Annotated in this window: 49 protein-coding genes and 2 pseudogenes (1 of these 51 cut by a window edge); 25 read left to right on the top strand and 26 right to left on the bottom strand. The window is 62.6% G+C overall.

The window, feature by feature from the left end:
* Together pcaG and HRU92_RS18680 are read left to right on the top strand one after the other, a co-directional pair.
* Positions 1-381, top strand: the 3' portion of a protein-coding gene (pcaG, locus tag HRU92_RS18685) for a protocatechuate 3,4-dioxygenase subunit alpha (RefSeq protein WP_172125768.1). It extends 240 nt beyond the left edge of the window; the window shows 381 of its 621 coding nt (coding positions 241-621); the start codon falls outside the window, past its left edge; it ends in the stop codon at positions 379-381.
* Between the two features lie 18 nt (positions 382-399).
* Positions 400-1431 (top strand): 3-carboxy-cis,cis-muconate cycloisomerase, encoded by a 1032-nt coding sequence (locus HRU92_RS18680; RefSeq protein WP_172125769.1) that lies wholly within the window; start codon positions 400-402, stop codon positions 1429-1431.
* A 448-nt stretch (positions 1432-1879) separates the two neighbouring features.
* On the opposite strand, the gene HRU92_RS18675 is transcribed toward HRU92_RS18680, so the two are convergent.
* Complete coding sequence (locus HRU92_RS18675; RefSeq protein ID WP_172125770.1) at positions 1880-3106, bottom strand: PQQ-dependent sugar dehydrogenase; 1227 nt, start codon at positions 3104-3106, stop codon at positions 1880-1882.
* 427 nt (positions 3107-3533) lie between these two features.
* On the opposite strand from HRU92_RS18675, the gene HRU92_RS18670 reads away from it, so the two are divergent.
* On the top strand, positions 3534-4472 hold the full coding sequence (locus HRU92_RS18670) for an aminoglycoside phosphotransferase family protein (protein WP_173088884.1): 939 nt from the start codon (positions 3534-3536) through the stop codon (positions 4470-4472).
* Here the strand turns inward: HRU92_RS18670 and HRU92_RS18665 are convergent.
* Genes HRU92_RS18665 through HRU92_RS18650 form a run of 4 tightly spaced genes read right to left on the bottom strand, consistent with a single transcriptional unit; the run spans position 4466 to position 9367 of the window.
* Positions 4466-5701 (bottom strand): Zn-dependent hydrolase, encoded by a 1236-nt coding sequence (locus tag HRU92_RS18665; protein ID WP_248307257.1) that lies wholly within the window; start codon positions 5699-5701, stop codon positions 4466-4468. The genes HRU92_RS18670 and HRU92_RS18665 overlap by 7 nt on opposite strands.
* Positions 5698-6690 (bottom strand): ABC transporter permease, encoded by a 993-nt coding sequence (locus HRU92_RS18660; protein ID WP_172125772.1) that lies wholly within the window; start codon positions 6688-6690, stop codon positions 5698-5700. Before HRU92_RS18660 ends, HRU92_RS18665 begins: the two co-directional genes overlap by 4 nt.
* A complete protein-coding gene (locus tag HRU92_RS18655) occupies positions 6687-8273 on the bottom strand; it encodes a sugar ABC transporter ATP-binding protein (protein ID WP_210258725.1) in 1587 nt (528 codons plus the stop codon). Before HRU92_RS18655 ends, HRU92_RS18660 begins: the two co-directional genes overlap by 4 nt.
* Positions 8270-9367, bottom strand: a complete 1098-nt coding sequence (locus HRU92_RS18650; protein ID WP_172125773.1) for a substrate-binding domain-containing protein — start codon at positions 9365-9367, stop codon at positions 8270-8272. The genes HRU92_RS18655 and HRU92_RS18650 overlap by 4 nt, the downstream gene beginning before the upstream one ends.
* Before the next feature lie 344 nt (positions 9368-9711).
* On the opposite strand from HRU92_RS18650, the gene HRU92_RS18645 reads away from it, so the two are divergent.
* Together HRU92_RS18645 and HRU92_RS18640 are read left to right on the top strand one after the other, a co-directional pair.
* Complete coding sequence (locus tag HRU92_RS18645; protein WP_210258726.1) at positions 9712-11793, top strand: hydantoinase/oxoprolinase family protein; 2082 nt, start codon at positions 9712-9714, stop codon at positions 11791-11793.
* Entirely contained in the window at positions 11790-13577 is a 1788-nt protein-coding gene (locus tag HRU92_RS18640) for a hydantoinase B/oxoprolinase family protein (protein ID WP_172125774.1), read from the top strand. Before HRU92_RS18645 ends, HRU92_RS18640 begins: the two co-directional genes overlap by 4 nt.
* Positions 13578-13668: 91 nt before the next feature.
* Here the strand turns inward: HRU92_RS18640 and HRU92_RS18635 are convergent, their stop codons facing one another.
* Together HRU92_RS18635 and HRU92_RS18630 are read right to left on the bottom strand one after the other, a co-directional pair.
* Positions 13669-14826, bottom strand: a complete 1158-nt coding sequence (locus tag HRU92_RS18635; RefSeq protein WP_127754432.1) for a signal peptide prediction — start codon at positions 14824-14826, stop codon at positions 13669-13671.
* 11 nt (positions 14827-14837) lie between these two features.
* The gene (locus HRU92_RS18630) at positions 14838-15836 is read right to left on the bottom strand and encodes a GntR family transcriptional regulator (protein WP_172125775.1); all 999 of its coding nucleotides are present in this window, start codon (positions 15834-15836) and stop codon (positions 14838-14840) included.
* A 146-nt stretch (positions 15837-15982) separates the two neighbouring features.
* Here HRU92_RS18630 and HRU92_RS18625 point away from each other — a divergent pair, with 146 nt between their 5' ends.
* A complete protein-coding gene (locus tag HRU92_RS18625) occupies positions 15983-16441 on the top strand; it encodes an NUDIX domain-containing protein (protein WP_172125776.1) in 459 nt (152 codons plus the stop codon).
* A gap of 32 nt (positions 16442-16473) precedes the next feature.
* Here HRU92_RS18625 and HRU92_RS18620 read toward each other — a convergent pair whose 3' ends face one another.
* The 3 genes from HRU92_RS18620 to HRU92_RS18610 form a co-directional block, all read right to left on the bottom strand.
* Positions 16474-17064 (bottom strand): urea carboxylase-associated family protein, encoded by a 591-nt coding sequence (locus HRU92_RS18620; protein WP_173088883.1) that lies wholly within the window; start codon positions 17062-17064, stop codon positions 16474-16476.
* Positions 17064-17762 carry a guanitoxin biosynthesis heme-dependent pre-guanitoxin N-hydroxylase GntA gene (gene gntA / locus HRU92_RS18615; protein ID WP_172125780.1) on the bottom strand — a complete coding sequence of 233 codons (699 nt, stop codon included), beginning with the start codon at positions 17760-17762 and terminating at the stop codon, positions 17064-17066. Before gntA ends, HRU92_RS18620 begins: the two co-directional genes overlap by 1 nt.
* 218 nt (positions 17763-17980) lie before the next feature.
* Positions 17981-18340 (bottom strand): helix-turn-helix domain-containing protein, encoded by a 360-nt coding sequence (locus HRU92_RS18610; protein WP_172125782.1) that lies wholly within the window; start codon positions 18338-18340, stop codon positions 17981-17983.
* 152 nt (positions 18341-18492) lie between these two features.
* Here HRU92_RS18610 and HRU92_RS18605 point away from each other — a divergent pair, with 152 nt between their 5' ends.
* Positions 18493-19614 (top strand): alkene reductase, encoded by a 1122-nt coding sequence (locus HRU92_RS18605; RefSeq protein WP_172125784.1) that lies wholly within the window; start codon positions 18493-18495, stop codon positions 19612-19614.
* Between the two features lie 156 nt (positions 19615-19770).
* On the opposite strand, the gene HRU92_RS18600 is transcribed toward HRU92_RS18605, so the two are convergent.
* On the bottom strand, positions 19771-20664 hold the full coding sequence (locus HRU92_RS18600) for a LysR family transcriptional regulator (protein WP_172125786.1): 894 nt from the start codon (positions 20662-20664) through the stop codon (positions 19771-19773).
* 95 nt (positions 20665-20759) lie between these two features.
* Here HRU92_RS18600 and HRU92_RS18595 point away from each other — a divergent pair, with 95 nt between their 5' ends.
* Positions 20760-21548 carry an SDR family oxidoreductase gene (locus HRU92_RS18595; protein ID WP_172125788.1) on the top strand — a complete coding sequence of 263 codons (789 nt, stop codon included), beginning with the start codon at positions 20760-20762 and terminating at the stop codon, positions 21546-21548.
* Between the two features lie 131 nt (positions 21549-21679).
* Here the strand turns inward: HRU92_RS18595 and HRU92_RS18590 are convergent, their stop codons facing one another.
* The 4 genes from HRU92_RS18590 to HRU92_RS18575 all read right to left on the bottom strand — a co-directional run bounded on the left by HRU92_RS18590 (position 21680) and on the right by HRU92_RS18575 (position 25995).
* The gene (locus HRU92_RS18590) at positions 21680-22408 is read right to left on the bottom strand and encodes an ATP-binding cassette domain-containing protein (RefSeq protein WP_172125790.1); all 729 of its coding nucleotides are present in this window, start codon (positions 22406-22408) and stop codon (positions 21680-21682) included.
* Positions 22405-23355, bottom strand: coding sequence for an ABC transporter permease (locus tag HRU92_RS18585; protein WP_349236754.1), 951 nt, complete (start codon positions 23353-23355; stop codon positions 22405-22407). Before HRU92_RS18585 ends, HRU92_RS18590 begins: the two co-directional genes overlap by 4 nt.
* A 124-nt stretch (positions 23356-23479) precedes the next feature.
* Positions 23480-24439 (bottom strand): substrate-binding domain-containing protein, encoded by a 960-nt coding sequence (locus HRU92_RS18580; RefSeq protein WP_172125792.1) that lies wholly within the window; start codon positions 24437-24439, stop codon positions 23480-23482.
* A 104-nt stretch (positions 24440-24543) separates the two neighbouring features.
* A complete protein-coding gene (locus HRU92_RS18575) occupies positions 24544-25995 on the bottom strand; it encodes an aldehyde dehydrogenase family protein (RefSeq protein WP_172125844.1) in 1452 nt (483 codons plus the stop codon).
* Positions 25996-26220: 225 nt separating this feature from the next.
* On the opposite strand from HRU92_RS18575, the gene HRU92_RS18570 reads away from it, so the two are divergent.
* Positions 26221-26886: a GntR family transcriptional regulator gene (locus HRU92_RS18570; protein WP_248307255.1), complete on the top strand. Its 666-nt coding sequence runs from the start codon at positions 26221-26223 to the stop codon at positions 26884-26886.
* Positions 26887-26941: 55 nt separating this feature from the next.
* On the opposite strand, the gene HRU92_RS18565 is transcribed toward HRU92_RS18570, so the two are convergent.
* The 6 genes from HRU92_RS18565 to HRU92_RS18540 all read right to left on the bottom strand — a co-directional run bounded on the left by HRU92_RS18565 (position 26942) and on the right by HRU92_RS18540 (position 34424).
* Positions 26942-28672 (bottom strand): peptidase M14, encoded by a 1731-nt coding sequence (locus HRU92_RS18565; RefSeq protein WP_172125794.1) that lies wholly within the window; start codon positions 28670-28672, stop codon positions 26942-26944.
* Positions 28669-29517: an ABC transporter permease gene (locus HRU92_RS18560; protein WP_349236755.1), complete on the bottom strand. Its 849-nt coding sequence runs from the start codon at positions 29515-29517 to the stop codon at positions 28669-28671. The genes HRU92_RS18565 and HRU92_RS18560 overlap by 4 nt, the downstream gene beginning before the upstream one ends.
* Positions 29518-29530: 13 nt before the next feature.
* Positions 29531-30454 carry an ABC transporter permease gene (locus HRU92_RS18555; RefSeq protein WP_172125798.1) on the bottom strand — a complete coding sequence of 308 codons (924 nt, stop codon included), beginning with the start codon at positions 30452-30454 and terminating at the stop codon, positions 29531-29533.
* A gap of 69 nt (positions 30455-30523) precedes the next feature.
* Positions 30524-32059 (bottom strand): ABC transporter substrate-binding protein, encoded by a 1536-nt coding sequence (locus HRU92_RS18550; RefSeq protein WP_172125800.1) that lies wholly within the window; start codon positions 32057-32059, stop codon positions 30524-30526.
* A gap of 29 nt (positions 32060-32088) precedes the next feature.
* Positions 32089-33939 (bottom strand): ABC transporter ATP-binding protein, encoded by a 1851-nt coding sequence (locus HRU92_RS18545; protein WP_248307254.1) that lies wholly within the window; start codon positions 33937-33939, stop codon positions 32089-32091.
* On the bottom strand, positions 33936-34424 hold the full coding sequence (locus tag HRU92_RS18540; RefSeq protein WP_349236756.1) for a winged helix DNA-binding protein: 489 nt from the start codon (positions 34422-34424) through the stop codon (positions 33936-33938). The genes HRU92_RS18545 and HRU92_RS18540 overlap by 4 nt, the downstream gene beginning before the upstream one ends.
* 460 nt (positions 34425-34884) lie before the next feature.
* Here HRU92_RS18540 and HRU92_RS18535 point away from each other — a divergent pair, with 460 nt between their 5' ends.
* From HRU92_RS18535 to HRU92_RS18525, 3 genes and pseudogenes are all read left to right on the top strand, one after another.
* Positions 34885-35514, top strand: coding sequence for a nuclear transport factor 2 family protein (locus tag HRU92_RS18535; protein WP_206524648.1), 630 nt, complete (start codon positions 34885-34887; stop codon positions 35512-35514).
* A 210-nt stretch (positions 35515-35724) separates the two neighbouring features.
* A pseudogene (locus HRU92_RS18530) lies at positions 35725-36221 on the top strand (DMT family transporter).
* Complete coding sequence (locus HRU92_RS18525; protein ID WP_127754412.1) at positions 36218-36640, top strand: DMT family transporter; 423 nt, start codon at positions 36218-36220, stop codon at positions 36638-36640. Before HRU92_RS18530 ends, HRU92_RS18525 begins: the two are co-directional and overlap by 4 nt.
* A 27-nt stretch (positions 36641-36667) precedes the next feature.
* On the opposite strand, the gene HRU92_RS18520 is transcribed toward HRU92_RS18525, so the two are convergent.
* Positions 36668-37363 carry a L,D-transpeptidase gene (locus HRU92_RS18520; RefSeq protein ID WP_172125804.1) on the bottom strand — a complete coding sequence of 232 codons (696 nt, stop codon included), beginning with the start codon at positions 37361-37363 and terminating at the stop codon, positions 36668-36670.
* A gap of 432 nt (positions 37364-37795) precedes the next feature.
* Here HRU92_RS18520 and HRU92_RS18515 point away from each other — a divergent pair, with 432 nt between their 5' ends.
* The 9 genes and pseudogenes from HRU92_RS18515 to HRU92_RS18475 all read left to right on the top strand — a co-directional run bounded on the left by HRU92_RS18515 (position 37796) and on the right by HRU92_RS18475 (position 49674).
* Positions 37796-40009, top strand: coding sequence for an EAL domain-containing protein (locus HRU92_RS18515; RefSeq protein WP_172125806.1), 2214 nt, complete (start codon positions 37796-37798; stop codon positions 40007-40009).
* Between the two features lie 195 nt (positions 40010-40204).
* Complete coding sequence (locus HRU92_RS18510) at positions 40205-40357, top strand: hypothetical protein (RefSeq protein WP_172125808.1); 153 nt, start codon at positions 40205-40207, stop codon at positions 40355-40357.
* A 55-nt stretch (positions 40358-40412) separates the two neighbouring features.
* On the top strand, positions 40413-41426 hold the full coding sequence (locus HRU92_RS18505; protein WP_173088882.1) for a GNAT family N-acetyltransferase: 1014 nt from the start codon (positions 40413-40415) through the stop codon (positions 41424-41426).
* A complete protein-coding gene (locus tag HRU92_RS18500; RefSeq protein WP_172125812.1) occupies positions 41426-41602 on the top strand; it encodes a hypothetical protein in 177 nt (58 codons plus the stop codon). Before HRU92_RS18505 ends, HRU92_RS18500 begins: the two co-directional genes overlap by 1 nt.
* A 304-nt stretch (positions 41603-41906) precedes the next feature.
* Positions 41907-43616 (top strand): potassium-transporting ATPase subunit KdpA, encoded by a 1710-nt coding sequence (kdpA, locus tag HRU92_RS18495; RefSeq protein ID WP_173088881.1) that lies wholly within the window; start codon positions 41907-41909, stop codon positions 43614-43616.
* An 80-nt stretch (positions 43617-43696) separates the two neighbouring features.
* Positions 43697-45689: pseudogene (gene kdpB / locus HRU92_RS18490) on the top strand (potassium-transporting ATPase subunit KdpB).
* Positions 45690-45705: 16 nt separating this feature from the next.
* Positions 45706-46296, top strand: a complete 591-nt coding sequence (kdpC, locus tag HRU92_RS18485) for a potassium-transporting ATPase subunit KdpC (RefSeq protein ID WP_172125818.1) — start codon at positions 45706-45708, stop codon at positions 46294-46296.
* A 7-nt stretch (positions 46297-46303) separates the two neighbouring features.
* Entirely contained in the window at positions 46304-48985 is a 2682-nt protein-coding gene (locus HRU92_RS18480) for a sensor histidine kinase KdpD (RefSeq protein ID WP_248307253.1), read from the top strand.
* On the top strand, positions 48982-49674 hold the full coding sequence (locus HRU92_RS18475) for a response regulator (protein ID WP_127754404.1): 693 nt from the start codon (positions 48982-48984) through the stop codon (positions 49672-49674). The genes HRU92_RS18480 and HRU92_RS18475 overlap by 4 nt, the downstream gene beginning before the upstream one ends.
* 40 nt (positions 49675-49714) lie before the next feature.
* On the opposite strand, the gene HRU92_RS18470 is transcribed toward HRU92_RS18475, so the two are convergent.
* The 3 genes from HRU92_RS18470 to cydD are packed head-to-tail and all read right to left on the bottom strand — an operon-like array spanning position 49715 to position 53617.
* The gene (locus tag HRU92_RS18470; RefSeq protein WP_172125820.1) at positions 49715-50179 is read right to left on the bottom strand and encodes a hemerythrin domain-containing protein; all 465 of its coding nucleotides are present in this window, start codon (positions 50177-50179) and stop codon (positions 49715-49717) included.
* Positions 50172-51863: a thiol reductant ABC exporter subunit CydC gene (gene cydC, locus HRU92_RS18465; protein WP_173088880.1), complete on the bottom strand. Its 1692-nt coding sequence runs from the start codon at positions 51861-51863 to the stop codon at positions 50172-50174. Before cydC ends, HRU92_RS18470 begins: the two co-directional genes overlap by 8 nt.
* Positions 51860-53617 carry a thiol reductant ABC exporter subunit CydD gene (cydD, locus tag HRU92_RS18460; protein ID WP_172125824.1) on the bottom strand — a complete coding sequence of 586 codons (1758 nt, stop codon included), beginning with the start codon at positions 53615-53617 and terminating at the stop codon, positions 51860-51862. The genes cydC and cydD overlap by 4 nt, the downstream gene beginning before the upstream one ends.
* A gap of 140 nt (positions 53618-53757) precedes the next feature.
* On the opposite strand from cydD, the gene HRU92_RS18455 reads away from it, so the two are divergent.
* From HRU92_RS18455 to HRU92_RS18440, 4 genes are all read left to right on the top strand, one after another.
* Positions 53758-55356, top strand: a complete 1599-nt coding sequence (locus HRU92_RS18455; RefSeq protein WP_127754400.1) for a cytochrome ubiquinol oxidase subunit I — start codon at positions 53758-53760, stop codon at positions 55354-55356.
* Positions 55357-56505, top strand: a complete 1149-nt coding sequence (cydB, locus tag HRU92_RS18450; protein ID WP_172125826.1) for a cytochrome d ubiquinol oxidase subunit II — start codon at positions 55357-55359, stop codon at positions 56503-56505. It abuts the gene before it with no gap.
* 12 nt (positions 56506-56517) lie between these two features.
* Positions 56518-56613, top strand: coding sequence for a cytochrome bd-I oxidase subunit CydX (cydX, locus tag HRU92_RS18445; RefSeq protein WP_127754398.1), 96 nt, complete (start codon positions 56518-56520; stop codon positions 56611-56613).
* A 211-nt stretch (positions 56614-56824) separates the two neighbouring features.
* The gene (locus HRU92_RS18440; RefSeq protein ID WP_172125828.1) at positions 56825-57115 is read left to right on the top strand and encodes a hypothetical protein; all 291 of its coding nucleotides are present in this window, start codon (positions 56825-56827) and stop codon (positions 57113-57115) included.
* 13 nt (positions 57116-57128) lie between these two features.
* On the opposite strand, the gene HRU92_RS18435 is transcribed toward HRU92_RS18440, so the two are convergent.
* Positions 57129-57436, bottom strand: a 308-nt coding sequence (locus HRU92_RS18435) for a gamma-glutamyltransferase (protein ID WP_172125830.1), incomplete at its 5' end; no start/stop codon positions are given.

Below are 57436 nucleotides of genomic sequence, written 5' to 3'. Positions count from 1 at the left end.
GGCGCCTTCGCGGCGCCCATGGGGCCCAACAGCAATTCGGCCCCCCCTTTTACCGGCTGGTGCCGCCAGCCCGTCAATGCCGAGGGTGTTTTTACCTTCGAGACGATCAAGCCTGGTCCCGTAGCAGGGCCGGACGGCAAGCCGATGGCGCCGCATGTAAGCCTTTGGATCGTGGCCCGAGGCATCAATATCGGGCTGCAAACGCGGCTTTATTTCGCCGATGAAGCGGAAGCCAATGCGGCCGATTTCGTGCTCAACAGGATCCCCGATCCGCGCCGCCGGCAGACGCTGATTGCCCGGCGCGAGGAGGGCACGGTGCCGCGCTATGTGCTCGACATTTACCTGCAGGGTGACAAAGAAACAGTGTTCTTCGACATTTGAGCGGGGGGAGTGACGGCTATGAACACCTTGCTCGGGGCCCTCACCGGCGACGCCGAAGTCGCCAGCCTACTCTCCGATGACGCCCAGATCACGGCCATGCTGGCGGTGGAAAAGGCGCTGGCCGAGGCGAGCGCCGAGTGCGGTTGGATCAGCGAAGATGCGGCGGCCGCAGTGGCTGCCGGCATCAACGACTTTGTGCCCGATTGGCAAGCTCTGGCGGCCGGAATGGCCCAGGATGGCGTTGTGGTGCCCGCGCTGGTGCGGCAATTGCGGGGGCTGGTTGCTGAGCCGCATTGCGCGGCCGTGCACAAGGGCGCGACCAGCCAGGACATCATCGATACCGCCCTGATGCTGCAGCTCGCCGAGCTGTTTGATCTTTATGAGGAGCGGCTGAGCGCCCTGCTGGGGCAGCTCGACCGGCTGACGGAAACGGCTGGCGAGCGGGAGCTGATGGCCCATACCCGCATGCAGGTGGCACTGCCGACCAGTTGGGGCGCCAAGCTCGCGAGTTGGCGCGAGCCCCTGCAGCGCTATTTGCGCCAGCTGCTGTCCATGCGCCGTACCCTGCTCGTGGTGCAACTGGGCGGGCCGGTGGGGGATCGCGGCAGTTTTGCCGGGCAAGGCGACGCCATTGCTGCAGCCCTCGCGCGGCGGCTTGATCTGGGACTCGCTGCCCCTTGGCAGGCCACGCGCGACCCCATCGTGGCGCTTGGCAATCTCCTGGCGATGATCAGCGGCAGTCTGGGCAAGATCGGCGCGGATATCGCCTTGTTGGCGCAAAATGAGGTGGCAGCAGTGCAGCTGCACGGCGGGGGCGGCTCGTCGGCCATGGCGCACAAGTCCAACCCGGTCAATGCCGAGGTGCTGGTGGCGCTGGCCCGCGCCAATGCGGGCCTGGCCGGCACGCTGCAACAGGCCATGGTGCATGAATATGAGCGCTCGGGCGCAGCCTGGACCCTCGAATGGCTGACTTTGCCGCCCATGCTACTCAACACCGGCGCCAGCCTGCGGCTGGGTCTGGAGGTGCTCGATCAGGTGGAACTGCGCTAGCGCAGCATACATTGCAATTCGCGTGGACGCGCAGCATGGCGGGCAGATACCTGGTCAGATCCTCGGCGCTGCGCCGCAGATCATGGGCCTCGCAGAAATCCCTCCCTCTCCGCCATTCTTACCCTAATCTGCGTCAGAGCTCTGCATGAGCCAGGCCGGCTAATCGGCGGTGCTGACCTTTGCTGCACGCGTGCCGAGATTTCAGCCAGAGCGCATTCTCTCATCTCGGATCACGGCGTTCGGTGAGCTGCTTGGCAATTCGATTCCGACTATGCGTCGGCGGACGGGCGGGTTCTGAGACAGCCTCAAACGAGCGCGCCCAACCGAAACGGGGCGCAGAGTAGAGGGCTGGCGGCCGGCAAGAGCGCGGTTCTCGAGGTGCCGGCCGCAAAGGACGTGCCGGCAACTCGGGTTTATCACGCCGCGCCAATGCAAGCTCCGGTCGAGCTTACGACGCGTTGGTGATGCGGACGATCTCGGAGGTGCCCCGTTCGGCATCTTCGGTTACTGCATAGACCGCGCCGTCAGGCCCGACCTTGACATCCCGCACCCGGGCTTGGAGCGGCACCCATTCCTCGGTTTCGACCTGATCTTTGTCGTTGAGGTGCAGGACAACAATGGATTGCGCCACCAGCCCACCAACCAGAAACGCACCCTGCCATTGCGGGAATTCATCCCCCTCGTAATAGGCCATGCCTGATGGGGCGATCACCGGATCCCAATAATAGACCGGCTGGGTGGTTTCAGCGTCTTGGGTGATGCCCTCACCGATCGGCTTGCCACTATAGTCGATCCCGTAGGTGACTTCAGGCCAGCCATAATTGGTGCCAGGCTCGGGACGATTGAGTTCGTCACCGCCCTTGGGCCCATGTTCCACTGCCCATAAACGGCCTTGCCCGTCCAGCGCCGCCGACTGCATGTTGCGGTGCCCAAGGCTCCAAATCTCGGGCAGGGCGCCCTCCACATCCACAAAAGGATTGTCGGGAAGCGGATCGCCATTCTGGTCGATGCGGAAGATCTTGCCCAAGCCAGAGCCTAGATCCTGTGCCTGCACCCGCGGCTCCACGTCGGAACGCTCGCCTACGGTAACAAACAAGGATCCATCGGTGCCGAACACGAGGCGAGAGCCGAAGTGCTTGGTGCCGTCATAGGTGGGCATTTGCTGGAAGATCACCTCCATATCCTCGAGGCTGGCGCCGCCATCATCGTTCATCACCAGTCGGGCTTTGGCCACGGATGTGCCATTGCCGCCCTCGCGCGGTTCGGAGAACGAAAAGAAAATCAGGCCTGAGCTCTCGAAGTCCGGCGCCAGCGCCACGTCGAGCAGCCCCCCCTGTCCTTCGCTGTCGACAGCGGGAACACCCTCGACCGGCGCGCTCACTTTGCCATCTTCGCTGATGATGTGCAGCGCCCCGGCTTTGGCCGTCACCAACATGCGGTTGTCCGGAAGAAATTCCAGCGCCCAAAGTTGCGGCAGATCACTTGCCACCACTTCCGTTTCAACAGCAGCGGGGTTTTCCGGCAGTGGTGCTCGCGTCTGCTGGGCGAAGGCCGGCTCCTGATCAGGCGCATTTGGGGCTTGCGTCTGCACGGTGGGCGCTTGCGCCAATACAGGGGGCATCAGTGCCGCCGTGGAGAGTACGGTCCCGACAAGCAAAAAGGAAAGGCGAGGCATCGAGAACTCCCATTGTGATAACTGCAGGAAGGCGGTGTTTTCCGGGCGACCGGCAACGACCACCTGGTTGGAGCAATCCCCGACCTTCCTTCCCGTTGCATCAACGGGGTCAATACATTTTGACCGGTTGCAGCGGGTCCTCCATTGAACACGGCACTCGGGCGAGCGGGGTCGATCGGCTGGCAACCGGCTGGGGCAGCGTCCAAACCGTATACCCCGCGGAGAACAACCGACTGCGGCGCACTCACTGCCCCGAACGCTGCGACCCCATTTCAGCTGTCGAGGGTGAACCAGGAGGCAAAGGGCAGACATCTCGGCCGCCTGCTTGGCGCGTCCCCGGCGTGGCCACAATTTGTGCTGTTTGGTCTGCTGCCTACCAGCAGCGGCATTATTCGTGCGGCGAGCATCATCCAACAAGGGCGACCGAATGAGCGATACCAAGGCGGCACTCGACGCGGACCTGATCGCGAAGCTGCTTGGCGAACAGCACCCGGACTTGGCCGAGTTGCCGCTGGCTTTGGGGGCTCTGGGTTGGGATAACCAGATGTGGCGGCTTGGGGACGAACTCGCAGTTCGTTTGCCCTGGTCGACCCAAGATGCGGATGAGCTGCTCCTCAAGGAGTTCGCTTTCTTGCCTGCCATGGCCCCGCGTCTTCCGCTGCCGATACCTGTCCCCAAAAGACTTGGGCAACCTTCCGAGCTGTTCCCGCGCACATGGATCGTGACGACCTGGGTTCCTGGCGAGCCTGCGGACCGCGCCCCTGCGACTCTTGGCCTTCAAGCCGCAGACAGCCTTGCCGCTTTCCTGGCAGCGCTTCACCACCCCGCGCCTCCTGCTGCACCAATCGGGCGACACGGCAGAGGCGGATCCCTGGCTACATCCAGCGAAGGTGTTGCCCGGTTCCTGAAAGAGGCAACCGATCGTCGGCTGATCGCCGATCCGGATGATCTGCGGGACATCTGGGCTGACGCCGTGACCGCTCCTGCATGGACGGGCCAAGCCATGTGGCTTCATGCGGACCTACACCCGGCCAATCTGCTGACCAGAGGAGGTGATTTTTGCGGCGTCGTTGACTTTGGCGACATGTGTGCAGGCGATCCTGCCTGCGACCTGGGTGCCGCGTGGCTGCTGCTGCCTGATGGCGCGATCAATCGCTTCTGGGACAGCTATCGCCCGGCGATTGACGCAGCTACCCTGCGCCGTGCCCGCGGTTGGGCACTCGGCAAGGCGCTCGTGTGCCTGATTATCGGCGATGATCTTGTTCACGGTCGGCCCGGTGGGAAGGCGACCTGGGGCCCACCAGCACAAGCTGCCATCCGGCGCCTCGTCAGCTCCTGGCGATGGGCTAAATCCCACGATCAGTAAGCAAGTTTATATAGCCCGGCGGCCAGCACCTGGATGCCCGCGACAATGTCGGCGATGGTTGAAAACTCCTCAGGCGTGTGGCTGCGCCCTTTTTCGGAGCGCACAAAGATCATTACGGTTTTGGCGATCTTGGCCATTTGCTGGGTGTCGTGGCCGGCGCCGCTCGCCATGGTGAGGGTGGGCACGCCCTGATCCGCCGCTGCCTGGCGGAAGGTGGCCACAAGGCCTGGGTCGCTGAGGCAAGGCGCCTTTTCGGTGCCGATATCCCATTCGATCTCGAGCCCGCGCCGTGCGGCTACTTCCAGCATCAATTGCTCATGGAGGCGGTAAAGCTCCTCGCCTTTGGCGGGGTGGGGGTGGCGCACATCGATGGTGAAGCGGATTTCACGCGGCACCACGGCGGCGCCATTGGGATTGACCTCCACTCGGCCGATCGTGGTCACGGCAGGGCGTCCGAGCCGGTGGGCGGTGTTGATCACGCCACTGCCGATTTCAAGGAAACCGGCCATGGGATCACGGCGCAGATCCATGGGGAAGGCGCCGGCATGGTTCTGCTCGCCCCGCAACGTCACCCGGTAGTGCCGCAGGCCGGTGATGGCATCAACGATGGCCACCGGCAGGTCGGCATGTTCGAGGATCGGGCCCTGCTCGATATGGAGTTCGACAAAGCTCTCGATATCGTCCCGCTGCGCCGTGGCGATCCGGCTGGGATCAAGGCCCACTGCGCGCATGGCATTGGCGATGCTCATGCCTTCGAAGTCATGGGTGTTGTCGGCATCGCCCTGCTGGATGGCGCCGGTGATGGCGCGCGAACCCCAGAAATTGGCGGTGGGAAAGCGGCTGCCTTCCTCTTCGCATAACGAAACGGCTTCCAGTGTCCGCTTGGGCTGGCCGTATTGTGCCTTGAGCGCCCGCAGGGCAATGAGGGCGCTCAGGGCTCCCAGCGTGCCGTCATAGCGCCCGCCCGGGCACTGGGTGTCGATGTGCGAGCCCGAAACAATGGATGGGCCGCCCTGGCTGCCCTCGAGCTTGCCCCAGACATTTCCCACCGCGTCGCGGCTGACACTGAGGCCCGCTTCGGCGGCCCAGCGGGCAAAGAGGTCATTGGCCGCCACCCATTCGGGCGAATACACCGTTCGCCACACGCCGGTGCCGCTATGGGCGCCAATGGCACCCATTTCCATGATCATGGCTTCAACCAGCGCGGGGTCGATGGTGACGGGGGTCAAGACAAACGCTCCTGGCGGCCGCGAACAAGTTGAGACAGGCAAACCGCCACGACCAGCGCGCCGCCATAAAACAGATCCTGCACGAAGGTGCTGATGCCCAGGATCGACAGGCCCGTGATGCCGGTCACAAGGAAATAGACGGCGATCACCGAGCCGATGGGGTTGAAGCGACCGGGCGTGATGCTGGTAGCACCCAGGAATGCCGCGGCAAAGGCAGGCAGGAGGTAAGTGAGGCCCGAATTGGGGTCAGCCGCGCCCAGCGAGCCGACAAACAGCACGCCGGCCAGGCCGCCCAGAGCTCCCGAAACCAGGAAAGTGACCGCGCGAACCTGGTCGACGCGAATGCCCGAGAGCCGGGCGACTTCACGCCCGCGGCCCACAAACAGCAGGCGCTGACCGGCGGCGGTGAAGGTGAAGATATACCAGATGATCGCCGCAACGATCAGCGCGTAATAGAAGGCCATGGGAATGCCGAACAAGCGGGTGACAATAACCGCATTGGTGATGGCAAAATCGATGCCGCTGATCGTGTTGGAGTTCGAGATCCACAGCGTGATGCCGTGGAGGAACGTGCCCATGCCCAGGGTCACGATCAGCGAGTTGATGCGGAAATAAAGGACGAGAAAGGCGTTCACCGCCCCGATCACGAGACCGGTGGCTACCGCCGCCAGCACTGCCGCCACGATGGGCCAGTCGAAGTAAACATTGAGGACCGCGATCACCATGGCACTGAGCGTCAGATTGCCCGCGATGGAAAGATCGTAGTCGCCGGCCGTCAACGGCACGATCAGGCCCAGCGTCATGACGACGAGGACCGCTTGCGAGCCGAAGATGGTGGAGAAATTAGCCCAGCTGAAAAAGGTCGTCGGCCGCAATAGGCTAAAGACGATGATCACCGCCACCCAGGCCAGAACGAGGCCATAGCGCTCGCCCCACACTACCCAGTTCCTGTTCCGGGTTGTGCCTTGAGCCGCATTGATTTGGGTCATGACAGCTTGGCTCCAGTGTCTTCGGTAAAGTAACAGCTTTCGGCAATGGCCGATTTGGAGATGGCGGCGCCTTCGAGTTCCGCCACCTGGCGGCCTCGGCCCAGCACGACCACCCGATTGCAGATCGCGGCCAATTGCTCATGATCCGAGCTGGCGCAGATGATCGCTGCACCAGCGTCAGCCATGCGGCGGATTTCGCCGAACACCTGTTCGCGCGCCCCGATATCGACGCCCTGCGTCGGCTCGTCCAGCAGCACCAGCTTGGGCTGCAGCTGGAACCACTTGGCCAGCACCACCTTCTGCTGGTTGCCGCCCGACAGGGCGCTCATCAGCGCCTCGGGATCGGCCGGGCGCACGTCAAAGGCGGCGTTGAGGCGCGCCGCTTCAGCGCGCATGGCGCTGCGCGAGAGCAGCCAGCCGCCCCCAAAGCGTCGCAGGATGGGCAGGGTGGCATTGTCGGTGACGCTGAGCGTGGGCACCACGCCGGCAGTCAGCCGGTCACCGGGAATAAAGGCTGTGCCATTGCGCACTGACTGATGCGGCGTGGCTTGGCTCAAGTCGCTCTCGGTGCCCTCAAGCGTCAGGAATCCCGCGTCCGCCTGGGTGGCGCCAAAGCACAGGCTGACCACATCGTCATAGCCTGACCCGATCAACCCGGTGATCCCCACCACTTCTCCGCCCCGCACGCGCAAGGAGAAATCCTCGACCGCGCCGCCTCGCAGGCCCGCAATGATCGCGACTTCGGAACCAAACTCACGCTCAGGCGGGCGCATAGTGGCCAGATCAACCGAGCGGCCGATGATGAGTTCAACGATCTCGGCCTTGCTGGCCGACTTGGTGATGAGGGAGCCGGCCAGCTGCCCATCGCGCAGCACGCTGATGCGATCGGTGATCTCGCTGACCTCGTCGATATCGTGCGAAACAAAGATCACGCTCGCGCCTTGCGCCACGATGGCGCGCACCAGGTCAAACAGCTTGCCGACATCCTTGGCGGGCAGGAAAGGCGTCGGCTCGTCAAGGATCAAGAGCTTGGTGAGCGTGCCCTTGGCTTGCTCGAGCTGATCAAAGGCGCGCACGATGGCGAGCAGCGCCCGCTCAACCGAACTGAGGCTCTCCACCTCGGCATAAGGGTCGAGGGCGAGGCCGAAGCGCGCGAACAATTCCTTGGCCCGACGGGCCTGAGCGCTCCAGTTGATGCGCCAGCGTGGCTCTGTGGCGTGCTCCCCGATCAGCAGATTTTCCAGCACGGACATGGAGGCGATGAGGCCCAGATGCTGATGCACAAAGGCAATGCCGAGCTTGCGAAATTCGCCCGGCGGCAAGGGAAGGGGCACCTCCTGGCCACCCACCAACAGGCGCCCGCCCTGGTCAGGGGTGTGAAAGCCCGCCAGGATCTTGATGAAGGTCGATTTGCCCGAGCCGTTCTGGCCCAACAGCCCGTGCACTTCGCCGGGCGCGATTTCAAGCGTCACGTCGGACAACACGCGCGTCGTGCCGAAATGCTTGGACAGGGCCTCAACCCGCAGCGCGCTGGCCGGGCCGCCCTGGGGCGAGCCGGCGGGGGCAGTAAGAGGAAGCGTCAAAGCTGCCAGAGCTCCTTGTAGCCTTGCACATAGGCGTCGCCATAGCCCTTGGAGACTTCGGCGGGTGTTCCGGCGCTGGCGGCATTGTTGGCGTCAAAGATCACCAGCGGGATCTTAGGGTCCGTAACGGGATCGAGGCCGCAAACAAGGCGCATCTGGGCGTCGAGCATGCCATAGGCGATCCAGTCGAGGTTCTCGCCAATATCCATCTCGACCTGGCCGTTCTGGATCATGTCGAGCACGAAAGGCGTGCCGTTGAAGGTCGCGATCTTCACCCGGTCGGTGGCGCCGGTGATGGTCAGGGCCGGTACCACGAACTGGTTCATGCCGTCATAGATGGGCAGGATATAGTTGATGGTCGGGTCGGCGATGATCGCAGACTGCACATTGGACTGGATCTTGCTGGCCCAATCGGGGATCGACACATTCACCGTTGTGAATTTGCTCTCGGGATGGGCAGCAAAGACCTCCTCGATGCCCGCCATCATGGACTCGGTGGACAGCACTTCATTGGTGATCAGCACCAGTGCATTGGCCTTGCCCTGGGTCTTGGTGATGGCCCATTCAGCCAGCAGCTTGCCGGCCTGCTTGTAGTCGATCGGGATGGAGGCAGTGAGCCCGCCGGGCACTTCCTGCTCGAAGCCCGTGAGGTGGGATGCGGTGACGATGGCGCCAGCATCGCGGGCCGCCTTGATCTGCGTCGTTAGCACGCGAGGATCGGCCCCGGCCAGGAGATCGATGAGGTCGAACTGGTTGGTGACCCCATATTCGATGCCCTGCACCCACTGGGTCGGCTGGCCCTGGTTTTCCCAGATCTGGTATTCAAAGCCGATTTCCTTGGCGATTTCGCCCATGGCTTCGGCAATGGTGGCAACGAAGGGAACGGCGCTCGAAGCGGGCACCGACAGGATGCTCTTTTCGGCCATGCAGGCCTTGGCGTCGAAAGGCTCGCCGGGCGCGGTGAACGTGGGAACACCGGTATATTTGTCCAGGTCCGCCTGCGCTGCTGCCAGGGCGTCCTGCGCCTGCGTCGCTCCCGCCGAAAGCAAGCCAAGCGCCAGCGTGGCCGCCACCAATCTCGTTGTTGTTGCCATGATCCTCACGTCCCCTTCTCCAAGACGCCCGCAACATGTCGCCACGGGTATACATAGTCCACGATTGACAACCGCTTTCGCGGCGCTCGTCAACTGCGTTTCCGGCGTTTTTGGTTCGATTGCCGCTGAAAATTAGCAGCTCGCCCAAGTGTTGCGCCCGCTGAACAACAATGCGGCACCGAATGCCTTCGCAGCGAGCAAAGTTGTGCGTGTTCTGCCAGGCGCCAGTGCTGTCTTCCCGAGAGTTGAGCGGCTTCTGATCAGCGGTGCAAAATCAACCAAGAGATTATGGACTATGCATCCACAGTACCGTAACGCTAAGGACGAATAGCCTTCCGGAGAATATGATGAAAACGATCGGCGTCGATGTCGGCGGCACCTTTACCGACCTGGTTTATTGCGACATGACCAGCGGAGACATCGCCATCCACAAGGTCTCCACCACGCCTGACGACCCCTCGCGCGGCGTGATGACGGGGATTACCGAGCTTTGTGCGGCGAACAATGTCGAGCCTTCCAGTATCGACTATGTGTTCCATGGCACCACTACCGCCACCAATTCGGTGCTGGAAAACAAGGGCGCCAAGGCCGGCCTCATCACCAATGAAGGCTTTCGCGACATCATCCATATCGGGCGCCACCAGCGCGTGGAGCATTATTCCATTATCCAGGAACTGCCCTGGCAGCACCGCCCGCTGGTGCGCCGGCAGCATCGCAAGACCGTCGGTGGGCGCCTGGTGCCCCCGACCGGCGCCGAGCTGGAGCCGCTGGATCGTGAGGGCGTGCGTCGTGCGGCCCAGGAGCTAAAGGCGGAGGGCGTCGAATCGGTCGCGATCTGCTTCCTGTTTTCCTATCTCAATCCCGCCCATGAGCTGGAAGCCAAGGCCATCGTCGAAGAGGTGATGCCCGGGGCGTTTGTCACCACCTCGTCGTTCATCTCCCCCCAGTTCCGCGAGTTCGAGCGCTTCACCACCGCTGCGCTCGCCGCCTTTATCGGCCCCAAGGTCGACCGCTATATCGACAATCTCGACAAGGCGCTGCGCGCCATCGGTGTGCAGGGAGATCTGCGCATCATGGCTTCCAATGGCGGGGTCGCCACCCCCAAGATGGTGGTGGAAAAACCAACCCTGACCCTGCTGTCCGGCCTTGCCGCCGGTGTGCTGGGGGGCAAGTGGATCGGTGATCTCACCAGCCATGATCGCCTGATCACCTTCGATATCGGTGGCACCAGCGCCGACATCGGCATCATCGTCGATGGGGTGTTCTCGGAAACCGATGCGCGCTCCACCTCCATTGCCGGTTTTCCGCTGCTGACCCCGATGATCGACATCCACACCATTGGTGCGGGTGGTGGCTCCATCGCCCATATCGATCGGGGCGGCGCCTTCCGTGTCGGTCCGCAATCGGCTGGCGCCGTGCCGGGTCCCGCAGCCTATGGACGGGGCGGCACCGAGCCCACCGTGACCGACGCCAATCTGGTGCTGGGTCGCCTTGCCGCGCAGGATTTCCTTGGCGGCGGCATGACGCTCGACGAAGCCGCCTCCCGCAAAGTGGTGGGCGAGCTTTCCGAACGCCTGGGCATGTCGATCAACGAGACGGCCGAGGGCATCCTCACCATCATCAATTCCAACATGGCCAATGCCATCCGCTCGCGCACCGTGCAAAAGGGCATCGACCCCCGCAGCTTCGCGCTGGTCGCCTTTGGCGGCGCCGGCCCGCTGCATGGCGTGGAAGTGGCGCGCATGCTCGACATCCCCGAAGTGATCGTGCCGCCATTCCCCGGCATTACCTCGGCCATGGGCCTGCTGACGACCGACCTCAAATATGACCTGACGCGCACGCAGTTCCAGGTCTCGGGCGCGGTCGATCTCGAGCGCATCAACAGCGATATCTCCGCCATGGAAGCCGAGCTCTCGGCACAGTTCGTCGCCGACAAGATCACCAGCCAAGACGTGTCGTTCCAGCGGATTGGTGACCTGCGCTATGTGGGGCAGGGCTATGAACTCAAGATCGCCTTCCCAGGTGGCGCCATCACCGAAGCAGGGCTCAACGAGACCTTTGAAGCCTTCCACCGTGCCCATGCGGCAGAATATGGGCACGCTTTCAAGGCGAGCCCCATCGAGATCGTCAATCTGCGGGTGAGCGGCATTGGCCGCATGCCCAAGATCGACAAGCTGCGCGCCCCCGCGAGCGGCAGCCTTGAGGAAGCGCTGGTGCGCACTGTGCCAAGCGTTTTCCGTGTTGGAGGCGAGCTCAAGACCTTTGACACGCCAGTTTATCGGCGCACCGCCTTGCCGGTCGGCCAGGCTTTCGAAGGTCCCGCCATTATCCTGCAAAAAGATTCCACCACCGTCATGCCGCCCGCGACCAGCGCCGTTGTGGAGGCTTCAGGCAGCATCATCATCACCCTGGGAGAGGCCAAATGAGCCAGAACCTCACCGAAACTCTCGTGGCCGCACCCACCCGCGTTGATCCCGTCACCGGCGCCGTGATTCAGGGCGCGCTCGAGAACATCGCCATCGAAATGGGTCACAAGCTCATGCGCATGAGCTATTCCTCCATTATCCGCGAGAGTGAAGATTTCGGCACCGCCCTGACCGACGCCACCGGCCGGCAGATGTGCGAATGCAAGATGTCGACTCCCCTGCAGTCTGGGCCGATTCCCGGCTATGTGCGCGGCATCCTCAAGCAGATGGAAGCACGCGGGGACACGCTGCGCCCGGGCGACGTCATCATGCACAACGATCCCTATGGCGGCGCCAGCCACGGCCCCGATGTGGGCTTTGCTGTCCCGGTGTTTCTGGGCGAACAGCTGATCGGTTTTTCGGTCACCACAGCGCACCATCTCGATATCGGCGCACTAACGCCGGGCAGCACCGGCATTGTGGATGCCGTCGATACTTATGCCGAGGGCCTGCAGTTCAAGGCCATCAAGGTGGTGGATGCCGGTAAGCGCAATGAAGCTGTCTGGTCGATCCTGCGCGACAATATCCGTGCTTCCGCCCTCGTTGTCGGGGACATGGAAGCCCAGGTGCAAACCGCGCAGATCGGCGCCGAACGGTTCCTCGACCTCGTCAACAAATATAGCCTCAAGACCGTCATGGACGCCTTTGAGGACCTGCTCGATTATTCCGAGCGGCTGATGCGCTCGGCCATCGCCGCGCTGCCGGATGGGGACTATTCCGCCAAAACCTTCATCGATGGCTTCCTTGACGACGCCGATCCCTCGCGCAAGGACCTGCCCATAGCCGTGACCCTCAAGGTGCGGGGCGACAGCATCACCGTTGATCTCACCGGTACCGCACCGCAACTACCCGACAAGCCCATCAACATGCCGCTGGTCGGAACGGTGGATATTTCCATCTGGCTGACGCTCCGCTCCATCCTTCTGGACAGCGTCACCTATGGCAGCATTCCCCAGAACGAGGGCCTCACCCGCCCCATCACCATTGTCGCCCCTCGCGGCACCCTCGCCAATCCGATTTTCCCAGCTCCGGTGATTGCCCGTTTTTGCCCCGGCAATGCCTTGGCCGACACCGTGATGAAGGCGCTGGCCCAAGCCGTGCCCCAACAGGTATCGGCCGGCATTGGCAATCTGCGCGTGGTCGCCTTTTCGGGCATGGAAGACGGCAAGCAGTGGGTTCATATGGAGATTTTGGAAGGCAGCTACGGCGGCCGCTACGGCTCGGATGGCATGGACGCGGTGGATACGCTCTTTGCCAATACCCGCAACAATCCGATTGAAGATATCGAGTCGCATCTGCCGATCCGGGTTGATCGCTATGAGCTGCGCAACGACGCCACCGCTGCCGGCCGCACCCGTGGCGGCATTGGCACGGTGCGCGAGTTCACCTTCCTCGCCGATGGCGCCTTTTCGGTGGAAGGGGATGGCCACAAATACCGGCCCTGGGGCTATGAGGGCGGCGAGGACGGCTATACCGCTTCGCTCAAGCTGATCCACCAGGCGGGCGGCGAAACCGACCTCGTTTCCAAGGTGCCCTATCACAAGATCAAGGCCGGCGATCACCTGATCTCGCGCGGCCCCAGCGGCGGTGGTTACGGCAATCCCTTTGAGCGTGATCCGCAGGCCGTGTTGTTCGACGTGTTGGAAGGGCTGGTTTCTGCCGAGGCCGCCGAACAGCATTACGGCGTCGCCATCTCCGGCAATGCGGTGGATGGGGCGCGCACAGCGCAGCTGCGCTCGGCCTAGAGCCCAAGCGTTCCCGACCCGGGGCCAGCATTCGTGCCGGCCTCGGAATCTGAGGCGGCAGTTCGGCACCAGGCCGGCTGTTGCCTCTTTTTTATGCCTCCAGAAACTCCCGCCAGCGGCGCACCAGATAGGTGTGCTCGTCCATAAAGGCGTTCCAGACCCGCACCCGCGCCATGCGTTCAAGATACGAGCCGCCTTCCCGGAGGTCGCCGGGTGCGATGCTAGGCTCTCCCGCCGGATTGGTCAGCACGGTCTCGGCCGGCTTGCCGGCATACCAGTAATCCCATTCCGGCCCGCTCAGATGGGGTCGCACCAGATCGGGCAGCACGAAGTAATAGCCCTGGCGGGTGGTGATGGCGCCGCCTTTGCCGTTCATCCACCAGTTGAGATAGGCATAGGCCGCTTCCAGCTGCTCGCCTTGCGCGGCTGCCGAAATGCACAGATCCACATGCCAGCCGCGAAAGCCCTCCTGCGGCACGGCCGAAACCACCGGCACGCCCTGGCTGCGCAGGGTGGCAAGGGCCGGTGAGAACATCGATTGCAGCACGGCCCCGCGGTGCATGGACCGGGCCGCCTCGTAGTGGTTGTTCCAGATAGTTTTGAAGTGACCCAGTTTCTTTTTGCGCAGCAGGATGTCCGCGACGATGTCGATCTCCTCGATGGAGAGATTGCCGACATCGGCAAAGCTCATCCCCTCGGAAGCCTCCACGGCAAGGGCTGCCTCGATCATGCCCAGCACGGGTTCGCTCATGATCGCGACCCGGCCATGCAGACGCTTGTCGAGCATCCAGCCCCAGCTATGGGGCGTGCCTTCTGGCCATTCCTTGAGGGCGGCCGGCAAAAAGGCAAAGGAATCGACGCCATGCTGCAGCGGCAGCATCACGATCTGGTCGGTGGGGGCAGGGCCGATGGCGCCCGATGGCTGCACAAAGAGCTGGTTGAACACTGACCCCAGGGCGCGGGCGTCGCTGCGGCGCGCCACCGCCTGGCTCTTGATCAGCTGACCATTGCGTATGCGCTTAAGGTCAATGGCCTGAATGGCGCGGGCCGTCCAGATCAGATCAACCGTGTGCCACTGGTGGTACACATCGAAGCTCTCAGGGGTAGTCACCACCCGCTGCAAACCCTTGACGCTGTCGATCAGCTCGAATTCCAGGTCGAAGGGCAGATCGCTCGCCGCTTGTTCCAGCACCGCGCGGGGGAGAACTTCGCTGCGGGCAATGATGCGGAGCTTGGGTCGTTGGGGCACGCAGGAACTCTTTAGTGAATGCGGGTGAGATAGGGCGCGATCGCGGCGGCATCAAACACCGAAAGCACTTTAAGCCGGGCCCGGGCTCGCGCATGGTCCGCATCGAGATGGTGACGCAGCGCCATGGCAGCGCCAGCGCCGTCGCCGAGCAGCAGATGATCGAACACCAGCGCGTGCTCGCGCAAAAGATTGGTTTCCTCGTGCAGCCCGATATAGGTCTCGAACAGGCGATTGATAACAAGCGACAGCTGCGACAGCTGCACCGCTCGCGCCAGCTGCTTGTTCCGGCCGGCCCGCAGCGCTTCCACATGCAGGTCCGCTTCGAGCTTGTCGAGCACGGCCTGGGTGAGGGGCACCGATCCCTCCAGCACCGCTGCGATATCGGCACGCGCTTTGCTCAGCATGCCGCTATCCAGATGCGGCTGCGCGGCGGCAATTGCCCCGGGCTCCAGCAGCCGGCGCACTTCATGGGCATCATCGAGCATGCGGGCGCTGAACGGGCCGGCAATCCAGTGGGAACTGCGGTCCTTGTCAATCAGCCCTCGTGCATCGAGACGCGAAAGTACGTCACGCACTACGGTGCGACTGACATCGAAATAGTCCCCGATCCCAGCCTCCGAAATCTGGAAAGTGCCGAAGGGAATGCAGTTCATGATGTCGGTTTCGACGGCCGCAAAGATGCGCTCCCAACTGGCTTGCCCCAGATTGCTCCCAAGTTCGGCTGGCAGGTCCAGCGCCAGGCCGTGTAGATTGGTGCGCGTCGTGCTTTCTCCAGCACCCCCGGCGCCGACCACATAGCCTTGCGAACTCAGCGGGGTGATCACCCCTTCAGCCGCCAACAGGTCCAAGGCCCGCTTTACGGGCGGGCGGCTCACGCCCAGCCGGTCGGCCACTGCCGAAACCAGCAGCCGGGTCCCAGCGGGTAACTTGCCCGTCCGGATATTGGCGTGAAGTGCCTCCCGAACGATCTGGTAATAAGGTTTGTTGTCGGCAGGTTGTGCTTTAGCCATCACTTCGAAACTGCACGACTAGGGCGGGCAAAAAGGGGACGTGTATCTCGCAAGGCAACCCTACCGACACTGGTCCCGTTCGGAAATCGCTTCCGTTGGGACTGGGCTCGTTTTAGCACAGCATTGAAGACAGGGGGGCGGCTTGCATGAAACCTGATCTCGTTCAGCGCCCTTCAGCGCGGCTCCTGGTTGTCGATCCCAGCGGTTGCGTGCTGTTGTTTCGCTTCGTGCACGGTTCGGGCGCGCTGGCCGGGCGAACTTTTTGGGCGACGCCGGGCGGCGCAGTGGACGAGGGCGAGAGCTTCGAACAGTCCGCCCGGCGCGAACTCGAGGAAGAAACTGGCCTGATCCTGGAGGTAGGGCAGGAGGTGGGCCAGCGCAGAACCACATTCCCCCTGGCCTCGGGCCAGATGGTGCAAGCCGATGAGCGATACTTTCTGGTTCGGGCGCCGAGCCAGGACATCTCGCGGCAAGGTTGGACCGATCTCGAGCGCGAAGTGATGGCGGAGCATCGCTGGTGGAGCCACAAGGAGCTTGCCACGACGAGCGAGCAGGTGTTTCCCGAAGACCTCCTCGACTATCTCCGGGCTGCCGGCGTTGCTTGAGCCGGCCCTGGCACCAGCAAGAAATCCAACGATCAGCCGATGGAATAATGAATTGGCTTGAAGCTGCCGCCATTGCTGGCCGGCGCCGAGCATGCTGTGAGCCCGATGATCAGGTCCATCCGAGCCTGGAAGCGGATGAAGTCTCCCGCTTTGCTCAGTGGCGGCAGCACTTTGAATTTGCCCGTTACCCCATCCACCGGCACGTTCATGAAGCAATTAAAGGCCACGGGAATAGCGTCTTCGGCGATGCCATAGGGCATCAACGCGTGGTGCAGATTGCCATGGCAGCCCTGGTGAGGTGGCTCATTGTCGTAACACAGGCGAAAGGTTGCTTCGCTGCATGGGGTCAGCAGGAAATCGTGCCGGCCGACCGTGTCCTCGATGATGTCGAGCATCACGTTGGAACGGTTCGAATACAGCAGATTGCTGGTGGTGAGATAGATGCTCTCGGCATAATCCAGGGTGCGGCCCGAGGAGATCATCTCGGCAGTATCGGCCCGTGAAATCGCCAACAGGTCCGCGACCTGGCCACCCAGCGGATCGATAACGGTCAGGATCTGCCCCGCGCTGAGCTCGAAGGCCGTACCTGAGCGTGGCGCAATTTCGTTGATGCCGAGGTCCATCAGGAATGCTCCGTTTCGCCTAAAGGGTCGGCCGCGGCTGGAATTTCCTCGCGATGATAAGGACAGCTCCAGCCATCGGGCACTTTGCGGCCGCTATATTGCCTGGCTTCGGAAACGGTGCCGTGGCGAGCCAGCATTGGGTTGATGCTGCCCGCAAGTTCCAGATCACGCTCCAGGATCGAGCCGCGCAGCTTCTCGTAGCGGTTCTGCGCGCGCAAGGCTTCGAACTGATCATGCAGGTTAAAGATCATGGTCGGATAAGCAAAGCGGCGGGCCGGGCGGCTCGCCCCGGGATGCAGGCCCACCACAAAGAACCCTTGGCCGCCGAAACTCAGCGAAAAATGCGGATCATCGGGATCTGCACTGACGCGTGGGTCCGATGTTTGTCCGCGCCAGCTATCCTTTGCGGTCAGCGACTGGATGCGCTCCCACATGTGCCGCTCGAACCGCGCTTCATCAAGGTCATCAGGGCCCTCGAAGATCACCGCAAAGCTCGTAAACAGCGTGGGATATTCTTGATAGCCCCAGGCGAACCGCATGAGCTGGTCCTGGATCTCGACATCGTTCCAGGCGCTGTCGATGCTGCGAGCCACATAAGTGGTCAACTGGTCTTTTCCCAAGGCGGACTTGGCGCCAACGCAGGGAAAGGATGGATCCCGGATAAATTCTTCCAAGGCACGTTCAGAGTCGAAAAGCATGAGCCCACGGCATTTGATGCAACTATGCAGCTAAGGCTTGTGCCGCGATCGCGTTCCATCACAAGCCAGAACGCCACCAAACTCGTGCGAAGGGAAACACTTGAACACCGGCAGCGACGACCCTTCGCCGAAGTGGCCGGTCGGCAGCCGACCTCCATTCGGCCATCGGTCTTGCGCTGGATAGGGGGTAGGGCGGTCATCGCCAGAACACCCACCGACTATGCCGCGTCTGCCGCAAGTGTCCGCTTCTGTACGATAGCTGAGATTTCACCGTCATGCTGTGTTCCCCATTCGCACAGCGGCGCCAGAACACGAGCCAAGCTCTGGCCAAACTCGGTCAGTTCGTATTCGACATGCGGGGGGACCGTCCGGAAATCAATGCGGCGAATAATGCCGTCATTGGTCAGCTCCTTGAGATGCTGGATCAGCATCTTCTCGCTCACATTGGTGACAAGGCCGCGCAACTGTCCTGTGCGCTTCGGGCCACTAACTAGATGGAACAGGATAAGCGGCTTCCACTTGCCGCCCAGAATTTCCAGCACCGCTTCCAGGCCGCATCTGAACTTGGTTTGGGTCATCTCTTCCCCGCCCACCCATACTTACTAAAAGGTCGGTACTTGTCTCTAGGTGCGCACGGTTATAGCTAGGTTGGGCAATGATGTCGACGGGCATCGTCCTCCTCCAGAAGCCCGATCCGCGGTTGGCGCTTCGCCTTGCCCCATGAGCGAACATGACCGAGTCAAACCCTGTCCTTTTGCGCCCAATCCGTTTGGGCGATCTCGAACTCCCCAACCGCATTGTGATGGCGCCAATGACCCGTGCGCGGACCAACAATCCTGAACTGGTCCCCAATGCGCTTCAAGCCCAGTACTACGCCCAGCGCGCTTCGGCGGGCCTCATTCTGACCGAGGGGACCTGGCCCAGCCGCGATGGGGTGGGCTTCATAAATGTACCCGGACTTTACACGCACCAGCAGGCCGAAGGCTGGCGTCGCGTCACCGATGCCGTTCATGAAGCGGGCGGGCGGATTTTCGTCCAGCTCGGTCATACCGGCCCTTCGTCGCACCCTGATATGCTGGACGGCGCACTGCCACTTGCCCCATCGGCGGTGAACCCTGGTGTGCAGACGTTTACCAATGCCGGCTTTCAGGAAACCGTAACGCCCAGAGCCATGGACCTCAGCGATATCGCCCGCACGGTGGACGACTTCGCCAAATCCGCTCGTTTGGCGCAGATTGCCGGTTTCGATGGAGTTGAACTCCATGGCATCAGCACCTTTCTAATCCCGGCCTTCCTCTACGAAACCCTCAATTTCAGAACGGATGACTATGGCGGCTCGGTCGAAAACCGGGCGCGGCTCCCGCTGGAAATTATCGACGCCCTGGCCGATGCCTGGGCTCCTGGTCGGGTTGGCATCAAGCTCAGCCCAGGCTTGACTGGCGTCGGCAAGTTCGTTGCGGGAGCCGAAACCCTGAAGACCTTTGAGCATCTGGTTAGCCAGTTGTCAGAGCGCAATCTGGCCTACTTGCACCTCATGAACCCGATCAGCAATCTGGCAGGCACGCCGGTGGAAGCTCTTGGAGCCGATATTGCCAAGCATTTCCGGCCCCTTTACTCCGGCCCGCTGATCGCCAATGGCGGCTATAGCTTCGAAACCGGCAATGCTTTGATCAACAATGGCTTTGCCGATGCCATTGCCTTTGGCGCTCCGTTTATCTCGAACCCGGACCTGGTCGAACGCTTCGCTACCGGGGCAAGCCTGAGCCCGAGTGATCGCGAAGCCTATTATGGCGGCGGAGCCGCTGGATATGTCGATTACCCCAGGGCTGCCGAAGCTGTCATGGCTGTGTGATCGGGCTGTTACACCCCAAGGATTGGCGGGCCTGCTGACCCGCCAATTATTAACCGTGCGGCCCGCCAGATGCGAAAGCCTACTGTTCTGGAGGTTGATCGAAATGCCCTCAAGCTTGCCCGTGCTGGCAGGGGTATTGTCCGCTTTTCCATCCACTCAGGGGCGGTAACGCAGCATATCGACCAGGGCGACCAGTGCGGGGGTCCGTTGCCGCCGCGATGGATAGTAAAGATGATAGCCCGGCGAAGGCGGGCACCAATCCTCGAGACACCGCACGAGCCGCCCGCTGCTGAGATGATCGGCCACTTGATCCTCGAAAACATAAGCCAGCCCGTATCCGGCCAAAGCGGCTGCCTCCAGAGTGTCCCCGTCGTTGACCACCAGGGTGCCGTCCACCGCGACGTCGAGGGGGCGCCCGCCTTGCGAAAAGTGCCACCTGGCGATGTTTCCAGCGCTCGCCATGCGGAAGTTGATGCAGTCGTGGCGGGCGAGATCCCAGGGGTCCTTGGGAACCCGATAGCGGGCGAAATACTCCGGTGTCGCCACGACCGCAGCGCGGGCGTCCGGCCCGATCGGCACTGCCACCATGTCCTGTTCAATCTGGTGGCCAAACCGGATTCCGGCATCAAAACCGCCGGCGACGATATCGGCAAAGGCGTCGTCGGCGAATATCTCCACCTTCACCCGGGGATAAGCCATCCGGAACGCCTCGAGGGCTGGCAGGACCAGGGACTTGGCGGGAAAGCGGATGGTGGTCAGGCGGATGGTGCCAGTTGGCGTATCGCTTAACCCCGCGAGCGCCTCGATCTCTGCTTCAAGCCCGGCGAGTGCCGGTCTAAGCGTGTCGAGCAAGCGCTGTCCCGCCTCGGTGGCCCGAACGCTGCGCGTTGTGCGCGCCAAAAGCCTGAAGCCAAGGCGTTGCTCAAGCTTGCTGATCGTTTGACTGAGCGTCGCTTGCGACAAGCCAAGGCGCTTGGCGCCCCGCGTAAAGCTCTGCTCTTCGGCGACAGCCTGGAAGGCAAGGAGGTCGCTCAAGTCCTGGCGTCTCATCTATCGGCCCAGCCAATGAACCCTATCAGATCTATCAGCCTAATGCAGAAGCCAATTCGGGTCTATCTCCTCGGCATCAACCTTGGAGATCAATCATGTCCCTTTCCAGCACTGCTCTTGTTACCGGAGCGTCCTCCGGCATCGGAGCTGCCTATGCGCGCCGATTAGCAGCCCGTGGGCACGACCTCATCCTTGTCGCGCGCCGCGCCGAACGGCTCGAGCAGTTGGCCGCCGAACTCATCAGCAGCTACGGCATCAGCGCACGACCACTGGTTGCCGACCTCGCCACGGATGACGGCATCACACGGGTGGCCGAAGTTCTGGCGTCCGATACGTCTATAGACATGCTGGTCAACAATGCAGGCCTGACCCACATCGGGGGCACGGCCGAGCTGTCGTCCGAGGGGATCAGCACCATGTTGTCGCTGAACGTGTCCGCGCTGACGCGTCTCACCCACGCCGCTCTGCCGGGATTCATGGCACGAAACCGAGGCACCATCATCAATATCAGCTCGGTCCTGGCATTCCAGGCTTTGCCCCTCTCCTCCATCTATGCCGGAACCAAGGCTTTCGTCTTGCTGTTCACGAGCGGACTGCAGCAGGAGCTCAAGGACACAGCCATCCAGGTGCAGGCAGTGCTGCCCGCTGGTGTCGCCACCGAGATTTACGATGGCTCGATCATGCCGCTCGACCAAATCCCGGCAGAACTGATCATGAGCGCAGATACGATGGTCGACGCGGCTCTGGCCGGTCTGGATAGCGGCGAAGATGTCACCTTGCCGTCAGTGGCGGACATCGAGCTCTGGCACCAATACGCCGCAACCTCCGAAGCACTGTTCGCCGCCAGTCAAACCGGCTCCCCCGCGCCTCGTTACCGCGTTTAACAAGACCGCGGTCATCTGTCGTTCAGAACCCGTTCATCTTGCAGGCAGAATTGCGGCAAAGTGGTTCGGCACCGAGGGGGGCAGGGGGTGGTCCCGGTCTTTTTCGATGAAACCGGCAGGCAGCGGAATACTCATGTCAGCACCACATGCTGCGTCAGTTCCTCGATGGTGGTGTCGGCCTTGGCCACGTCACAAACCTTGGTGCCGTGGCTCATGATCACGAAGCGGTCACAGACCTGATAGGCGTGGTAGAGGTTGTGGGTCACGAGCACGCTCGAGACCCCTTCTGCCTTGAGCTTAAGCACCTGATGCAGGAGGGCTTCTGTTTCACGCACGGAAAGCGCCGAGGTGGGCTCATCGAGGAGAAGGACGCGTCGTTTGAAGAACACGGCGCGAGCAATTGCGACCGCCTGTTTCTGGCCGCCCGAGAGATCGCCCACCAGCTTGTCGGGACTGTCGATACCCGAAATATGCACTGCGCTTTCAAGCACCTGCATGGTAATCTCGCGCATGCGTTTGAGGTCAAGAAAACCGAAGCGGTCGGTGAGTTCTCGCCCCAGAAAGATGTTGCGTGAGATGGACAGGCAATCCACAAGAGCGGTGTTCTGGTAAATGGTTTCAATGCCCGCTTCGGCGGAGTCGCGCCGGCAGGTAAACTCGTGCCGCTGCCCCTCCACCGAGATATAGCCCGAACTCGGCTGGTGGATGCCCGAGATCATGTTGACCGTGGTCGACTTGCCAGCCCCGTTATCGCCAAGCAGGCCCACAACCTCACTATGCCCGACTTCAAAGCTGAGATCGGTCAGCGCCTTGAGGGGTCCAAAGGACTTGTTGATATTGTGCAGGGCCAACAGGCTCATATGGAAGCTCCCCGGCGATCGAGCCCATGGTTGAAGATCGAGGCCACCACGATCAGCGTGGCGATGAACATGTCGAGATAAAAGCCAGGCGCGCGCATAAGCAGCAGCACGTCGGTAATGGTGAAGATCAGCATCACCCCGAGGAACACGCCCAGGATTGAGCCGCGCCCGCCGCGTAGGGAGAGCCCACCGATGACGCAAGCGGCGATCGCCTGCAGCTCCAGCCCGGCTCCCTGTCCCGGTTGCACGCTACCAACGCGGGTGGTCGCGAGGATACCGGCAAAAGCGGCCATGAAGCCGGCAAGGGCGAAGGCCATCAGCTTGACCCGGGCGGTGTTGACGCCGATCGCTGTTGCTGCCGAGCGATTGCCGCCTGTCGCGAACACATGATTGCCAAAACGGTGCCGGTGCAGCATGGCCCAGAACACCAGGCAGAGCCCGACAAACCAGATAAATGCGGCGTTGATGCCGAGTACTGTGCCGCCAAACATGGCCTGGAACACCGGATTGGGATCAAAGCGCACCTGCACGGCGCCGTTGATCAGCAGCACCGCGCCCCGCCAGAACAACAACCCCCCCAGGGTGACGATAAAGGATGGCAGATTGAAGCGCAGCGTCAGCGCTCCATTGCCCAACCCGATCGCAGCACCGACAAGCAGGCCGACAGGGGCGGCAAGAAAGGCGTCCACGCCTTGGCCCACCAGCACCGCCATGACCACGGCAGTTAACGTGTAGACCGAACCGATGGACAGATCGAACTCCCCGGCGATCATCAGCACGCCGGCGCCAAGCGCCAGGCAACCCAGTACGGGGACCGAGCGCATCATGATGCCCATGTTCTGCGGCGACAGGTAGCGGAAGGTGTCAGGGAACAAGAGCCCGGCGATGATGCAGGCGAGTTGCACGACAACAAACACCAGCAGGATCGCACCTGCAGGCATCGACAGCAAATCGTGCAGCCACGTCGCTGCCGTCCGCTTCGGCGCAAGGGCGCGAGCAGGGGAAAGTTCGGTCACGGTGATATCCAGTTCTGAAGGCAAGCCCCGGCCCTGTGGGCCGGGGCAGATCCCGTTAGCGATAGGTACCGATCAGTGGCTTGACGGCGCCAATGCGGCCTTGGTCCAGGAACGCGCCCTGTCCGGTGTCGACATCTGTCGGGGTCAAACCGTAGCGCTTGGCCATGGCGATCTGGGCGATGGGGTAGTAGCCCTGGAGATAGGGTTGCTGGTCCATGGTGGCGAACATCGCGCCCGTTTCCACCGCGTCTGCAATTTCGATCGCTAGATCAAAGCCGCCAAACGGCACGTCCACCCCAGCGTCGCGAATGGCGCCAGCCCCAACAGTGGAGGTGACCGAACCAGTGCCGAACACGGCCTTGATGTTTGGATTGGCGATCAGCGCCTGTGCCATGATGTTCTGAGCTTCTGCGGGGTCCAGGCCGGCACGCACTGTTTCAACAGTGATACCGTGTTCCCCCATAGCCTTTTCAATGCCGCCGCCGCGCGCCACGGCGAAGCTTGCCTCGGGAATTTCGCGTGGGTTGAAGACCGTGTCCCCTTCCTTGAGACCAAATTCCTCGATCATCCGGTTGCCCAGTTCGTAGCCGGAGGCGAACTCATCCATGCCAACATAGGCCTGCCGGCAATTGCCATCGCGGCCTTCCAGGTCGTCATTATTAAAGCCGATCACCACGATGCCGGCTTCGACTGCCGCGCAAATGCTGTCGTCGAATGCATCCGAACTGGAGATGGACACGGCGATCCCATCCACGCCCGTGGCCGCGGCCGTTTCGATCAGATCATTCTGGCGCACTGGGTCGTTGTTGGCATATTGCACGTCCAGATCAACATTGAACGCGGCGGCAGCGTCTTGCGCGCCTTTGACCACGGGATTGAAGAACTGCACGCTCGGATCGAGATAGATGATCATGGTCGCCTTAACCGGCTCCTGATCCTGCGCCATCGCTCCTCCTAGGCTGGCGAACAGGGCGCAGCCTCCCAGCAAGGCGCACTTAAACTTAGTCAGTTTCATGGATTAGTCCTCCCTTTGAATTGCCCCGGGTCCTCCTCAGGTCCGGGTCGAACGGCGTGTTCCGATCCGGAGCCCGCCGCCAGTTTTCGGTCGTGCAGCGCTCCTCAGTGCTCGAACCACGGTTGCCCGCGTCCAAGGGTCATATGCAGACCCTTGAACTGGGAATATTCGTCAAAGCCATAGCGGCCGAGTTCCCGGCCAGTGCCGCTCTTTTTGTAGCCACCGATCGGCAGTTCGGGTGTTCCGTCGATAACGGAGTTGATCCAGCAGCGGCCCGCCCGCAGCTTGCGCGTGGTCTGAATCGCGGTTTCAAGGTCGCGCGACCAGACGCTGGCCGACAGCCCAAAAGGGGTCCCATTAGCAAGGGCAACGGCTTCTTCGGGCGCGTCAAAACCTATGGTTGCCAGAACGGGTCCAAAGATCTCCTCTTGGGCAATGCGCATGTCCGGGCGCACCCGGTCGAACACGGTCGGGGCAAAGAAATTGCCCGACTTGGCATCGACCATGTCGCCGCCGAGCAGCAATTCGGCTCCTTCCGCCACCCCTGCCGCCACATAGCTTGAGACCTTCTCGGTATGCTGCTGGGAAACCATGGCGCCAAATCGTGTGGTTGCGCCAAGGGGATCGCCAAAGGGCAGGCGCCGCGAAATGTCGAGTAGGCGCTCCAGCAGCGCCGGGCGAATGGCATTGGCAACGATAAGGCGGCTGCCGGAAATGCAGCATTGGCCGGCATTGTGGTAGACGCCATAGGCGATCCCGTCGGCCGCAGCCTCAAGGTCCGCGTCGGCAAAGACGATCTGCGGCCCCTTGCCACCCAGTTCCAGGCCCACTCGCTTGACACTGCCCGCAGCAATGCTCGCCAACTCGGTGCCGACCCGAACCGATCCGGTAAAGGCCAGAACGTCCACTCGCGGATCTTCCGCCAGGACCTGTCCAACTTCGGGGCCGTATCCGGTTATGACGTTGAACACACCGGGGGGCAGCCCAGCTTGGAGGGCAATCTCGGCCAAACGAATTGTGGTGCCAGAGGTGAATTCGCTGGGCTTCACGACAACGGTGCAGCCCGCACCCAGCGCCCACGGAACGCGCTCGGACACGATGATGAATGGAAAATTCCACGGGGTAATAATGCCAACCACCCCAGCAGGTTCGCGCAGCACGAGTCCCAGTCGGTTTTCGCCGATTGAATTGTGGGTGTCCCCCTCAAGGCCGCGGCATTGACCAGCCGCATAGGTCCACAAATCAGCGCAGTATCCGATCTCCCCACGCGCCTGGCTCAGCGGCTTGCCCGTTTCGAGGCATTCGATCAGCGCCAACTCGTCTAGATCAGCCAAGATCCCTGCGGCCACGCGGTGCAAGATGGTTGAGCGCTCCGCTCCGCTCATGCGCGGCCAGGGACCATCGTCGAAAGCCCGACGGGCAGCGCTGATAGCCAAAGCAGCGTCTGCTGGGCCACCCGCGGGCCACACGCCTACAACTTTGCCCCGGTGGCCTGGGCTGTCCCGCTCAAAAACCCTGCCCGACTGAGCATCGCAAGGCACGCCATCGATCACCATACGATAGCTACGTTTACTCGCCAATCGCGGATCACTAAGGTTTGGCGATACAAAATTGGGCTGAAAGCGGGACTGGATGTTCATCGCCATTGCGGGTCAAACCCGCCTCTCCTCAGATGTGCCGGACGTTCATTGCGCCCTGTATGGAATTGTATGGTACCGTATGGCGGCTGCATGTGAGCTGTCAATCGGGATGAGACTTGTACGATGACCTTGGATATCCAGATGGCCGAGAGCGGCGAGAGCGCTGCCGTGACCATCGAGAAAGACCTTCGCCGCGCCATCATCGAGTTGGAGCTGCTGCCTGGCTCCCGCCTCTCCGAGCAGGAGATCGCCACCCGCTTGGGCGTGTCACGACAGCCTGTCCGCGAGGCGCTGATCCGGTTGGCTAATTCGCGGCTGATCGAGATAAGGCCCCATCGAGGCACCGTGGTTGCTCGCATCTCAGCTCAGGAAATGACCGAAGCCCTGTTCGTGCGGCAGTCCTTGGAAGTTGCTGTCGTGGCGCGAGCGGCGCAGTCCTTCGACCCTTGGCAACGCAAGCGCATCGCCAATCTGCTGGTGAAGCAGGAGGAGGCATCCAGCCGGCTCGATCACGCCGCCTTTCGCGAGCATGATGAGGCGTTCCATATTGCCGTGGCCACTGGGGCTGGCGTCGGCATGGCTTGGAGAGCCATCGCGGACATGAAAACGCATATGGATCGGGTCTGCAATTTAACCTTGCAGCGGGAAGCCGACATGCAACGCCGGGTGCGCGAGCATCAGGCGATCATGGAGGCCATCGACGCCCATGATGTGCAGCGGGCCCAGACGGCCATGGCCGAGCACTTGGGGAGCATACTGGACGATCTACCCGATCTGGAAAATCAGCACTCCAGCATGTTTATGTAAGCCTCTGCCCCTCAGCGAGGCGAAGGTTTACTTCGGCTGCGATTGGAGGCGACCGTTATTGCCGCCGGTCGTTTGCGATCTCCTGCCAAACATCATAGGCGGCTAGAACGGTCTGGGTCTGGGCTTCATGGCCCAGCTGGAAAGCATCTCCGTAGATGGTTTCATCGGGGTATTCCGTGATGAGCGTCACCGGCACTTTCAGGTCAGGGAATTCAGTGATGTTCACCGGAAAGCCGGAGTAAATGTCGAAGGTTAGTGCACCAGCATGGGCCCGATAAAGCTCGATCTGCCTCGCGTTAAGTTCGGCGAGGCCAGGAACCCCATTGAGTCGTCGGGCTACCTCGCGCGCTAGACGTTCGGATTGGGCGCGATAGCCGGGCTGGTGCCGCAGGACCAGAAAGAAGCCTTTTGGCACGGTCCACAGGGCAAAATTGCGTGGCACATATCCGGTCAGCGGCCGCGTCCACTCGTGAGCGGGATAGCCATGAAGGTTGACATGCAGGGCAGGGCCGCACAGCGCCAGCATCTGCTCGCGGACGTCCCGTTCATAAAGCGGGCCGGCCTGCCGGTATTCAAGGTCGTCGCCGAGCGCCGTGTAGCGGGCGGCGTGATGCATGTGGCGCGGCTCGACCTCGTAAAGTTCACGGGCGAGGGCATAACCATCGGGGTTCTCGAGCGGCACGACGCTGAAGTGGGCATTCTTGCGACGCGCGAGGCGTTGGGCCGCCCGCAAGGCGCCGACCACGCCGGTTGGCTCATTGGGATGTTGGCCGCCGGAAACAAGAACAGGGGCATCTGACCCGAGGTGATAGCGCCCCGATACAGTGCGCCCGCAGTAGGAGGTGCCGGTAAAAACCTCGCCGCCGACCGCTTCAAGTCCCTCATTCACATCATCAAAGGCAATCGGAGCCGTCGCGGTTTCCAAGGACTGGCGGGGTGCCGAGGGCAAAGCGTGGCTATGATGGCGCAAGGAGATATCGAGGCGCGCAGGCCCAAGCCCATAGCTGACCACCGGGACAATGCGGCCGGGCTGCAGGCCCCGGTCCCCAGACGGCCGACCAGACTTGCTATGAAAAATCTCGAGACCTGAGAAGTAAAGATCCTCATGCAGTGCTTCGGTTAGGCTGATCACCTCCTCGCCGAGGGGCAGGGGCCGGTCGGCAATCGGCAATGTCACGGCAATGCGTAGCTCGTCAAAGAATGGCTCGGTAGGGCCCCACGCATGCTCAACAATTGCTTTGATCGCTGTTGCAAACAGCGCCTCAAAGTCGGTGTCAATCCGCTCGTCCGCTACCGTTACACCCGCGCGCTCCACCCGCACCCAACCTGTGGGAGAAAGCACCTGCGCTCCCGTGTGATCCACATGGACACGGTTTGGCGCTTGTACCTCCAGGCTTGCCGAACTGCCATCCTCGTGCAGGAGAACGACGTCATAGTGAAGGTCGGCGTCAGCTCGGGGGGTGAAGCGGACCGGCACGGCCAAAAGACCGGCGAGCGGGTAAGCTTCGAGCAGGAATCGCCCAGGCTCCCCTTGAGGGTGAACAGGATAGGTTATTTCCACCGCGGTGACACCAGCCAGGTCGATCTCTTCCAGAAAGGCGTGGACCAGTGGCTTGTAGGCAGAGCGAAACCGCGCCCGAACACCGTTTGCCGCGAGCTTGAATTCCGCCGCGCGGCGCGAGGCTTCGTCGGCAAAGAGCCAAGCTTCGATGTCAGTGGCATCGGCGAAGCGGGCGGTGATCTCCTCAATGGTGGACGGGAAGGTCTGGCAAAGTGGGAAGCTCATCGGCTGGTTCTTCCAGTAGGATCGAGACGGTCGCGCAGCCAGTCACCCAGGAGGTTGAGGCCGAGCACGGTCAGGAAGATGGCAAGGCCGGGAAAGACGCTAACCCACCATGCGGTCTGCAGGTAAGTGCGGCCATCGGCCAGCATGCCGCCCCAAGAGGGCGTGGATGGATCAACGCCGAGCCCGAGAAAGGTGAGGCTTGATTCCAGTAGGATGTTGTTGGCGATGTTGAGCGTCATCAGGACGACGACGGGCCCCAGCAGATTGGGCAGCAGGTGATGACGGATCAGGTTGAACCCCGACACGCCAAAGGAGCGAGCCGACAGCACGAACTCACGCTCGCGCAGCGTCAGCACCTGGCCGCGCACGATGCGTGCATATTGCACCCATTGGGAGACGATCATGAGGATGATGATGTTGGTCAGCCCACCGCCAATGATGGCCATGAAGGTGATGGCGAGCAGAATAAAGGGCAGCGCCAGCTGGATATCGGCAAAGCGCATGACGAGGATATCCCAGATGCCGCGGTAATAGCCGGCAACAAGGCCCATGACGACCCCGATGACAACCGCGCCGGCAACCGAAACCACGCCCACAAGGAGCGATATGCGGCCCCCCCATACCACGCGGGCCAGAACGTCACGACCAAGAGGGTCGGTGCCAAAGAGATGGGCCGCGTTGGTGAAGGGCGGCGTGAGACGCGCCATCAGGTTCACGCCCGTCCCACCATCGGGAAACAGCAGGGGAGCGAAGATGACCGCTAGCGCAATGCTGCCGACAATTACGAGACCCACCAGGAGTTCGACCGAGCGAAAGGCGGAAAGCGGATGCGGCTTGAGTGCAATTTCGCTCACGGTTCTACTCCGTCCGAATGCGCGGATCGACCAGGCCATAAGCGATGTCGACCAGAAGGTTGACCAGTACGATCATCAGCGAAAGCACCACTATGACGCCTTGCAGTACCGGGTAGTCGCGCGCAGAAACCGCATCAAAGGCCAGCGTGCCCATGCCCGGCCAGTTGAACACGCGCTCCACCACGACGATGCCGCCCAGAAGGCCGCCGAATTGCAGGCCCAGATAGGTGATCAGGGGAATAGCGCTGTTTCGCAGTGCATGCTTGTAGAGCACGGCGCGTTCGGAGAGCCCTTTTGCCCGAGCGACCAGCACATATTGCTGCTGCAAGATCTCCAGCATGGAGGTGCGCACCAGGCGGACATTGGTTGCCGTCAGGATGATTGCCATGGTGAGCGCTGGCATGATGAAGCTCTGCCAACCTTCGAGGCCGCTTGGCGGCAGCCATTGGAAGGTGATGGACAACAGCAGCACCAGCATGATGGCAAGCCAGAAATTGGGAAAGGACAGCCCAACCAGCGACAACACGCGAATGAGCTGGTCGGGCCATTTGCCACGATGGGTTGCTGAAGCCACCCCCAGCGGGATCGAGACCAGGATTGAAACGACGAGGGAGGTGAGTGCCAGGGACAAGGTTGCGGGCAACGCCCGGCCAATGAGTTGACTGACGGGTGTACCGCCCATGAAAGAGCGGCCGAGATCGCCGGTGAAAATGCCGCCCAAGAAATCGAAATACTGCACCAGGAAGGGCCGATCGATGCCCAGGCCCACCCGAATGCGCTGCAGATCGGCTTCAGTGATACTGCCGGCCCCTTGGCTCAGCATCAGGGCAGGGTCGCCGGTGAGCCGAATGGCAAAGGCGACAATCAGCGTGACGGCGAAGACGACGAAGGCTGCCTGCAACAACCGCTTGATAAGGAAACCTGCCATCGCTTCACCCCGGAAGTGCATGAGCCGCCCCGCTTCGATAGCGGAGCGGCGAGTTTAAAAGGTCTCGAACTATTCGACGGTGACGTCGGTCAGGCGCAAGCGGCTATCGGGCGGGGCAACAAAATTGCCGACCCGGTCACTGACCGCGTAGATCTGGTTGACGTTGTAGAGCGGCATTTCCAGCGCTTGGTCGGCGACATATTTTGCGATCTGCTTCAGTACAGTCTCGCGTTCGGCGACATTGGTCATGCTGCGCTGGGATTCCAGTAGTGCGTCCAACTCGGGATCGTTGCCATACGGGTTCCACTTCTCGCCTTCGTGGTACATCAGATAGGCGGTGTTGTCGTAGTCGAACGTCCATGCGCCCCAGGACTGCTGCCACATCGCGCCAGTGCGACCGGCGGGAATGATGTCGTTGAGCAAGACATTGGTTTCATAGGGCTGGATGGTTGCCGTAATGCCGACTGCGGACAGATAGGCAGCCACGGCCTGCGCCACTTCATTGAAGGTGGCGTCGTTGCCGCGCACGTCGATCTGGACGGTGGCACCCGGTTCGACTCCCGCCTCGGCCAGCAGCGCCTTGGCGCCTTCCGGGTCAAACGGGATGGGCTCCAGATCGGGGTCGTTACCAAAGGTCTGAGCCGACTGGAACGACGAGATCGGGGTCGCCTGGCCCGCGAGGATCGCTTCGATGATGGTGTCGCGATCGACAGCCATCACGAGAGCACGGCGAACGCGCTCGTCGGCCGTGATGCCTTCATCGGTCTTGAAGCGCAGGGAATATACCGTGGGGCCGGGGACCGAAACGACCTTGAGGTTGGGGGCCTGTTCAATGGTGGGGATGGAGCCGACCGGAACGGAAGGCGGGATCACCATGTCGATGCGGCCGGACTGCAGTTCGGCTACAGCCGTGGAGGGCTCGGTGATGAAGCGGAACACTACGCTTTGCAGCTTGGGTGCTTCGCCCCAGAATTCGGGGAAAGCTTCCAAAGTCACCTGGTTGCGCGCCTCGTAGGAGGCCATGCGGAACGGCCCGGTGCCGACCGGCTGGGTGTTGAAGACCTCATCGCCTTTTTCGGCGATATAGTCGGGCGGCACGATCATCGCGCCATAACCGGTGAGCTTGGTGAGCAGGACCGGGTCGGGCTGCGACAGATGCAAAACCACCGTCTTCGGGTCGACCACTTCGACGCTTTCGATGGAGTTGTAGTTGGACTGCTGCGGGCCCACGGCGCCTTCTTCGCCCAGGAGGCGATCAAAGGTGAACTTGACAGCATCGGCGTCGAACGCCTCGCCATTGTGGAATTTCACGCCTTCGCGCAGCTTGAACGTGTAGGTGAGCCCGTCCTCGCTGATCTCCCATTCGGTCGCGAGCGCCGGCACAATCTCAAGCTCGGGCGTGCGTGCCACGAGGCCATCGAAAACATTGTTGGCGACGGCGGACCAGTTAACGAGGAAAGTGTCGATCGGATCCCAGCTGCCGGGATCCTGAGGGGTGGCGATGTTGAGGGTGCCCGCTCCTTGCCCTAAGGCAGTGCCGGTCACGCTGAGCGCCAGGACGCTCGACAAGAGCGCTCCCGTAAGGGCTTTGTGCCAAAGTTTCATGTTTTCTCTCCTGTTGAATCTGGGGCCGATCAGTCTTCAATCGCAACCAGGTGCCCGGGCGCGACTTCGCGGTAGCTCAGCACTGTTGGTTCCTGTCCGACGGGTCGCACGGGACTGGGAATCTCCCCTTCCATCAGGGTCCGTCCCCGATCCTTGCCCGGTTCGGCGCGCGGCACAGCGGCGAGAAGGCGGCGTGTGTAGGAGTGCATGGCATTCTCGAACACTTGCCGGCGGGAGCCGATTTCCACCACCTGGCCGAGGTAAAGCACCGCGACCCGATGTGCCATGCGCTCGACCACGGCCATGTCATGGCTAATGAACAGGTAGGCTAGGGAACGCTCTTCCTGCAGCGCCATCATCAGCTCGATAACCTGGGCCTGTACGGAGACGTCGAGAGCTGAAAGCGCCTCATCGGCAATGATCAGCTTAGGATCGCAGCTGAGTGCCCGAGCGATAGAAATACGCTGACGCTGGCCGCCCGAGAATTGGTGCGGATAGCGGCTGGCGACGCTCGGGTCGAGGTCGACCTTGACCAGAAGCTCGGCGACACGCGCCTGCAACGCTTTCTCGTCCTTGATCAGGCCATGGGTCCGGATCGGCTCGGCGATGGAGAAGCCAACGCTCTTGCGCGGATCGAGCGAAGCGAAGGGATCCTGAAAGATATACTGGATTTCCCGCTTTAGGCGCATGGCATCGGCGCCGGTCAGGTCGGCCACGGAACGGCCCTGATAAAAGATCTGTCCCGATGTGGCGGGCTGCAGGCCCTGCAGGGTGCGACCAATGGTGGATTTGCCCGAGCCGGATTCTCCCACCAGCGCAAGAGTCTCGCCCGGCCGGAGGTTGAGGCTGACATGTTCCACGGCGTGGACCCGATGCGTGACGCGGCCCAACAGCGTTTTGCCAACGTCGAATCGCACGGTGAGATCGCGGATTTCGGCGATGGCAGCGGCGGACAGTTCGGCTGTTTGGTGATCGCGATCCTCGCCGATCGTTCGGGGGATTTCACCATCCATTACCGTCAAAGCTAGGCGCCGCGGCAAGTCGCGGCCCGTCATCGCCCCTAAGCGCGGAACAGCGGCAAGAAGCGTTTTGGTATAGGGGTGCTGGGGATTGGCGAAGATTTCGGTTACAGCACCTTCTTCGACCTTCCGGCCCCGCCACATCACCACGACCCGGTCGGCGATCTCAGCGACCACGCCCATGTCGTGGGTGATGAAAACAACGGCCATGCCAAGTTCGCGCTGCAGATCGGCGAGAATGGCCAGAATTTGCGCCTGGATGGTCACGTCGAGCGCCGTGGTGGGCTCGTCGGCGATCAGCACCTTGGGTTGGCAGGCCAAGGCGATGGCGATCATGACGCGTTGCCGCATGCCCCCTGACAGCTGGTGGGGATAGCGGTCCAGCATGCTTTCGGCGTCGGCCAGGCGCACCAGCGACAGCAGGCGCACGGCTTCCGTGCGGGCCGCGCTCCGGCTGAGGCCGCGATGGAGCGTCAACACTTCGCTGATCTGATTGCCCACGGTATAAACGGGGTTCAGCGACGTCATTGGCTCCTGGAAGATCATCGCGATGTCATTGCCGCGAATGCGCCGCATATCGGCGTCGCTGGCCTGGGCGAGGTTCTGGGGGCCATTGCCGGCATCAAAGCGGATCTCGCCGCTCATGATGCGTCCATTGCCGTACTCGACCAAACGCATCACCGAAAGCGAGGTGACCGACTTGCCGGAGCCCGATTCCCCGACAATGGCGAGCGTTTCTCCAGGACTTACGCTGAAGGATAGATCATTGACGACGCGGTTGGCGCCAAAGTCGACCGAAAGGCCACTGACTTCCAGAATAGGGGAGCCGGTATTCGCCAGCATGGCGTCGTTTGTATTCATATCGTTGCGGCTGCCCGTGCTGCCTGGTCATAGGATCCCGATAAATGCCGCAGCACGCTGGCCATATGCGACAGCTCTTCCTGGGAAGGACCAGCAGAGGTGGCGCGCACCAAAAGCTCCTCCCGAATACGCGCATAGCGACCGCACAGCTCGATCCCGTTTTGAGAAATTCGCACTGTCTTTTCCTTGCCGGCCCGGCCGCCATGAACCAGGCCTGCGGCTTCGAGCTTGCGGATGGCATAGCTGGCGACATGCGTGTCGTTGATATCGAGCACGAGGCAAATATCGGCCAGTGTTTTCGGACGGTCGCCATGGCGGATGGAATGAAGGATCAGGATCTCCATAGCCGACAAACCCGGCTGACCTGCTGCGGTCATGCAGCGCACCATCCACCGCGAAAAGGCATGAAAGACCTGCGTCACCCCGAACTCCAGTTCCGAAAGCCCCGGCGATGAGCCCTCAGCCAGATGCTGGGAGGAAACAATTGGGCCAAAGGCTCTGTCGCCCTGTGCTGTCCGGGGCGGATGCGGTGTCGTCCGTGTGGACTTCGGTGAACCCGTCAAACTCGCGGTCCTTGCATGTCTGCTTGCCGGACCTGCAACATCTTATCTACGTCGTGTCAACAAAGTTGCATCTCTTTTCCGCACAAACGGCCCGTCCCCTGATTGCACTCAGCTATGTTGAGCTCATGCATGGTCAGGCTATAGTTGGGGGAGATCGAGCTCCACACAGCCCGTCCGGCTCTCGGCCTCGGGCTGCCATTCTTGATGCCGGCTTTGGGGCTAACGGCCAGGCAGTTGTGTAGCGGATCGCCCAACCCGTCCCTGTAAGCGACGTCTCGCTGGACTAGGAAGGCCTCGCAGGCCCTGGTCATCTTGCCGGAGGAATGTGCCACAGCCATAGTAAGCGGGCGAACAGATGTTTGCTCAATGGGACAACACTATAATGCGTAATTTGAAGTGCCTCGCCGTTTCTTGTCTTGCCCTTCTCGCAAGCTTGCCTGCTGCCAGTCTTGTCGCCGCCGAAGTTCGTCCGGGCGTGGAGTTTGCCGGTACGATCGAGTCCGAAGGATCGGCCCGCGCTCAGATGCAAGCGCTGATGCTTGACCTCGCTAGTTCGTGGGCCACCTGCGATACAGATCTGATGCGGGCGACCTTGGCGGAGGACGTGGACTTTTCCTATCCTACAAGCCGCGTCCTTGGCATTGATGCGGCGGTCGCCGATCTCGAACTGTTTTGCGGCCAAGCCGAGGATACGAGCTTCTTCCTGCCGGCCGACGCTTTCTACATTGATGCCGAAGCCAATCGGGTCGCCATGGAAATTCAGTTCCGCACCATCCAGCGCGGTAGCCGCCAGGTGGTCAACGATGTCTGGATCGCCACGGTTGTCGACGGTAAGGTCGCCGTGCTCAAGGAATATCTCGATGGGCGGGTCAAAAACCTGCAGGCGCAGGGCGTGCTTGAATACGAAGAATCGCCGGAGTTCCTGACCCCATGGCCGACTCGCACCGAGCAGTGGAAGGATTGCTTCCCCGTCCTCAAGGTCGAGCCCACCAATATGTGCCCGGCTCAATAGTTTTGAGCGCGCAGCTTGCCTTGCTGCGCGCCCAACCTGAATGCTTCGGTCTTGCCGCAGATCTTGTGCTCTGCGACGCAACGCAACATCATGACGTGGGCGTTCTATTGCTTCTTGTCCGCACGGATAGGGCGCCCGGTGGATTGCACTTCTACCGGCGCCTCACAACCATTAGAGCTGTTTGATCCCAACCCGAGTCGGTTCCTTGTCATGTCGTCATCTGGTGCGCAGCGCCTCAACCCGCTGCACCTGATCGCAGCCTTTGCAACCGGGGGTTTGCTGTCGCTCGCCGTGTTCATCAATGGCGAAGCGGGGCGTTATGGCGGGCCCATGTTTTCGTCCTGGCTTGCCCATGGCGTCGGCATGGTTGTTTCCGTAGCGGTGTTGGCGATCGTTTGGCGCCAACAACGCGCTTCAAGCCAAGCTGCGCAGGAAAAAGCGGGCAAGCACCCCTTTGGGCTTATCTCGGGGGCATCTTGGGCGCAGCGACCGTGATGCTGACCTCCACCGACGTCAATTCGCCGCTCGCCCTGGCGGGCACGCTGGCGCTGGGCCTGGTCGGTCAGGTGGTGCTTAGCCTAGCCGCCGACTTCTGGGGCTTGCTCGGCCTGCCGCGGCGACGCCTTGAGTGGCGCGATGCCGCTGCCGTGCTCCTGATCGGGGGCGGCAGCATGGTCATCATCCTGTTCGGACTGGGTGGCGCATGATTACGTCCAGCGTCTTCGCTTTCGTCGCGGGTCTGCTCGTGATCCTAAGCCGCCAGGTCAATGGACGGTTGTCCCTGTCCAGCACGCCGCTGATATCCTCCTTCTGGAATCACGGCGTCGGCTTTGTTTTCCTCAGTGCCATTGCCCTAGTGATCGGCGGGCTCATTCCCAGCAACCTTGCCGCTATTCCGTGGTGGGTTTTCACGGGTGGGGCGCTCGGGGTGGTGTTTGTCGCCTCCGGCTCCTGGCTCTTGCCACGTATCGGTGCCGTTAATTCGACGCTCCTCGTGATCGCCGGGCAGATGGTATGCGGCGTCATTTTCGACATGCTGCGCGGCGCACCGGTGACGCTGTGGGCGGCAAGCCTTGGCGTGGTGATGATCCTGGCGGGCATGGCGCTGACGCAAAGGCGGCGCTGATCGCTCCAGCCGCCTGCCGCGTCAGCTTCAGGCCTTGAGGACCACGACCTTGGTCTTGACCGGGGTCCGCTCATAAAGATGGACCATGTCCTGCGTCAGCAGGCCGATACAGCCGCTGGAAATGCCCTTGCCGATGGTTTCAGGCATGATCGTGCTGTAGATGGTGTAAAGCGTGTAGGTGCCGTTCTGATAAAGATAAAGCGTGCGCGCGCCTAGAGGATTGCCGAGGCCCGGGGGCATGCCGCCGGCATATTTGGCGACCTCGGGCTGGCGCGCGATCATTTCCCGGGGCGGCGTCCAGACCGGCCATTCGGCTTTGCGCCCGATATAGGCGTCCCCGCTCCACAAAAAGCCTTGGCGGCCGACATTGGCGCCATAACGCGTGGCATTGCCCTCGCCTTCGATGCGGTAGACGTAGTAATTGCGCGGATCGATGATGATCGTGCCAGGGGCTTCCGCCGTGTCGTAGCGCACGATGCGGCGCAGATATTTCGGGTTGATCTTGCCGACATTGACCGCCGGAACGGGGAAGCGTTCCTGGGGAAGGGGGCCATAGGCGAGCTTGGCTTCAGCCAGGCTCATATCGGTGCCCGAGCTGGCGCAGCCGGCAAGCCCCAGAGCGCCAAGACCGGCCGCAGCGCCCACCAGGAACCGGCGGCGGCTGAGCGAACATACCCCCGCTGCGGTGGTCATTTCACCGGCACCGGAAAATCCATCGTCCATGATGTTCCAACCTCCCCATGCCGGCCGCGGTGGTGTGTCCAACTGCATCCACCGGTCCGGCCGAGGCAGCTTGTTCTCATCGATGGCAGTTGGCAAGCATGGTCTTGCTCCTGCGGCCGAGCAGTTCACGATCCTTCGATGGTCCGGGCCCAAGTACTGGAAGGTAAGTAGCCCTGTTTCAGGGCAGGCTCTTCTTGATACTTCTGCCAGTCAACTAACCTTATAAGGCTGCGGTGGGGAATTGGGGCTCGCTACTGAGCGCACAAGGCCTGAAATGATCCATGGAGAATTCAGATTTCTCCAGCAGAGCGTTTAAGAGGGCGAAAGTAATGTGACCGTAACTACTTTGATAGTTTGATGTGCGGCAGAGATCCTTACGAAAGCGGCTGCCAGGTTGGCCGACTAACGTGTGCGTAAATCGGCATCCGCGTCATGAATAGACTTCAACACGGCAAAGAGCACAGCATAAGGCCAGTGGCGACGGTTTCGCTCTGTTTAGCTTTGGCGCTTGTGCTTGCCTTTGCCGTGGCCGCGTGGTGGGCAGTTCATAGAATAGACACCAGGGAACTGGTGGAAGAACAGCATTATATTGCCGCCGGAATTGCTGCTCGCAAAGAGCGCATCGCTATGGAGCAGGACAGCTCCGCTGCCGGAGACGATGCCGTCGTCAACCTACGGGCGGCGAACCAGACCTGGATCGCCCAGAATCTGGTCGAGTGGATGGGGACCTTCTTCAAGCACGATCGCGTCTACGTCATTGCGCCGGATAACCGCGTGGTGCGAGCCGCCAACGAGGGCGTGACGGCGGAACCCGAGGTCGACCCCCGTGACTTGCCAACCGTCGAAGCACTAACGCAGTTGCTTCGTCAGGAGATGGCCGCCGTTTCAGCAGCCATGAGCGACTCAACTGCCGCGATTACTGGCTTGGGACTGTCTGAAACCGCCCGCCTAACCGACGGGCAACTGGCGTTTGTGAGCATCAGGCCCGTTGTTCCAACAAGTCGCGCCGTAACCCAGACTCCAGGCAGTGAATTCCTGCATGTTTCAGTTGTCTTGCTAGGCTCGGGATTTCTCGACCAGCTCGGTCGGCAAGCGGGTTTGACTGACCTTCGGATCGGGGGACCCGGTAAGGGTAGCGGTACACTACCGCTGCTCAGCAATGCTGGCCGCATAGTTGGCTTTGTTGTTTGGACACCAATAAAACCGGCACTGGCATTGTTGAAGGATAGCGCCCCTGCCGCGCTGGGCTTGTTGCTGTTGGGCTCCGCCGGGATGGGCGGCTTGCTGGTGTGGCTGCGGCGAACCACGCTACAACTGGAGCAAAGCCAAGCCCAGATCGAGTTCCTGGCCTTCCACGATCCCTTGACCGGCATTGCCAACCGGGCCCTCTTTGAAGTTCGGCTGCAGGAGGCACTGCAGTATGAGTATCTGGCCAAGGCCAAAGTCGCGCTGGTTTGCATCGACCTCGACAAATTCAAGGAGATCAACGACACGCTCGGCCATGCAGCCGGTGACCAGCTTATCAAGCAGGTTGCGCGCCGCTTGTCTGCCACCCTCCCTGAAGGAGCGACGCTGACCCGTCTGGGGGGCGACGAATTCGCGCTCGTGCAGCCTGGCGTTGTCAGCGACGGACATGCGCGTTTCTTGTGTCAATCGATGCTGGACAGCTTCCACGATCCCTTTGTGCTTGGCGGCGAGGCGGTCAATGTCACGGCCAGCCTCGGTGTCGCCCTTGAAGCTGGGGACGCGGTATCCACCGCTGAAATGATGCGGTGTGCCGATGTGGCGCTTTATGCCGCCAAGGCTGCCGGCCGGAACTGCTTCAGGATCTACGATCTCTCGATGGACCAGTTGCGGCGGGAGAAGCGGATCTTGGAAGTCGACTTACGCAATGCCCTCCTCGGAGGAACCGAGCTCCATTTGCTTTATCAGCCCATTTACGGCGCACTGGGCGGGGAGATCGTCGGGGCCGAGGCCTTGGTGCGCTGGAACCATCCGGTGCGCGGCCCGCTGTCGCCCGACAGCTTCATAGGCGATGCCGAAGAGCGGGGTGTCATTCACGAGCTTGGCCTCTGGGTTTTGGCACAAGCCTGCGGCTTTGCAGCCAGGGCCGAGCTGCCCTGGATCGCGGTTAACGTGTCCCCCCTCCAGTTTGATGATCCCAGCCTCGCCGATCGCATCCTCGACGTTCTTTCCAGCCAGCATCTGCCGCCTGACAGGCTTGAACTGGAGATTACCGAAGGTATCCTGCTGAAAAATTCGCCAATGGTGCGCGATACGCTGGCAAAGCTGAGAACAGCCGGGATCAGAATTGCACTCGATGATTTCGGCACCGGATATTCCTCCATCAGCCATTTGCGGCACCACAGCGTCGACAAGCTCAAGATCGATCAATCGATTACCCGTGACCTCCTGCGGGATACGGCCACGAGCACGATTGTCCGTTCCATCATAGAAATGGCGCATGCCTTGGGCGTGAGCGTGACTGCTGAAGGTGTAGAAGACGACTTGCAGCTGCAACGGCTGAGGAACTTGGGCTGCGCCAGCTTCCAGGGCTATTTGCTGTCGCGGCCCATCCCAGGCGATCGGCTGATTGAGATAGTCGCATCAAGCAAGCAAGGGAACTTGCTGCAGAATCTGCGATGACGCGCGGGGCCGGGCACAAGCACGGTCCGCCCCCTAAGGGCAGAGAGTGCACCTTCAGCAGACCGTAGCGCTGTGCTGTGGACCGTGTGGGCACCGCATCTTTAGCTCGGCTTTACGTACCTAACCCCCAATTCACATCGAAACTTTACGCGCCCCGGGAGCATCTTCGCGCCGGTTCGTTCGTGGAGTTTCGAGATGTACCGGTACAACTGGTATCTGCATCGCCATTTCGGCGGTGCCGCGCAATGCGAGGGTGCGGCGCTTGGGCGGCGCGCGCGGATCACCCTGGTCGTGGTGGCCCTGCTTTACGCGATTGCAGTGGTCGGGGCCCTCGTCCTGCTGACCTGATCGGCCGCGCACCCCACCACCAGCCCCCATTTTGTTTCAAGGAGAACGACACACCATGTCGGCTCATGCGTTTTTCGCTCATTTTTCCACCTTTGCCCGCTTGCGCCGAGCGGGGGAAGCGGACCTGCCGCAATTGCGGGCCCTGAGCGAGCGAGCCTGTGGCGAAGGCAAGCACACCGCCCTCGATTGGCCCGAACTGCTGCAAGGGGAGGGTGCCTATGTGCTGGTGGCCACCGAATGCCACCTCGTGGTTGGCGTTGGCATCTTGGCGCACGGCTATAGCGCTGCAGAGGCCTCCCTCCCATTCCTGCTGGTGAGCCCCGATGTACGCTGCCGTGGCATTGGGCACCTCCTGCTCGAAACCCTCGTGGGCCGTGCCCGCTCCGAAGGCGGCGCCGTGCTTTATGCCGCTGTGCCCGAGCGCGCCGATGGCTTGGCGCGCCTTTATGCCGAGCACGGCTTTTTCGATCTGGGCTCGGGCGAATGGGCCTTCGGGCTCTGGAACGGTCATCAGTCCCGCTCTTATAGTGACATTGCCGTGCCCTGGCACGATCCGGTTGCCCCCGAAGAGTCGGCCGCCCAGTGCCTGCTGGTGGCCATGGGCGCATTGGAGCCTGCCATGCTGCTGACGCCGCGCGCCCGCCAGGTCGTGGCCCAGGAACTGAACTCGGAAGGCGCTGACTTGCCCGTGGCGCATGCCATGGCGCTTGCCGCGGCGCGGCGCCGTTATGTGGTCCGCATTGGGTTTCAAGCCACGGGCGCCTTGCCGGCGCCCGATCTCGCCGATCGGCTCATCGAGGAGCCCATGCCCGGCACGCCCGAAATGATCCTGGGCTATCTCGCACGCCGCCAGATCTGCATCATGCGCCTTCATCTGCCGCGCCTGGCGGCGGAAACCGAGCCGCGCTGGTATCTGGTGACCGGTTTCGACGGCTTTCTGTTCCGCCTCCATGACGTGACCGGGGACAGCCTCGCCAATCGGCGCAATGTGGTCACGGCCGCTGAAATGCGCCTGGCGCTGCAGGATTGCGAACCCGATGACGCCCTGATCCTTTCCAGGGTGGCGTGATGGCCTGGATGCTGTTTTGCCAGGCGCGGGCGCGGGTGGTTCATGGCGCCGCCCCGGTGCGACGGTCGCGGCGAGAGCGCGACCGGGAGGCCGAACGGGACGTGCTGCTGCTGGTAAGCGCGGTGGGACTGCCGTTCTGCAGCGGCCTTGTGGTCCTTGCCACCCTATTGTTTTGAGGCGCCTCCCGGCGCCTCTTTTCTTTATGGCGGCCTTATGCGGCATGACTGCTTTTCGTATGGAAACTTTACGCTCCGCGGGAGGAATGTCCGGGCCTCTCTTTCCGGAGGCTCGATATGTTCGACATCTTCTTTCTGGCCCTTGGCCTGGGGTTTTTTGCCCTGACTTATGCCCTGGCCCGGCTGCTGGCTCGCGTGTAGCGCCATGCTGTTCTTGCTCTGGGGCGCCGGCGCCCTCGCCATTGCCGTTTACATGGTTATCGCCCTGTTCCGGCCTGACAAACTTTAGCGGAAACTCACCAAAATGAACTGGCAAGGATGGGCGGAAATCGCCCTGACCCTTGGTCTCGCCCTCGCATTGGGCTGGCCATTGGGTATTTTCATGTCGCGCGTCTGGAACCGGGAAAGCACCTGGCTCGACCCCGTGCTCAAGCCCATCGAGCGCGGCTTTTACGCCGCTTGCGGCATCGACCCCAACCGCTCGCAGGGCTGGCTGGGCTATGGCGCTTCGCTGCTCGCTTTCAACCTCGTCGGCTTTCTGCTGCTTTATACGATGCTGCGCCTGCAGGGCGTGCTGCCGTTCAATCCGCAGGGCTTTGCCGGGGTGACTCCGGATCTCGCCTTCAACACGGCGGTCAGCTTTGTGTCCAACACCAATTGGCAAAGCTATGCCGGCGAAACCACGATGAGCCACTTCACCCAGATGGTGGGCCTGACCACGCAGAACTTCGTTTCTGCCGGCACCGGTGCTGCCATCGCTGCCGCGCTCGCTCGCGCTTTCGCGGGCAATAAGGAAGCCGGCATCGGCAATTTCTGGGCCGATCTGGTGCGCACCACGCTTTATGTGCTGCTGCCCCTGTCGCTGGTCTTTGCCGTGGGCCTCGTTGGCATCGGTGTGGTGCAAAATCTCGCGGCCGGTGTTTCGGCGACGACGCTTGAAGGCGCGAGCCAAACCATTTCGGTGGCGCCCACCGCTAGCCAACTCGCCATCAAGCAATTGGGCATCAATGGCGGCGGCATTTTCAACGCCAACTCAGCCCATCCCTTCGAGAACCCCAGCCCGCTCACCAATCTCCTGACCGCTGTAGCCATCAACGTACTGGGCTGGGCCGCATTCTTTGCCTTTGGCCGCACGGCCATTGCCCGCAAGGATATTCGCGCCCTCGCCACGGCCGCCATCATCATCCTGGCGGCCGGCGCCGCAGTGATCTACCACAGCGAAGCCCAACCCGCTCCCGCCCTTGTTGCCACCGGGATCGAGAACCCCCTCAACCTCGAGGGCAAGGAAACCCGCTTCGGCATCGCCAGCACGGCCGCCTGGGCGGCCCAAACCACCGGCGCCTCCAACGGCTCGGTCAACGGCATGCATGACAGCTTCTCGCCCCTGGGCGGCGGTATGGCCATGCTCTTGATGATGCTGGGTGAAATCCTGCCCGGCGGCATCGGCTCGGGCATTGCCATCATGGTCGTCATGGCCGTGCTCTCGGTGTTCGTGGCTGGCCTCATGGTCGGGCGCACGCCCGAATATCTGGGCAAGAAGATCGAGGCGCGCGAAATCCAGTTCGCCATGGTGGCGCTCCTGATCGTGCCACTCTCGACCCTGGGTTGGGCGGCGCTCACCGTGGTGTGGCCCGGCGGCTTGTCGAGCCTCTTCAACCCCGGTGCGCATGGCCTGAGCGAGCTGCTTTATGCCTATACCTCGGCCACGGCCAATAACGGCTCGGCCTTTGGCGGCATCTCGGCCAATGTGCCCTGGTGGAACACCACGCTGGGCCTGGCCATGCTGATGGGGCGCTTTATTCCCATCGTGGCGGTGCTTGCCATCGCCGGCAGCATTGCGGCCAAGCCCAAGCTGGCCCCCAGCGCCGGCACGCTGCCCACCAGCGGCACGCTGTTTATCGGCCTGCTGATCGGCATCATCATCATTCTGGGTGCCCTGCAGTATTTCCCTGCACTCGCCCTCGGCCCGATCGTCGAGCACCTCCAGGTGCTTGAGACGATTGGGGCCAATTAAGGTTTCTCATCATGACATCAGTGGATTTCAACACCGAGGCGTCGACCCCGAGGCGCCTGGCCAGCAGCTTTTCGCCGGCCATGCTCGGCCGGGCGGTGGGTGAGAGCTTCAGCAAGCTCGACCCCCGCAAGCTCTTCGGCAATCCGGTTATTCTCGCCACCGAACTGGTGGCGGTGCTGGCCAGCATTTCGGCGGTGGTGGCCTTTACCTCGGGCGGCAATGGCGGCTTTGCCACCGCCATCGCGCTTTGGCTCTGGGCCACGGTGCTATTTGCCAACTTCGCCGAAAGCGTCGCCGAAGGGCGCGGCAAGGCGGCGGCCGATAGCCTGCGCGCCACCCGCACCACCACCAAGGCCAAGCTGATCGTTGACGAAAAGCAGGGCCTGATCGTCCCCACGCCGGCCCATGAACTGGGCCTGGGGCAGATCATCCTCGTTGAGGCCGGTGACGTTATCCCCGTGGACGGCGAAATCATCGAGGGCATCGCTTCGGTCAACGAAGCGGCTATCACCGGTGAATCGGCTCCGGTGATCCGCGAGTCGGGCGGCGACCGCTCGGCCGTCACTGGCGGCACAACGGTTGTTTCGGACTGGATCAAGGTGCGCGTCACCGCCCAGCCCGGCTCCACTTTCCTTGATCGCATGATCGCCATGGTGGAAGGCGCTGATCGCCGCAAGACCCCCAACGAGATCGCGCTGGCCGTGCTTCTTGCCGGCCTCACCCTGATCTTCCTGATCGCCGTCGTGACCCTCCTGGGCTTTGCCGCCTATTCCGGCCTCGCGCTTGATCCCGTGGTGCTGGGCGCCCTTTTTGTCTGCCTGATCCCCACCACTATCGGCGGGCTCCTCTCGGCCGTGGGCATTGCCGGCATGGACCGGCTGCTCAAAGTCAATGTGCTGGCCACGTCCGGCCGCGGTGGAAGCGGCGGGCGATGTCGACACGCTCCTGCTCGACAAGACCGGCACCATCACCTTTGGCAACCGCATGGCCACCGAAGTGATCGCCTCGCCTGGCATTCGCGACGACCTGGCTTTCCAGGCCGCGGTGATGGCCTCGCTCGGCGATGAAACACCCGAGGGCCGCTCCATTGTGGAACTCGGGCGCAACAAGGGCGTCGTCACCGACGTGCCGGCCGGCGCCAATGTGATACCGTTCTCGGCTACCACCCGCCTTTCGGGCCTCGATGCCGGCGGCAAAAGCTGGCGTAAGGGCTCGGTGGACGCCATTTTGCGCTTCACCGGCAAAAGCGCGGCCGACACCCCGGCCGCCTTCCGCCAGGCGGTGGAACGCATTGCCCGCTCCGGCGGCACCCCGCTCGGGGTCGCCGAAGGCAGCAACCTCCTGGGCGTCATCCACCTCAAGGACGTGGTCAAACCCGGCGTGGCCGCCCGCTTTGCCGATCTGCGCAAAATGGGCCTACGCACGGTGATGATCACCGGCGACAACCCGGTCACCGCCGCCGCCATTGCCGCGGAAGCGGGCGTTGACGACTTCCTGGCCGAAGCCACCCCTGAGGACAAGCTGCGCTTGATCCGCGAAGAACAGGGCAAGGGCCGGCTCGTTGCCATGTGCGGCGACGGCGCCAATGACGCTCCAGCCCTCGCGCAGGCTGATGTGGGCGTGGCCATGCAGACCGGCGCCCAGGCGGCCCGTGAAGCGGGCAATATGGTGGATCTCGACAGCGATCCCACCAAGGTCATCGAGATCGTGGAAGTGGGCAAGCAGATGCTGATCACCCGCGGTGCGCTGACCACCTTCTCCATCGCCAACGACGTAGCCAAGTATTTCGCCATCATCCCGGCCCTGTTTGTCGGCGTGCTGCCCCAGCTGCAGGCCCTCAACGTCATGGCGCTGCAAAGCCCCGAAAGCGCCATTCTCTCGGCCGTGATCTTCAACGCGCTGGTGATCGTGGCGCTGATCCCGCTGGCCCTGCGTGGCGTCAAATACCGTGCCGTGGGCGCCGGAGCGCTCTTGTCGCGCAATCTCTTGATCTATGGCCTTGGCGGGCTGGTGGCGCCCTTTATCGGCATCAAGCTGATCGATCTGGTGCTCACCGCTGTCGGTCTGGCCTAGGAAAGGAACCAGGAAAATGCTGAACCAAGCCAGACCCGCCCTTGTCTCCATGCTGCTGTTTTCGCTGCTGCTGGGCGGCGCTTACCCCGCGGTGGTGACCGCCGCCGGTAGCGCGCTGTTCCCCGCCCAGGCCGAGGGCTCGCTGCTGCGCAACAATGAGGGCGTCGTGATCGGCTCGAGCCTGATCGGGCAAGTCACCACCGCGCCCCATTATCTGTGGCCCCGCCCATCGGCGGCCGGCAACGGCTATAATGCCGCCGGCTCCTCGGGCTCCAATCTGGGGCCGCTCAATCCCGCTCTCCTTGAGCGGGTGGCGAGCGATGCGGCGGCGGTGCGGGACTATGCCCCCGCCGGTGCCCCCGTACCGCCCGATGCGGTCACCACTTCGGGCTCGGGTCTCGACCCTGAGATTTCGCCCGAATTTGCCGACCTGCAGGCCGACCGCATTGCCGCAGCCCGCGGCATCGACGCCCAAGCGGTGCGCATGGTTATTGCCCAGAACACCGAAACCCCCTTGCTTGGCTTTATCGGCCAGCCCAGGGTCAATGTGTTGCTGACCAATCTGGCCCTCGACAGCGCCTATCCCCTGCCGGCGCCCACGGAGTAAACTCGCCTTGCAAGACTACCGACGCCCGGATCCCGAAGCTTTGCTCATCGCCGCGCAAAACGCGCATCGCGGCAAGCTCAAAGTGTTCCTGGGCATGGCCCCGGGCGTCGGCAAGACTTATGAAATGCTGCGCCAGGCCCGCCGCCGCAAGGCGGAGGGCCTCGACGTGGTGGTGGGCCTCGTGGAAACCCATGGCCGCAAAGAAACCGAGAGCCTCTTGCGCGGGCTCGAAGTTCTGCCGCGCCAACCCATCGACCATCGCGGCCGCACGCTCCTCGAATTTGACATCGACGCTTCGCTGGCTCGCCGGCCCGAACTGCTGATCGTTGATGAATATGCCCACACCAATGCCTCGGGCTCGCGCCATCCCAAGCGCTGGCAGGATGTGGAAGAACTGCTTTGCGCTGGCATCGATGTTTGGACGACGCTCAATGTCCAGCACCTCGAAAGCCTGGTGGATGTGGTGCTCAAGATCACGGGCGTGCGCCAGCGCGAAACTGTGCCCGACAGTGCCCTCTCGCGCGCCGACGATATCGAAGTGGTCGACATCACCCCGGCCGAGCTGCGCGAGCGCATGGCCGCCGGCAAGGTTTATGTGCCCGAAACCGCGCGCCTCGCCGCCGACAATTTCTTCAAGCCCGAAAACCTCACCGCCTTGCGTGAACTGGCGCTGCGCCGCGCCGCGCAAACCGTGGATGACCAACTCAATGCCGCCATGCGCGTCAAGGGGCTCGAAGGGCCTTGGGCCGCTGGCGATCGCATTCTGGTGCTGGTCGCCGATGATGCCATGGCGGGCGGCCTGGTCCGGCAGGGCCGGCGCCTCTCGGACACCATGAAGGACGCCCCCTGGATCGTCGCCCATATCTCGCGCGGCCGCCACGAAGACGGCGATGCCGGCACCACCTCGCGCCTGACCGATGCGCTCAAGCTCGCCGAACAGCTGGGCGCCACCACCGTCGTGCTCAATGGCGACAATCTGGTTGCTACAGCCCTGCAATATGCCGGCCAGAACAACGTCACCCAAATCGTGATCGGCAAGGGCCCCGATAGCCGCCTGCGCGAACTGTTGGGCCTGTCCTTGGCCGCCGAATTGCTGCGCGCCGCCCGGGGCGTTTCCATCCATGTGGTCACCGAGCCGGGGGAAAGTGCTCCGGCACAGCGGCGCTGGTGGTGGCTGCGCGGCCTGCGCCATAGCTGGCCCTCCCACCTTGTGGGCATGGTTTATGTGGCCGCGGCCACCGGCATTGCCCACCTGCTGGATCAGCGCTTCGAACGCGCCGATCTGGGTATGATCTATCTGGCCGCCATTCTCGCCGCCGCGATTCTTCATGGCTTGTGGCCGGGCCTTGTGGCCGCCGTTTTCGCCTTCTTGCTTTATAACCTCCTCTTCCTCAGCCCCCGCTACAGCTTTGCCATCGGCTCGCCCACGGACCTTCTGACCCTGCTGGTGTTCCTCGCCGTGGCCCTGGCCACCGGCATTCTCGCCGGCCGCTCACGCGATCGCACCCGAGATGCCCAGCGCCGGGCCGGCGATGTCGCCTCGCTCCTTGTCGCCAGCCGCGCCTTTTCGCGCGCGCCCACCCGCCTCGACGCGGCCAAGGCCTTGGTGGAGCAGACCACGGCAGTGACCGGGGCCAAATCGGTGGTGCTCTTGCCCCGGGGCGATGATCTGGAACTGGTGGCCGGCGCGCCCGATCTGGCCCAGCTCGGCGCCGGTGCCATGGCGGCCGCCCGTTGGTCCTGGGAACGGGGCGAGCTGGCAGGGCAGGGCACCGGCACGCTGCCGCAAACCAGCTGGACCTTCCGGCCCCTCCAGGGCGTCGCCAGCCGCACCGGCGTTCTGGGCGTGGAGGCCCAGGCGCCGCTGCCAGGCTCAGACCGCGAAAAACTCCTGACTGCGCTGGCCGATGGCGGCGGCGTGGCGCTGGAACGCGCCGATCTAGTGCTCCAATCGGTGGAAGCCGAAACCCTGCGCCGCTCCGACCGCTTCCGCACCGCGCTCCTCAACTCCGTCAGCCACGATTTGCGCACGCCGCTGTCGACAGTCCTGGGCGCGTCCTCGACGCTGATCGAGCTGGGCGACAAGCTCGAAGCCCCGGTCAAGCTCGACCTGCTCCACTCCATCCGCGAGGAGGCCGAGCGCCTCAATCATTATATCCGCAACCTCCTCGACATGACCCGGCTCGAGGGCAATGGCGTGACGCTCCGCCTCGAAGCCTGCGATGTTGAAGCCATTCTGCGGGCGGCCGCCGCCCGCCTCAGCCGGCGCTTGGGCGAGCATTCCATTTCCTATGATTTCCCCACGGCACTGCCCATGGTCATCGTCGATCCCGGTTTGCTGGAACAAGCCGTGGTCAATATCCTCGAAAACGCCATTGCCTATTCGCCCGACAACACCGAAATCAGCATCGCCGCCTATGAGGACCGCTCCAAGATCGTGATCAGCATCGAGGATGAGGGCCGCGGCATTCCCACCGCCGAGCTGGAGCGGGTGTTTGACAAGTTCCGGCGCCTTGAAGAGCCTACCGACCGCGGCAAGGGCGTTGGCCTTGGCCTTTCCATCACCAAGGGCTTTATCGAAGCCATGGGCGGCACCATTCAGGCCGCCAGCCCCATCCATGGCGATAAGGGCACCCGCATGCTGATCGGCCTCAACAAATCGCCGCAGGATCACTGGATCAAGCCATGACCGAAATCCGCAAACGCGTCCTCGTGATCGATGACGAGCCGCAGATGCATCGCTTTTTGGGTCCGGCACTTGAGGCGGCAGGCTATGCGCATCTGCGGGCAGATAACGGCGCGCAGGGCTTGCGCGAAATCGTGCTGCGCAGCCCCGATGTAGTGATCCTCGACCTTGGCCTGCCCGACATGGACGGCAAGGATGTGCTGGTGAAAGCCCGCACCTTCTACGATGGCCCGGTGATCATCCTTTCCGCGCGCGACAAGGAAGGCGAAAAGATCGAGGCCCTTGAAAAGGGTGCCAATGACTATGTGGAAAAGCCTTTCGGCATTGGTGAACTCCTGGCGCGTATTGGCGTCGCACTCCGGCAGCGAGGAGCGGTGCAGCCTTCGCAGGCCAAGGTGTCCTTTGGCGACATCGTGGTGGACCTCGATCTGCGCTATGTGACCCGCGCCGGCGAGCCGATCCGTCTGCCGCCCAAGGAATATGCCTTGCTGACCCGCCTTATCGCGGGGCAGCGCAAGGTGTTGACCCACAAGGAACTGCTGAGTGCAGTTTGGGGCGCTGCCCATGTCGAGGACACGCAATATCTGCGCGTGGCGATCGGCCAACTCAGGCAAAAATTGGAACGGGACCCGAGCCAGCCCGCGCATCTGATCACCGAACCCGGTATCGGCTACCGCCTGCTGCTGGATTGAGCGGCGCCGTCTGGCGCCAAACGGTGGCAGCGGGCAAGGTCTAGATGGGCGCCGCCCGCGGCTGTTTCTCCACCAGTTGCATCAGGGGCACTAGCAGATGCTCTTCAAAGGCGATGTGGCGGCGCAGGCCCTCGAAGAACCCGCGCAGCATGAAGCCTGCGGCTTCAGGCGAGACGCTGCGCCGTCCTTCCCCATAGGAATGCAGCATCTCCTGCACTTCCTCGGCGTAGAACAGGTCGAGCTGGTGTTCAAAGCGCAGCTGCTTGAGCGTTCCACCGAGTTCTGCCTGCAGCGGCTTGAGGGTAAGAAGCGCGGGAAAGATTTCGCCTTCCTCGAGTTCCTGGGCCTCAGCCAGAAGGGGGCCAAGCGCCCGGGCGAGGGCCAGGCATTTGTGCCGGTCGACATTGTTGGGCAGGCTGTCGGCCACCGTCTCGAGTTCGTCGCACATGGCGAGAAGCCGCCGATGCTGGGTGGAAAATCCTGCGGCGCGGTTATGGTCAGGCATGGGCGTTCTCCGCGATTGATGGGGTACGGCGCAGCGGCACGAGGCGGCCGGCCTTGAGGCTGAGCACGGTGTCAAAGCCGCTGGGTGGCAGGCTCGCATGGGTGATGACGATGACGGTGCGTCCGCCGGCAAGCTCAGGTAGGTCGGCGAGGAAGGCAGCTTCGGTTTCGCGATCGAGGCCGCTGGTCGGTTCGTCCAGCACGATCACATCGGCGCTTGAGAGGAGGGTGCGCGCGAGGCAAAGCCGGCGCGCCTGCCCGGCAGAAAGGCTCAGGCCCGCCTCGCCCAGATAGCTGTCGAGCCCGTCGGACAGGCCGGCGACGAGGCCGTCGAGCTTGACGGCGCGCAGCACCTCCCACAAAGCGGCGTCGCTCGCCTCGGGCGCACCGATGCACAGGTTCTCGCGCACGGTGTCGAGGAAAACAGGGGCATCCTGGCTCATCAGAGCCAAGCGCCGGTGCAACTCCGCAGCGCGGATGGCGCGCAGGTCAATCCCGTTGAGCTGCACCGCACCTGCCCGCGGATCGCAAAGACGCGCCAGCAGCTGGGCAATGGTCGACTTGCCGGCGCCGCTGGGCCCCACAATCGCCGCCACGCTGCCACTGGGGATAGTGAAGCTGACATCCTTGAGCACTGGCCGGTCGGCGTCATAGCCGAAGGTGACGTTCTCGAAGCGCAGCGTGCCACCAGCGGGCACGGCGACGGCCTTGGCGGCTTCGCGTATGCCGGGCGCTTCCTCGGCTAGATCGCGCAGCCGTTCGGCCGCAGCGGCAGCCGAGGCGAGCCGAGTGGCGCTGCGCACCAGCACCGCACAGGCTTCAAAGCTGGCGACCACCGCCAGCACGAGACCGGCAAGCAGGGGACCGTTCAGCACCCCGGCCTGCATGGCCGGAATGCCCGCCAGGAGCATGCCGATAATGGCGGCGCCTGTTGCCACCTGCACCGTAGCCGAAGCCAGTGCGCCATAAAGCCCCAGGCGCCGGCGCGCCCGGGCCAGCCGTTCGCCCGCAGCAGACGCCGCTTTGCTGGCCCGATCGGTTTGCCCGAAGAGGACCAGGTCCTGGTGGCAGTCGAGGCCATCCAGCACGGCCTGGCGCAGGGCTGCCGAAGCGCGCACGGCCTCCTCCCCGCTGCGGCGGGAAGCCAGGATCAGCATCACCGGTACGAGCACGGCCGCGGTGAAGAACGCCCCGGCATAAACAAGCCCAGCGGCACCGGACACGGCGCTCAAGCCCAGGCTCATGGCGAGACCCGTCAGCACGGCCGTGGTGATCGGTCCCAAGGTCACGAGGAAGGCAGTATCGAGTGCTTCCACATCGGCGGTGAGGTGGCTGACGAGGTCAGCCCGGCCATGGCGGCGACCCAGCGGCAGGATGGGAAAGAGCTTGCCAAAGAGCCAGTGACGGATGTCGCTGAGGAGGCGCAGCGTCGCGTCATGCCCCGCAAGCTTTTCGCCATAGCGCGACAGGATGCGGATAAAGGACAGCCCTCGGACCCCGGCTGAAGGCGCAAAGAGGTTGAAGGCTGCCCCGGCGGTGCTGATGGCGGCGGCGGTCAGGAACCAGCCGGACAGGCCCAGCAGCGCGATGCCCGCGGCAAGGGTCACGAGCGAGAGGAGCAGGGCGACAAGGAGGCGCCGACGTTGCCGCGCGAACAGCGGCGCGAAGTGCAGGAGCGCGTTCATGCGGCGCCTTTCCGGGAAACAAGAGCTGTGCGGGCAGGGTTGGGTGCGGCCAGGATGCTGCCGCCGGCAATGCGGAAGACCTTGTCCATCCGCTCGGCGACCGCATGGGAGTGGGTGGCGACAAGAAGCGTGCGCCCCACGGCAAAGTCGAGCAGCCCGTCGAGCACCTGGCTTTCGGTTTGCGCATCGAGATGGGCTGTAGGCTCATCGAGCAGGATCAGGGCGGGATCGCGCAGATAAATGCGGGCCAGAGCGAGCCGCTGCACTTCACCGCCCGAGAGCCCGAGGCCATTTTCGCCCACGAGGGTGTCGAGCCCAAGCGGCAGCGCATCGGTAAAGGCGGTCACCTTGGCCCGTTCGGCCGCCCGCCGCACGGCTGCATTGTCGGCGTCCGGGCACCCCAGCCGGATATTGTCGGCAACCGTGCCGGCGAAGATGCGCGGGCGCTGGCCCAGCATGGCCACACGCTGGCGCAGTTCACCCTCCGGCACCGCAGCGAGCGGGATGCCATCGAGCATCACCGTGCCCTCGAATGGGCGCAGGCGGGCAAAGGCTTCCAGCAGTGTCGACTTGCCAATGCCGCTCATCCCCAGGATCGCGTAATGCGCGCCGGCCGGAACCTTGAGGGCCGCCTCGGTGATGACCCTTTGCTCATCGGGCGAAGCGATGGTGAGGCTTTCCGCGTGCAGCGAGATGCTGCGATGTTGCGCTGGTGCATTCACAGGCACGGCCTGGGCTTCCGGCGCCGTGGTCAGCTCTGGCAGGTCGCCCAATTGCCGGGCGATCTCGCCGGCCGCTGCCTTGGCCGATGCCCGGTCATGGTAATGGGCGGCCATCAGGCGCAGCGGCTGGTAAACTTCGGGTGCCATGAGGAGGCAGAACAGCCCCGCCTGCAATGTCAGCTCGCTGCCGCGCAGGGAAACGAGGTCGAGAAAGGTCAGCCCGACATAAAGGGCGACACCGGCAACTCCGAGTGCGGCGAAGAATTCGAGCACCGCCGAGGACAAAAAGGCGATGCGCATGACCCGCATGCTGCGCAGCCGCAATTCCTCGCTGGCGTTGAAGATATCGTCGGTCTCAGCCGCTTCGCGCCCGAACAATTTGAGGGTCACCATGCCCCGCAGCCGGTCGGCGAAGCGGCCGGTCAGCCGGCTCAGCGCCTGCGCCTGGGCCTTGCCGGCGCTTTCGGCGCCCCAGCCTGCGAGGGCCATGAAGACCGGGATCAGCGGGGCGGTGAACAGGAACAGCAACGCCACGACCCAGTCGATGGGGAAGGCCACAATGGCAAAGGCCAGCGGCAGCACGGCAGCCTGCACCATGGCCGGCATGTAGCGCGCAAAAAATCCGTCCAGCGCCTCGACCTGCTCGACCAGAGCGGTGCTGAGCGCGCCTGAAGACTGCCGCGCGGTCCATACGGGTCCCCGCGCGAGCACGGTGTGCAACAGGTCGCGGCGCAGCCTGGCCTTGAGCCCCTCGCTCGCGCGCACCGAGATGATCTCGCTCAGGACGGCCAGTGCTGCGCGGGCGCCGATCAGCCCGCCGACAACGAGGATGGAAGGCACCAGCTGCGTCAGGCCAGCACCCTCGATCACCGCGCGATGGATCACATCGGCCAGCACCCAGGCTTGCGCCAGCAGCAGCGCGCCGCCCAGCAGCGGCAGTGCCAGCGCCAGAACGGCGGCGCTACCGGCTTGGCGGTAAAGCCGGGTGATCCACCGGCTGCGATCGCGTTCGGATAAGGGAGTGTCGGTCATTACGGGGCCTTCGAAAAGATGGGCTTATCTAGGTGCTCCGTGCCCCCGGCCGCCTTGATCTAGGTCAAGGTATTTTGGCCCCGCCGGTCCTATCGAGGCGCTCATGCCGGCAGGTGCCGGTTTGATTAGGGGCTTTTCGCATGATTGATATGACAGTCGTCGATCTGTCGCGCCTGCAGTTCGCGGCGACAGCGATGTACCACTTCATCTTCGTGCCGCTGACCCTGGGACTGTCGTTCCTCATGGCGATCATGGAGAGCGTCTATGTCATGACCCGCCGGCCGATCTGGCGGCAGATGACATTGTTCTGGGGCGTCTTGTTCGGCATCAACTTCGCCATGGGTGTCGCAACCGGCATCGTGATGGAATTTCAGTTCGGCATGAACTGGAGCTACTACAGCCATTATGTGGGGGACGTGTTCGGCGCCCCGCTCGCCATCGAGGGCCTGATGGCCTTCTTCCTCGAAGCAACCTTTATCGGCCTGTTCTTTTTCGGCTGGGATCGTCTCAAGCCGGTCACCCATCTGGTGGTCACCTGGCTCGTGGCCCTGGGCGCGAACTTCTCCGCGCTCTGGATCCTGATCGCCAATGGCTGGATGCAGAACCCGGTCGGGGCGCTCTTCAATCCCGACACCATGCGCATGGAAGTGGTCAACTTCGTCGAGGTGATCTTCAATCCGGTGGCGCAGGCCAAGTTCGTGCATACGGTTTCGGCCGGCTATGTCACCGGCTCGGTGTTCGTTCTGGGCGTAAGCGCCTTGTTCCTCCTCCAGGGCCGCCATGTGGAGCTCGCCAAGCGTTCGATGACGGTTGCCGCCTCGTTCGGTCTGGCCTCGGCCCTCTCGGTCGTGGTGCTGGGCGATGAGTCGGGCTACGTCGCCACCGAGCACCAGCAGATGAAGATTGCTGCCATGGAGCTCATGTATGAGACCGAACCGGCCCCTGCCGGGCTCAATCTCTTTGCCATTCCTGGAGCCGACAACCGCCCGGCCTTTACTGTCCAGCTGCCCTGGGTGCTGGGCCTGATCGCGACGCGCTCGCTCGATCGCGACCTGCCTGGCATCACCGAGCTGGTTGAGCATGCGGCGGTGCGCATCGCCAGTGGCGTTGAAGCCTATAAGGGGCTCGAGGGCATCCGGGCCAATCCCGAAGACAGTGCTGCCCGTGCCCTTTTCGAAGAACACCAGCGCGACCTCGGCTATGCACTGCTGCTCAAGCGGTATCGCGACGACGTCCAGAACGCCACGGGCGAGGAAATCACCCAGGCAGCCCTCGATACCGTGCCCGATGTCTGGCCGCTCTTCTGGAGCTTCCGCGTCATGGTCTTTGTGGGCATGTTCTACATCGTCTTTTTCGCGCTATGGTTCCTCAAGGCCAGCCAGCACCGGCTCCACACCAACCGTGTCCTGCTGTGGGCGGCCGTCCTGACCATCCCGCTGCCCTGGATCGCCATCGAAGCCGGCTGGATCATTGCCGAATATGGCCGCCAGCCTTGGGTGGTGGAGGGCGTGCTGCCCACCTTCTACGCGGCCTCGGGCCTCAACTGGTGGGACCTGGCCATCTCGCTGACCTTCTTCATGATCGTCTACACCGTCCTTTTCGTCATCATGACCTGGCTTATGGTGCGGGTGATCAAGGCGGGCCCTTCCGACAAGCTCGGGCTTGGCCTTCCCGAAGAGGATTTCACGGGTCGGCGCACGCCGCCTGCACCCAGCCCCAATGCGGAGATCGCAGCTTAAATGAGTGCTATTCCTCTCGACTACGAAGTGCTGCGCCTCATCTGGTGGGGTTTGCTTGGCACCCTGCTGATCGGTTTCGCTATCATGGGTGGCATGGATCTGGGCGTGGGTGCCCTGCTGCCCGCGGTGGGGCGCACCGATGAGGAGCGGCGCGTCCTCATCAATCTCATCGGCCCGACCTGGGAAGGCAACCAGGTCTGGCTCGTGCTGGGGGGCGGCGCGATCTTTGCCGCCTGGCCCACCCTTTATGCGGTGAGCTTTTCCGGCTTCTACATCGCGATGATTGCCATTCTGCTGGCGCTGATCCTGCGTCCGGTGGGCTTCAAGTTTCGCGGCAAGGTCAAGGATCCGCGCTGGCAAAAGGCCTGGGATTGGGGCCTCTTCCTCGGTGGCTTCGTGCCGGCGGTGGTGTTTGGCGTGGCCGTAGGCAACGTCTTTCTCGGCGCTCCCTTCGGTTTTGATGCCAATATGCGCATCAGCTATGCCGGCAACTTCTTTGGCCTACTGACGCCCTTTGCCCTCCTAGCGGGGATCGTCAGCCTTTGCATGCTCCTCACCCAGGGGGCGAGCTATATCGCCATGCGCACCGAAGGCATCACCGCCGAGCGGGCACGCCTTTATGGCCGCTGGGCCGCCCTCGCCACCATCATTCTCTTTGTGGTCGGCGGGATCGCGGCGCTGTTCTTGCTGAATGGCTATCGGGTCACGAGCATCCAGAACCTGGCCGGCCCCTCCAATCCGCTGGGCAAGACCGTTGTGGTCGAGCGTGGCGCCTGGGCGGCCAATTACAGCGCCTATCCCTGGATGATGATCGCTCCGGTTCTGGCCATTCTTGGCTCGGCCACGGCGTTTCTTGCCCTTGGCGCCCGGCGCAAGCTTGCCGCCTTTATCGGCTCGAGCCTTGCCATTTTCGGCATCATCAGCACGGCCGGATTGTCGCTGTTCCCGTTCCTGCTCCCGTCTTCGCTCGATCCCTCGATGAGCCTTACGGTTTGGGACAGCTCGTCGAGCCAGCTCACCTTGTTCCTGATGCTGGTGATGACGATCATCTTCCTGCCCATCATCCTTGGCTACACCAGCTGGGTCTTCAGCGTCATGCGCGGGCCTGTCACCACCGCCAGCCTTGGCCGCAATCCCAACGCTTACTAGGAGTTCAGTTCAATGTGGTACTTCGCCTGGATCCTCGGGGTAGGGCTCGCCTGCTCTTTCGCCATCCTCAATGCCATGTGGTACGAGATGCGCGACGATCGCTTCTGAGAGAGCGCTTGGCGGGACGTGCTTGCATGTCCCGCTTTTTCATTGTGGCCTCTACCCGCCGAACCTACCGAAGGGCAGTCCGCCCCTGGCTTCAATGCCCCTCATTCGGTCGTCCAGGCCATCTTCGATTCCTGATTGCTACCGGTCCGCTTAGCTTGCTACCATAGCTTGCCTGAAGTCCATGTCAGATGCCTGCTCGTGGAGGCTCGCAATGGATCGCTTATCCCATCGGACTGGCGTCACCTGGAAGTGGCGGGTGGCATTTGCGTGCACTGCCTTCGCGGTGCTCTTGCTCCCGGCCGTAGCCACGCAAGTGTCTGGCGAAGTGAACTGGGGCGCCGAGGATTTCTTTGCAGCAGCGGGCCTATTGGCGGCAGCTTCGGCTGCAATCGAAGTTCTTTTCAGAGCGGTTCAAACTGTCCGCGCACGATTAATGGGCACAAGCTTAGCGCTCATTGCTCTTCTTGCCATCTGGGCACAACTGGCCGTCGGCATCTTCTAGCTCTCCAAACCTCTCACCCCCTGGGATCGTGACCTCCATCGAGCGAGCCATCGATGTCGATGGCAATCGCGCCGGCCTGTCCTGATAGTGGGCTCAACACGGGGATCGGCGCCACTTCGTGGCCGCGCCTTGCGAGTTCTTGGTGAACTGATGGTGGGAACTGACCTTCAAGTTTAAGCGTGTCGCGGCTGTCCGAAAATGTCCGTCCCAGCAAGAACCTCCCCCCCGCCAACGCTTCGGCTGGCCGTCTGCCGTAATCAATGAGGCGCGTGAGCAGCATGGCGAGCGTTTGCGGCTGCCCGTCCGCCCCTTGGGTCCCAT

It is taken from the genome of Devosia sp. 1635, from assembly GCF_013185955.1.
GTDB lineage: Bacteria > Pseudomonadota > Alphaproteobacteria > Rhizobiales > Devosiaceae > Devosia.
The sequence above is the reverse complement of the archived record's forward strand: the minus strand, read 5'-3'. Positions and strand labels throughout refer to the sequence as shown.

Bases quoted from the DNA above. Each gene is read 5' to 3' on its own strand.
- HRU92_RS18505 (WP_173088882.1), top strand. From the start codon at position 40,413: ATGTCGGCTCATGCGTTTTTCGCTCATTTTTCCACCTTTGCCCGCTTG.
- cydX (WP_127754398.1), top strand. From the start codon at position 56,518: ATGTGGTACTTCGCCTGGATCCTCGGGGTAGGGCTCGCCTGCTCTTTC.
- HRU92_RS18515 (WP_172125806.1), top strand. From the start codon at position 37,796: ATGAATAGACTTCAACACGGCAAAGAGCACAGCATAAGGCCAGTGGCG.
- HRU92_RS18640 (WP_172125774.1), top strand. From the start codon at position 11,790: ATGAGCCAGAACCTCACCGAAACTCTCGTGGCCGCACCCACCCGCGTT.
- HRU92_RS18675 (WP_172125770.1), bottom strand. From the start codon at position 3,106: ATGCCTCGCCTTTCCTTTTTGCTTGTCGGGACCGTACTCTCCACGGCG.
- HRU92_RS18580 (WP_172125792.1), bottom strand. From the start codon at position 24,439: ATGAAACTGACTAAGTTTAAGTGCGCCTTGCTGGGAGGCTGCGCCCTG.
- HRU92_RS18680 (WP_172125769.1), top strand. From the start codon at position 400: ATGAACACCTTGCTCGGGGCCCTCACCGGCGACGCCGAAGTCGCCAGC.
- HRU92_RS18600 (WP_172125786.1), bottom strand. From the start codon at position 20,664: ATGAGACGCCAGGACTTGAGCGACCTCCTTGCCTTCCAGGCTGTCGCC.
- HRU92_RS18570 (WP_248307255.1), top strand. From the start codon at position 26,221: ATGGCCGAGAGCGGCGAGAGCGCTGCCGTGACCATCGAGAAAGACCTT.
- HRU92_RS18625 (WP_172125776.1), top strand. From the start codon at position 15,983: ATGAAACCTGATCTCGTTCAGCGCCCTTCAGCGCGGCTCCTGGTTGTC.
- HRU92_RS18630 (WP_172125775.1), bottom strand. From the start codon at position 15,836: ATGGCTAAAGCACAACCTGCCGACAACAAACCTTATTACCAGATCGTT.
- kdpC (WP_172125818.1), top strand. From the start codon at position 45,706: ATGCTGAACCAAGCCAGACCCGCCCTTGTCTCCATGCTGCTGTTTTCG.
- HRU92_RS18440 (WP_172125828.1), top strand. From the start codon at position 56,825: ATGGATCGCTTATCCCATCGGACTGGCGTCACCTGGAAGTGGCGGGTG.
- kdpA (WP_173088881.1), top strand. From the start codon at position 41,907: ATGAACTGGCAAGGATGGGCGGAAATCGCCCTGACCCTTGGTCTCGCC.
- HRU92_RS18535 (WP_206524648.1), top strand. From the start codon at position 34,885: ATGCGTAATTTGAAGTGCCTCGCCGTTTCTTGTCTTGCCCTTCTCGCA.
- HRU92_RS18545 (WP_248307254.1), bottom strand. From the start codon at position 33,939: ATGAATACAAACGACGCCATGCTGGCGAATACCGGCTCCCCTATTCTG.
- cydB (WP_172125826.1), top strand. From the start codon at position 55,357: ATGAGTGCTATTCCTCTCGACTACGAAGTGCTGCGCCTCATCTGGTGG.
- HRU92_RS18590 (WP_172125790.1), bottom strand. From the start codon at position 22,408: ATGAGCCTGTTGGCCCTGCACAATATCAACAAGTCCTTTGGACCCCTC.
- cydD (WP_172125824.1), bottom strand. From the start codon at position 53,617: ATGACCGACACTCCCTTATCCGAACGCGATCGCAGCCGGTGGATCACC.
- HRU92_RS18510 (WP_172125808.1), top strand. From the start codon at position 40,205: ATGTACCGGTACAACTGGTATCTGCATCGCCATTTCGGCGGTGCCGCG.
- HRU92_RS18525 (WP_127754412.1), top strand. From the start codon at position 36,218: ATGATTACGTCCAGCGTCTTCGCTTTCGTCGCGGGTCTGCTCGTGATC.
- HRU92_RS18550 (WP_172125800.1), bottom strand. From the start codon at position 32,059: ATGAAACTTTGGCACAAAGCCCTTACGGGAGCGCTCTTGTCGAGCGTC.
- HRU92_RS18575 (WP_172125844.1), bottom strand. From the start codon at position 25,995: ATGGTGATCGATGGCGTGCCTTGCGATGCTCAGTCGGGCAGGGTTTTT.
- HRU92_RS18555 (WP_172125798.1), bottom strand. From the start codon at position 30,454: ATGGCAGGTTTCCTTATCAAGCGGTTGTTGCAGGCAGCCTTCGTCGTC.
- HRU92_RS18645 (WP_210258726.1), top strand. From the start codon at position 9,712: ATGATGAAAACGATCGGCGTCGATGTCGGCGGCACCTTTACCGACCTG.
- HRU92_RS18455 (WP_127754400.1), top strand. From the start codon at position 53,758: ATGATTGATATGACAGTCGTCGATCTGTCGCGCCTGCAGTTCGCGGCG.
- HRU92_RS18650 (WP_172125773.1), bottom strand. From the start codon at position 9,367: ATGGCAACAACAACGAGATTGGTGGCGGCCACGCTGGCGCTTGGCTTG.
- HRU92_RS18520 (WP_172125804.1), bottom strand. From the start codon at position 37,363: ATGGACGATGGATTTTCCGGTGCCGGTGAAATGACCACCGCAGCGGGG.
- HRU92_RS18670 (WP_173088884.1), top strand. From the start codon at position 3,534: ATGAGCGATACCAAGGCGGCACTCGACGCGGACCTGATCGCGAAGCTG.
- gntA (WP_172125780.1), bottom strand. From the start codon at position 17,762: ATGCTTTTCGACTCTGAACGTGCCTTGGAAGAATTTATCCGGGATCCA.
- cydC (WP_173088880.1), bottom strand. From the start codon at position 51,863: ATGAACGCGCTCCTGCACTTCGCGCCGCTGTTCGCGCGGCAACGTCGG.
- HRU92_RS18470 (WP_172125820.1), bottom strand. From the start codon at position 50,179: ATGCCTGACCATAACCGCGCCGCAGGATTTTCCACCCAGCATCGGCGG.
- HRU92_RS18620 (WP_173088883.1), bottom strand. From the start codon at position 17,064: ATGGACCTCGGCATCAACGAAATTGCGCCACGCTCAGGTACGGCCTTC.
- HRU92_RS18660 (WP_172125772.1), bottom strand. From the start codon at position 6,690: ATGACCCAAATCAATGCGGCTCAAGGCACAACCCGGAACAGGAACTGG.
- HRU92_RS18565 (WP_172125794.1), bottom strand. From the start codon at position 28,672: ATGAGCTTCCCACTTTGCCAGACCTTCCCGTCCACCATTGAGGAGATC.
- HRU92_RS18610 (WP_172125782.1), bottom strand. From the start codon at position 18,340: ATGACCCAAACCAAGTTCAGATGCGGCCTGGAAGCGGTGCTGGAAATT.
- HRU92_RS18595 (WP_172125788.1), top strand. From the start codon at position 20,760: ATGTCCCTTTCCAGCACTGCTCTTGTTACCGGAGCGTCCTCCGGCATC.
- HRU92_RS18500 (WP_172125812.1), top strand. From the start codon at position 41,426: ATGGCCTGGATGCTGTTTTGCCAGGCGCGGGCGCGGGTGGTTCATGGC.
- HRU92_RS18475 (WP_127754404.1), top strand. From the start codon at position 48,982: ATGACCGAAATCCGCAAACGCGTCCTCGTGATCGATGACGAGCCGCAG.
- HRU92_RS18605 (WP_172125784.1), top strand. From the start codon at position 18,493: ATGACCGAGTCAAACCCTGTCCTTTTGCGCCCAATCCGTTTGGGCGAT.